Origin of the sequence: Escherichia sp. HH41S, from assembly GCF_009820115.1 — a bacterium.
In the GTDB taxonomy this organism is placed as follows: domain Bacteria; phylum Pseudomonadota; class Gammaproteobacteria; order Enterobacterales; family Enterobacteriaceae; genus Escherichia; species Escherichia coli_F.
In genome coordinates, this window is sequence record NZ_VNXE01000078.1 from 1 (window position 1) to 57,671 (window position 57,671).

The 57,671-nt window shown below is 51.7% G+C and carries 46 protein-coding genes, 1 tRNA gene and 2 other RNA genes; 16 read left to right on the forward strand and 33 right to left on the reverse strand.

The window, feature by feature from the left end:
* On the reverse strand, window positions 1-422 hold a 422-nt coding region (locus FQZ95_RS15115; RefSeq protein ID WP_001481891.1), incomplete at its 3' end, for a pyridoxal-dependent decarboxylase.
* 210 nt (window positions 423-632) lie between these two features.
* Entirely contained in the window at window positions 633-2,030 is a 1,398-nt protein-coding gene (ccp, locus tag FQZ95_RS15120) for a cytochrome c peroxidase (RefSeq protein WP_000784846.1), read from the reverse strand.
* A 404-nt stretch (window positions 2,031-2,434) separates the two neighbouring features.
* Here ccp and FQZ95_RS15125 point away from each other — a divergent pair, with 404 nt between their 5' ends.
* Window positions 2,435-4,084, forward strand: coding sequence for an alpha,alpha-trehalase (locus FQZ95_RS15125; protein WP_000934242.1), 1,650 nt, complete (start codon window positions 2,435-2,437; stop codon window positions 4,082-4,084).
* 50 nt (window positions 4,085-4,134) lie between these two features.
* Here FQZ95_RS15125 and FQZ95_RS15130 read toward each other — a convergent pair whose 3' ends face one another.
* Entirely contained in the window at window positions 4,135-4,737 is a 603-nt protein-coding gene (locus FQZ95_RS15130) for a helix-turn-helix transcriptional regulator (RefSeq protein ID WP_001167663.1), read from the reverse strand.
* Between the two features lie 518 nt (window positions 4,738-5,255).
* Between FQZ95_RS15130 and FQZ95_RS15135 the strand changes: the two genes are divergently transcribed.
* The 3 genes from FQZ95_RS15135 to FQZ95_RS15145 all read left to right on the forward strand — a co-directional run bounded on the left by FQZ95_RS15135 (window position 5,256) and on the right by FQZ95_RS15145 (window position 8,947).
* Complete coding sequence (locus FQZ95_RS15135; RefSeq protein ID WP_032185444.1) at window positions 5,256-6,155, forward strand: LysR family transcriptional regulator; 900 nt, start codon at window positions 5,256-5,258, stop codon at window positions 6,153-6,155.
* Window positions 6,156-6,203: 48 nt separating this feature from the next.
* Window positions 6,204-7,217 carry an inner membrane protein YhjD gene (gene yhjD / locus FQZ95_RS15140; RefSeq protein WP_000191271.1) on the forward strand — a complete coding sequence of 338 codons (1,014 nt, stop codon included), beginning with the start codon at window positions 6,204-6,206 and terminating at the stop codon, window positions 7,215-7,217.
* Between the two features lie 407 nt (window positions 7,218-7,624).
* Window positions 7,625-8,947 carry an MFS transporter gene (locus FQZ95_RS15145; RefSeq protein WP_160530385.1) on the forward strand — a complete coding sequence of 441 codons (1,323 nt, stop codon included), beginning with the start codon at window positions 7,625-7,627 and terminating at the stop codon, window positions 8,945-8,947.
* A 118-nt stretch (window positions 8,948-9,065) separates the two neighbouring features.
* Here the strand turns inward: FQZ95_RS15145 and FQZ95_RS15150 are convergent, their stop codons facing one another.
* Entirely contained in the window at window positions 9,066-11,126 is a 2,061-nt protein-coding gene (locus tag FQZ95_RS15150) for an AsmA family protein (protein ID WP_032185387.1), read from the reverse strand.
* Window positions 11,127-11,196: 70 nt separating this feature from the next.
* On the reverse strand, window positions 11,197-11,964 hold the full coding sequence (gene pdeH, locus FQZ95_RS15155) for a cyclic-guanylate-specific phosphodiesterase (protein ID WP_001353592.1): 768 nt from the start codon (window positions 11,962-11,964) through the stop codon (window positions 11,197-11,199).
* Window positions 11,965-12,195: 231 nt separating this feature from the next.
* Here pdeH and kdgK point away from each other — a divergent pair, with 231 nt between their 5' ends.
* Window positions 12,196-13,125, forward strand: coding sequence for a 2-dehydro-3-deoxygluconokinase (gene kdgK, locus FQZ95_RS15160; RefSeq protein WP_032185445.1), 930 nt, complete (start codon window positions 12,196-12,198; stop codon window positions 13,123-13,125).
* Window positions 13,126-13,220: 95 nt separating this feature from the next.
* Here the strand turns inward: kdgK and FQZ95_RS15165 are convergent, their stop codons facing one another.
* The 9 genes from FQZ95_RS15165 to bcsR all read right to left on the reverse strand — a co-directional run bounded on the left by FQZ95_RS15165 (window position 13,221) and on the right by bcsR (window position 28,961).
* Window positions 13,221-14,717 (reverse strand): M16 family metallopeptidase, encoded by a 1,497-nt coding sequence (locus tag FQZ95_RS15165; RefSeq protein WP_001163147.1) that lies wholly within the window; start codon window positions 14,715-14,717, stop codon window positions 13,221-13,223.
* A 219-nt stretch (window positions 14,718-14,936) separates the two neighbouring features.
* The gene (gene dctA, locus FQZ95_RS15170) at window positions 14,937-16,223 is read right to left on the reverse strand and encodes a C4-dicarboxylate transporter DctC (protein ID WP_000858214.1); all 1,287 of its coding nucleotides are present in this window, start codon (window positions 16,221-16,223) and stop codon (window positions 14,937-14,939) included.
* A 182-nt stretch (window positions 16,224-16,405) separates the two neighbouring features.
* Window positions 16,406-18,394 carry a biofilm formation regulator HmsP gene (hmsP, locus tag FQZ95_RS15175; RefSeq protein WP_160530386.1) on the reverse strand — a complete coding sequence of 663 codons (1,989 nt, stop codon included), beginning with the start codon at window positions 18,392-18,394 and terminating at the stop codon, window positions 16,406-16,408.
* Window positions 18,395-18,475: 81 nt separating this feature from the next.
* On the reverse strand, window positions 18,476-21,949 hold the full coding sequence (bcsC, locus tag FQZ95_RS15180; RefSeq protein ID WP_088542270.1) for a cellulose synthase complex outer membrane protein BcsC: 3,474 nt from the start codon (window positions 21,947-21,949) through the stop codon (window positions 18,476-18,478).
* Entirely contained in the window at window positions 21,931-23,037 is a 1,107-nt protein-coding gene (gene bcsZ, locus FQZ95_RS15185; RefSeq protein ID WP_001353587.1) for a cellulose synthase complex periplasmic endoglucanase BcsZ, read from the reverse strand. Before bcsZ ends, bcsC begins: the two co-directional genes overlap by 19 nt.
* A 6-nt stretch (window positions 23,038-23,043) precedes the next feature.
* Window positions 23,044-25,383, reverse strand: a complete 2,340-nt coding sequence (gene bcsB / locus FQZ95_RS15190) for a cellulose biosynthesis cyclic di-GMP-binding regulatory protein BcsB (RefSeq protein WP_001355017.1) — start codon at window positions 25,381-25,383, stop codon at window positions 23,044-23,046.
* Between the two features lie 10 nt (window positions 25,384-25,393).
* Entirely contained in the window at window positions 25,394-28,012 is a 2,619-nt protein-coding gene (bcsA, locus tag FQZ95_RS15195) for a UDP-forming cellulose synthase catalytic subunit (protein WP_032185390.1), read from the reverse strand.
* Window positions 28,009-28,761 carry a cellulose biosynthesis protein BcsQ gene (gene bcsQ / locus FQZ95_RS15200; RefSeq protein ID WP_032185391.1) on the reverse strand — a complete coding sequence of 251 codons (753 nt, stop codon included), beginning with the start codon at window positions 28,759-28,761 and terminating at the stop codon, window positions 28,009-28,011. The genes bcsA and bcsQ overlap by 4 nt, the downstream gene beginning before the upstream one ends.
* 11 nt (window positions 28,762-28,772) lie before the next feature.
* On the reverse strand, window positions 28,773-28,961 hold the full coding sequence (bcsR, locus tag FQZ95_RS15205; RefSeq protein ID WP_001063314.1) for a cellulose biosynthesis protein BcsR: 189 nt from the start codon (window positions 28,959-28,961) through the stop codon (window positions 28,773-28,775).
* Window positions 28,962-29,232: 271 nt separating this feature from the next.
* On the opposite strand from bcsR, the gene bcsE reads away from it, so the two are divergent.
* The 3 genes from bcsE to bcsG are packed head-to-tail and all read left to right on the forward strand — an operon-like array spanning window position 29,233 to window position 32,668.
* A complete protein-coding gene (bcsE, locus tag FQZ95_RS15210; RefSeq protein WP_160530387.1) occupies window positions 29,233-30,804 on the forward strand; it encodes a cellulose biosynthesis c-di-GMP-binding protein BcsE in 1,572 nt (523 codons plus the stop codon).
* Window positions 30,801-30,992: a cellulose biosynthesis protein BcsF gene (bcsF, locus tag FQZ95_RS15215; protein WP_000988308.1), complete on the forward strand. Its 192-nt coding sequence runs from the start codon at window positions 30,801-30,803 to the stop codon at window positions 30,990-30,992. Before bcsE ends, bcsF begins: the two co-directional genes overlap by 4 nt.
* On the forward strand, window positions 30,989-32,668 hold the full coding sequence (bcsG, locus tag FQZ95_RS15220) for a cellulose biosynthesis protein BcsG (RefSeq protein ID WP_000191596.1): 1,680 nt from the start codon (window positions 30,989-30,991) through the stop codon (window positions 32,666-32,668). The genes bcsF and bcsG overlap by 4 nt, the downstream gene beginning before the upstream one ends.
* An 86-nt stretch (window positions 32,669-32,754) precedes the next feature.
* Here bcsG and FQZ95_RS15225 read toward each other — a convergent pair whose 3' ends face one another.
* Entirely contained in the window at window positions 32,755-32,862 is a 108-nt protein-coding gene (locus FQZ95_RS15225; protein ID WP_000170738.1) for a type I toxin-antitoxin system toxin Ldr family protein, read from the reverse strand.
* A gap of 376 nt (window positions 32,863-33,238) precedes the next feature.
* The gene (locus FQZ95_RS15230) at window positions 33,239-33,346 is read right to left on the reverse strand and encodes a type I toxin-antitoxin system toxin Ldr family protein (protein WP_000170738.1); all 108 of its coding nucleotides are present in this window, start codon (window positions 33,344-33,346) and stop codon (window positions 33,239-33,241) included.
* Window positions 33,347-33,821: 475 nt separating this feature from the next.
* Here FQZ95_RS15230 and FQZ95_RS15235 point away from each other — a divergent pair, with 475 nt between their 5' ends.
* The gene (locus tag FQZ95_RS15235; RefSeq protein ID WP_105272155.1) at window positions 33,822-35,093 is read left to right on the forward strand and encodes an aromatic amino acid transport family protein; all 1,272 of its coding nucleotides are present in this window, start codon (window positions 33,822-33,824) and stop codon (window positions 35,091-35,093) included.
* A 29-nt stretch (window positions 35,094-35,122) separates the two neighbouring features.
* Here the strand turns inward: FQZ95_RS15235 and dppF are convergent, their stop codons facing one another.
* From dppF to FQZ95_RS15290, 11 genes are all read right to left on the reverse strand, one after another.
* The gene (gene dppF, locus FQZ95_RS15240) at window positions 35,123-36,127 is read right to left on the reverse strand and encodes a dipeptide ABC transporter ATP-binding subunit DppF (protein ID WP_000103580.1); all 1,005 of its coding nucleotides are present in this window, start codon (window positions 36,125-36,127) and stop codon (window positions 35,123-35,125) included.
* A complete protein-coding gene (gene dppD / locus FQZ95_RS15245; protein WP_001196486.1) occupies window positions 36,124-37,107 on the reverse strand; it encodes a dipeptide ABC transporter ATP-binding protein in 984 nt (327 codons plus the stop codon). The genes dppF and dppD overlap by 4 nt, the downstream gene beginning before the upstream one ends.
* Before the next feature lie 10 nt (window positions 37,108-37,117).
* Window positions 37,118-38,020 carry a dipeptide ABC transporter permease DppC gene (dppC, locus tag FQZ95_RS15250; RefSeq protein WP_000084677.1) on the reverse strand — a complete coding sequence of 301 codons (903 nt, stop codon included), beginning with the start codon at window positions 38,018-38,020 and terminating at the stop codon, window positions 37,118-37,120.
* 9 nt (window positions 38,021-38,029) lie between these two features.
* Window positions 38,030-39,049: a dipeptide ABC transporter permease DppB gene (gene dppB, locus FQZ95_RS15255; protein ID WP_000938853.1), complete on the reverse strand. Its 1,020-nt coding sequence runs from the start codon at window positions 39,047-39,049 to the stop codon at window positions 38,030-38,032.
* A gap of 307 nt (window positions 39,050-39,356) precedes the next feature.
* Window positions 39,357-40,964, reverse strand: coding sequence for a dipeptide ABC transporter substrate-binding protein DppA (gene dppA, locus FQZ95_RS15260; RefSeq protein WP_001222892.1), 1,608 nt, complete (start codon window positions 40,962-40,964; stop codon window positions 39,357-39,359).
* 663 nt (window positions 40,965-41,627) lie between these two features.
* A non-coding RNA gene (locus tag FQZ95_RS15265) (RtT sRNA) lies at window positions 41,628-41,762 on the reverse strand.
* A 33-nt stretch (window positions 41,763-41,795) separates the two neighbouring features.
* Window positions 41,796-41,929: non-coding RNA, RtT sRNA (locus FQZ95_RS15270), on the reverse strand.
* A gap of 34 nt (window positions 41,930-41,963) precedes the next feature.
* A tRNA-Pro gene (locus tag FQZ95_RS15275) sits at window positions 41,964-42,040 on the reverse strand.
* Window positions 42,041-42,131: 91 nt separating this feature from the next.
* Window positions 42,132-43,823 (reverse strand): kdo(2)-lipid A phosphoethanolamine 7''-transferase, encoded by a 1,692-nt coding sequence (eptB, locus tag FQZ95_RS15280; RefSeq protein WP_160530388.1) that lies wholly within the window; start codon window positions 43,821-43,823, stop codon window positions 42,132-42,134.
* A gap of 323 nt (window positions 43,824-44,146) precedes the next feature.
* The gene (locus FQZ95_RS15285) at window positions 44,147-45,355 is read right to left on the reverse strand and encodes an L-lactate MFS transporter (RefSeq protein WP_032185395.1); all 1,209 of its coding nucleotides are present in this window, start codon (window positions 45,353-45,355) and stop codon (window positions 44,147-44,149) included.
* Between the two features lie 228 nt (window positions 45,356-45,583).
* A complete protein-coding gene (locus FQZ95_RS15290) occupies window positions 45,584-46,282 on the reverse strand; it encodes an autotransporter outer membrane beta-barrel domain-containing protein (protein ID WP_000584470.1) in 699 nt (232 codons plus the stop codon).
* A gap of 157 nt (window positions 46,283-46,439) precedes the next feature.
* Between FQZ95_RS15290 and tag the strand changes: the two genes are divergently transcribed.
* Together tag and FQZ95_RS15300 are read left to right on the forward strand one after the other, a co-directional pair.
* Window positions 46,440-47,003 (forward strand): DNA-3-methyladenine glycosylase I, encoded by a 564-nt coding sequence (gene tag, locus FQZ95_RS15295; protein WP_032185396.1) that lies wholly within the window; start codon window positions 46,440-46,442, stop codon window positions 47,001-47,003.
* Entirely contained in the window at window positions 47,000-47,440 is a 441-nt protein-coding gene (locus FQZ95_RS15300; protein WP_160530389.1) for an N-acetyltransferase, read from the forward strand. Before tag ends, FQZ95_RS15300 begins: the two co-directional genes overlap by 4 nt.
* Here the strand turns inward: FQZ95_RS15300 and bisC are convergent.
* Complete coding sequence (gene bisC / locus FQZ95_RS15305; protein WP_160530390.1) at window positions 47,409-49,742, reverse strand: biotin sulfoxide reductase; 2,334 nt, start codon at window positions 49,740-49,742, stop codon at window positions 47,409-47,411. The genes FQZ95_RS15300 and bisC overlap by 32 nt on opposite strands.
* 152 nt (window positions 49,743-49,894) lie before the next feature.
* Here bisC and FQZ95_RS15310 point away from each other — a divergent pair, with 152 nt between their 5' ends.
* Together FQZ95_RS15310 and ghrB are read left to right on the forward strand one after the other, a co-directional pair.
* Window positions 49,895-50,554: an OmpA family lipoprotein gene (locus FQZ95_RS15310; protein WP_000747625.1), complete on the forward strand. Its 660-nt coding sequence runs from the start codon at window positions 49,895-49,897 to the stop codon at window positions 50,552-50,554.
* 103 nt (window positions 50,555-50,657) lie between these two features.
* Window positions 50,658-51,632, forward strand: a complete 975-nt coding sequence (gene ghrB / locus FQZ95_RS15315; protein WP_032185400.1) for a glyoxylate/hydroxypyruvate reductase GhrB — start codon at window positions 50,658-50,660, stop codon at window positions 51,630-51,632.
* A 48-nt stretch (window positions 51,633-51,680) separates the two neighbouring features.
* On the opposite strand, the gene FQZ95_RS15320 is transcribed toward ghrB, so the two are convergent.
* Entirely contained in the window at window positions 51,681-52,391 is a 711-nt protein-coding gene (locus tag FQZ95_RS15320) for a DUF3053 domain-containing protein (protein ID WP_000190516.1), read from the reverse strand.
* A gap of 433 nt (window positions 52,392-52,824) precedes the next feature.
* Here FQZ95_RS15320 and FQZ95_RS15325 point away from each other — a divergent pair, with 433 nt between their 5' ends.
* The 3 genes from FQZ95_RS15325 (at window position 52,825) to FQZ95_RS26455 (ending at window position 53,820) form a co-directional block, all read left to right on the forward strand.
* Window positions 52,825-53,115 carry an HTH-type transcriptional regulator gene (locus tag FQZ95_RS15325; RefSeq protein ID WP_001355023.1) on the forward strand — a complete coding sequence of 97 codons (291 nt, stop codon included), beginning with the start codon at window positions 52,825-52,827 and terminating at the stop codon, window positions 53,113-53,115.
* A 280-nt stretch (window positions 53,116-53,395) separates the two neighbouring features.
* Complete coding sequence (gene cspE, locus FQZ95_RS15330; protein ID WP_000014594.1) at window positions 53,396-53,608, forward strand: transcription antiterminator/RNA stability regulator CspE; 213 nt, start codon at window positions 53,396-53,398, stop codon at window positions 53,606-53,608.
* A gap of 140 nt (window positions 53,609-53,748) precedes the next feature.
* Window positions 53,749-53,820, forward strand: a complete 72-nt coding sequence (locus FQZ95_RS26455; RefSeq protein ID WP_212734940.1) for a hypothetical protein — start codon at window positions 53,749-53,751, stop codon at window positions 53,818-53,820.
* Here the strand turns inward: FQZ95_RS26455 and hokA are convergent.
* The 4 genes from hokA to FQZ95_RS15350 all read right to left on the reverse strand — a co-directional run bounded on the left by hokA (window position 53,797) and on the right by FQZ95_RS15350 (window position 57,655).
* Window positions 53,797-53,949, reverse strand: coding sequence for a type I toxin-antitoxin system toxin HokA (hokA, locus tag FQZ95_RS15335; RefSeq protein ID WP_001135727.1), 153 nt, complete (start codon window positions 53,947-53,949; stop codon window positions 53,797-53,799). The genes FQZ95_RS26455 and hokA overlap by 24 nt on opposite strands.
* 321 nt (window positions 53,950-54,270) lie before the next feature.
* Window positions 54,271-56,340 (reverse strand): glycine--tRNA ligase subunit beta, encoded by a 2,070-nt coding sequence (glyS, locus tag FQZ95_RS15340; RefSeq protein WP_115739372.1) that lies wholly within the window; start codon window positions 56,338-56,340, stop codon window positions 54,271-54,273.
* A 9-nt stretch (window positions 56,341-56,349) separates the two neighbouring features.
* Entirely contained in the window at window positions 56,350-57,261 is a 912-nt protein-coding gene (glyQ, locus tag FQZ95_RS15345) for a glycine--tRNA ligase subunit alpha (RefSeq protein ID WP_001168544.1), read from the reverse strand.
* 94 nt (window positions 57,262-57,355) lie between these two features.
* Window positions 57,356-57,655, reverse strand: a complete 300-nt coding sequence (locus FQZ95_RS15350; RefSeq protein ID WP_160530391.1) for a YsaB family lipoprotein — start codon at window positions 57,653-57,655, stop codon at window positions 57,356-57,358.
* Between the last annotated feature and the right edge of the window lie 16 nt (window positions 57,656-57,671).

A 57,671-nucleotide genomic window follows, 5' to 3' on the forward strand; every position in this document is an offset into this window, starting at 1 on the left:
CAACGCCATTTCATCGCCATCCCGCCGAGCATACAGGCCTCGGAAGAGCCAATGGTGTTGGTGCCAACGGCCTGACCGTTTTTTGGCGCAGGCGCATGCCACAGGTCAGCAACCATGTTTACGCAACGCAGGTCGATAGCTGCAGATTGCGGATATTCTTCTTTGTCGATCCAGTTTTTGTTGATCGACAAATCCATCAATTTATGGACGTTTTCGTCGTCCCAGGTCTGGCAGAAAGTGGCCAGGTTCTGACGAGCGTTGCCATCAAGATATAATTCATCATTGATAATCTGGAATGCGACATCATCGCGCATTTCGTGCAGCGGAAATCGTTTTGACTCCGCGATAGTAGAAATGGCCTTTGCGCCAAAACGTGAATCGAGTAGTTCTGAGCGGAAATCCGTTAACAGCTTCTGGTCCATTTCGAACTCCTTAAATTTATTTGAAGGCAATAAAAAAGTAGGATTTATCCGCAATGGAAGCAAGGCATTACCGGCTTAATTTAAATAACAAAATCCTAAGCAGAAAAAGGACTTTTTATAATATAAACGTTTAACATGATAATATTAAAAACAGACTTTATTGTCGTAATAAAAATCGCCCAAACATTCCTGTTCGGGCGATCAAATTAATTATTGTTTATCCTGCATATACGGCGTATATACCCCGTTCAGACTGTGCAGGAAAGCTACGATATCATCCACATCTTCCTGCGGCAGCTCTTTGCCTACCTGATAGCGCAGCATCAGTTTTACCGCCCCGTCCAGCGTCGGCACGTCACCGCGATGGAAGTACGGTGCCGTTAAAGCAACGTTACGTAAACCGGGTACTTTCTGACGCAATTTATCACGCTCTTCTTTAGTAACATTCATACGACCAATATCCGCCGCCGTAATTTCCCCAAAGTTAAAGTCTTTTTTCAGCCCCAACGGCTCGAAAGAACGTCCGCCGAGAATAATACCACCATGACAAGTTGCACATTTATTATCTTTAAATAATTGATAGCCTTTTTTCTGTTGCGCCGTCAGCGCATTCTCATCTCCACGCAACCATTTATCAAATGGGGAATCCGGCGTAATTAATGTTTTCTCAAATTCAGCAATAGCATCAGTAATATTTTCGCCACTGAAACCTTGCGGATAGACTTCGAGGAACTGCGCTTTAAGCTGCGGATCTTTTTCCAGCTTAGCAATAATTTCGTCCCAGGATTTCGACGCCATTTCAATCGGGTTCAACGGCGGTCCACCCGCCTGATCCTGCAATGTTGCCGCACGACCATCCCAGAACTGCTCAACGTTAAATACTGAGTTAAATACCGTCGGTGCGTTAATCGGTCCAACGGCACCACCAACACCAATCGACGTTTTTCTGCCATCAACGCCACCCGCATTTAACGCATGGCAATGTGCACATGAAATGGTGCTATCAGCCGATAAACGGGGATCATGATACAGCGTAAAACCCAACGCCACTTTTTGCGCATCGGTAGGCAGTTTTTGCGGAATAGGCTGCACCGGTTCATTGCGATGCTCCGGAGCAGTATCATTACTGGCGTAATATTCCGCTCGCTGTTTTGCAATCCAGGCAAGTATTTCCGCCCGCTCTTCATCACTCACCTTACCCGCCCAGTGTAGCGCGGTGTAACGCGTTGGCGGCATAGTTTCATACTGCATCACCCATTCAATCTTATTCAGATCGCTTTGCGAAACGGGTTTATCTGCCAACAGAGCCGCACGCACGGCCTCGAGGTTAAAAGATTTATATCCAAGCTTAATGTCGTAATCCATCAACTGTTTCGCGCCAGGAATATAATAATAGGCGGGTAATTCTGCCGAAGGCGTATGACAATAGTCGCATCCTTTTTCGCGAAGAAAACCTAAAACCTGATTATTTTCACTGACAGCAGATGCCTGAACATCGGCCTGTTTACTGCGTTTATTATCGTGGTACCACACATAACCAGATAACCCTAAATAGCAAATCGCGACGCCAGCCAGGCCGATCGCGGTAATACGTGAGACCATTTTCATTATTCTTCCCTCACGGTGGTGAGTTATTGTGACCCAGAAAATTTTCCAGAATGCTGCAAACGTCTCTGCGAGACAAAGCCATCATAAAAAACAGGGAAATACGCTTTTTGATAGGAATCAATCAATTACATGAATATAAACTATCAATAAGATAGTCTGTACCTATTATACAGAGCAGGAATGGCATATCATGATTGCGGCGAGAGCAGGATTGAATGTTCTGAAAATGAAAAACAACACGGAATCCGTATTTTTATAAATTCTATTGATATTAGTGCGTTATATTTTTTGACAAGTTAATAAACGTGATCCACCGCACGCTTTGTCGCCCACCAGGCGGAGCGAATGACTACCCTTAAAGAAAAGCCCGATAATTAGCGACGAATTTCGGAGGTCGGATCCTTATGCTCAATCAGAAAATTCAAAACTCTAATCCAGACGAACTGATGATCGAGGTCGATCTCTGCTATGAACTGGACCCGTATGAATTAAAACTGGATGAGATGATCGAGGCAGAACCAGAACCCGAGATGATTGAAGGGCTGCCCGCCTCTGATGCGCTGACGCCTGCCGATCGCTATCTCGAACTGTTCGAGCATGTTCAGTCGGCGAAAATTTTCCCCGACAGTAAAACCTTTCCCGACTGCGCACCCAAAATGGACCCGCTGGATATTTTAATCCGCTATCGTAAAGTGCGCCGTCATCGTGATTTTGACTTGCGCAAGTTTGTTGAAAATCACTTCTGGCTGCCGGAGACCTACTCCAGCGAGTATGTATCGGACCCGCAAAATTCCCTGAAAGAACATATCGACCAGCTGTGGCCGGTGCTTACCCGCGAACCGCAAGATCACATTCCGTGGTCTTCCCTGCTGGCGCTGCCACAGTCTTACATTGTTCCAGGGGGCCGTTTTAGCGAAACCTACTACTGGGATTCCTATTTCACCATGCTGGGGCTGGCGGAAAGTGGTCGGGAAGATTTGCTGAAATGCATGGCCGATAACTTCGCCTGGATGATCGAAAACTATGGTCACATCCCCAACGGCAACCGCACCTATTATTTGAGCCGCTCGCAACCACCGGTTTTTGCGCTGATGGTGGAGTTGTTTGAAGAAGATGGTGTACGCGGCGCGCGCCGCTATCTCGACCATCTGAAAATGGAATATGCCTTCTGGATGGACGGCGCAGAATCGTTGATCCCTAATCAGGCCTATCGCCATGTTGTGCGGATGCCGGACGGATCGCTGCTCAACCGTTACTGGGACGATCGCGACACGCCGCGTGACGAATCCTGGCTTGAAGACGTTGAAACCGCGAAACATTCTGGTCGCCCGCCTAACGAGGTGTACCGAGATTTACGCGCGGGGGCGGCCTCCGGTTGGGATTACTCTTCCCGTTGGCTGCGTGATACCGGTCGTCTGGCGAGCATTCGTACCACCCAGTTCATCCCTATCGATCTGAATGCCTTCCTGTTTAAACTGGAGAGCGCCATCGCCAACATCTCGGCACTGAAAGGCGAGAAAGAGACAGAAGCACTGTTCCGCCAGAAGGCCAGTGCCCGTCGCGATGCGGTAAACCGTTACCTCTGGGATGATGAAAACGGTATCTACCGCGATTACGACTGGCGACGCGAACAACTGGCGCTCTTTTCCGCTGCCGCCATTGTGCCGCTCTATGTCGGTATGGCGAACCATGAACAGGCCGATCGTCTGGCAAACGCCGTGCGCAGTCGGTTACTGACACCTGGCGGGATTCTGGCAAGCGAGTACGAAACCGGTGAACAGTGGGATAAACCTAACGGCTGGGCACCATTACAATGGATGGCGATTCAGGGATTTAAAATGTACGGCGATGACCTTCTGGGTGATGAAATCGCGCGCAGCTGGCTGAAGACGGTGAATCAGTTCTATCTGGAACAGCACAAACTGATCGAGAAATACCATATTGCCGATGGTGTTCCCCGCGAAGGCGGCGGTGGCGAGTATCCGTTGCAGGATGGGTTTGGCTGGACTAACGGTGTGGTACGCCGTTTAATTGGTTTGTACGGCGAACCATAATATTTTTACAGCCAGCCGCTAACGTCCTGCTGGCTGTAAAATTATCCTCTTCAGGAGGAGATATTTAACATCATTGCCGCCTGGGTGCGATTTTTCACTTCCAGACGGCGATACAGGGATTCCAGATGCGCTTTTACCGTTCCGGTACTGATATTCAGCGCCCTGCCGATCTCTTTATTTGATTCGCCCGCCGCTAACATGGTTAAAATCTCCCGCTGGCGGGCGCTTAACGATTTGAGATCTTTAATGTCCTTTTCCGGCGTCGTTCGCCAGTCTCCCGGCAGAAACATCATCCCCATCGCCGCACTATTGACCGCCAACGCAAATGTCTCGACGGTTGAATCACGAGGCACAATGGCCAGCACATTAAAATGAATAACTTCCTGTAACCACCGTTTGTTGCAATCCGTCGCCGTAATTAACACCTTAACCTCAGGAAATTGCACCACGGTTTTTTGCAGCAACCAGTAGCAAAACTCACCATCCTGATCGCCATCGAGCATCACTAAGGCTTCAGGGTAACTTTCCAGCTTTTGCCATAACTCGTCTGCCTGACTGGCCCCCTGAATACTCACTCCTGGAATACGATGCTGTAAACTGATTTTCATTCCATGAATAAATATTGACTGCCTGTCAAACATGACTATTTGCATAACTGAATCTCCACCTGAATACGTTAAAAAGACTTAAGTAGTGGAAGGGTATTACCCGCGAGAAAAAATAAGAATTCGCCATTTGGCGGTGGCCATTCTACAGAGATGACGCGTAGAAAATAGTTACCGATATAAATAGTTACAGCTAAACGCCTGAAATTACATGTCGAGGGCATTATTTAAAACAATTTTGAGGATTTCCTTATATTGATGGCTAGTACGCATGCAATTAAAAATGAAATTCCGCGACCACAAGCCAAAATAACAAACGGCAATGAGACAAAAATAAGCACAAATAGCCAATACGTCCTCTGTTCACTTTAAAGGGAATCGCTGAAAAATACGCTCTGTTTAAGGGGATTCACCGTTCTCATAAAGCTATTCTCCCCTTTTCCTACTGAGAAATCGCCACATTCGTCATGACAACATTGTGAAACCCGGCATTAGATGTTAGAAAAACAATAAACAATGCGATATGCGCGTTACTGTTTCGCTGTGAACAACAATCGGTCAAAGAAATGGATAAAATTCACGCAATGCAGTTGTTCATCAAAGTCGCGGAGCTGGAAAGTTTTTCCCGCGCAGCGGATTTCTTTGCTTTGCCAAAGGGAAGTGTTTCGCGCCAGATACAGGCACTGGAACATCAACTTGGCACCCAGCTTCTCCAGCGCACCACGCGACGGGTCAAACTCACGCCAGAAGGCATGACCTATTATCAACGGGCAAAAGATGTGTTGAGTAATCTCAACGAACTGGACGGTCTGTTTCAACAGGATGCCACCAGTATCAGCGGTAAATTACGCATCGACATCCCACCAGGAATCGCGAAAAGCCTGTTACTGCCGCGCCTGTCGGAATTTCTCTATCAGCATCCGGGAATTGAGCTGGAACTGAGTAGCCATGACCGTCCGGTAGATATTCTTCATGATGGTTTTGATTGCGTGATACGCACTGGCGCGTTATCGGAAGATGGTGTTATCGCCTGTCCCCTCGGCAAACTAACCATGGTCAACTGTGCCAGTCCACACTATCTGACACGCTTTGGTTATCCACAAAGCCCCGACGATCTGACTTCACACGCAATAGTGCGTTACACACCGCACCTGGGTGTACATCCGTTAGGTTTTGAGGTTGCCAGCGTTAATGGTGTCCAGTGGTTTAAGTCTGGCGGCATGTTGACGGTAAACAGTAGCGAAAACTATCTCGCCGCCGGTCTTGCCGGTCTGGGGATTATTCAGATCCCGCGCATTGCCGTGCGCGAAGCCCTGCGTGCCGGGCGGCTTATTGAAGTATTACCTGGCTACCGTGCCGAGCCGCTCTCCCTTTCGCTGGTTTATCCGCAGCGTCGGGAGCTTTCCCGGCGTGTAAACCTGTTTATGCAGTGGCTGGCTGGCGTAATGAAAGAGTACCTGGACTGACCGACTATACTTTTTAAGAATGATCAAGACAGAAGGATAAAAGAGCGGATGACGCAGGAAAACGAGATTAAACGTCCCACCCAGGATCTGGAGCTCGAGCCGATTAAACCGCTGGATAATAGCGAGAAAGGCGGCAAAGTTAGCCAGGCGCTGGAAACCGTCACCACTACTGCCGAAAAAGTCCAACGCCAACCGATTATTGCGCACCTGATTCGCGCGACTGAACGCTTTAACGATCGGCTGGGGAATCAGTTTGGTGCGGCTATCACCTATTTCTCATTTTTGTCGATGATTCCGATTTTGATGGTGTCGTTTGCCGCCGCTGGTTTCGTTCTGGCCTCCCATCCGATGCTGCTGCAGGATATCTTCGACAAAATTCTGCAAAATATTAGCGATCCGACGCTGGCAGCTACATTGAAAAACACCATCAATACCGCCGTTCAACAGCGTACGACGGTAGGGCTTGTCGGCCTGGCGGTGGCGCTTTATTCCGGCATCAACTGGATGGGTAACCTGCGTGAAGCGATTCGCGCTCAATCGCGCGATGTCTGGGAACGTTCGCCACAGGATCAGGAAAAATTTTGGGTTAAATATCTGCGTGATTTTATTTCGCTGATTGGTTTGCTGATTGCGCTCATTGTGACGCTTTCGATCACCTCGGTTGCCGGTTCGGCGCAGCAAATGATTATTAGCGCCCTGCACCTGAACAGCATTGAGTGGCTGAAACCAACGTGGCGGTTGATTGGTCTTGCGATTTCCATCTTCGCCAACTATCTGCTTTTCTTCTGGATCTTTTGGCGATTGCCGCGCCACCGTCCGCGCAAAAAAGCGCTAATTCGCGGAACATTTCTTGCTGCTATAGGTTTTGAAGTGATTAAAATCGTGATGACCTACACACTGCCATCGCTGATGAAATCTCCGTCTGGCGCAGCATTTGGCTCCGTGCTGGGACTGATGGCGTTTTTCTACTTCTTCGCTCGTCTGACGCTGTTTTGCGCGGCGTGGATTGCCACCGCCGAATACAAAGACGACCCGAGAATGCCGGGGAAAACGCAGTCTTAAAATATGCCGGATGCAGCGTAACGCCTTATCCGGCCTACGAATTTATTCGGCCTGGCTCCCCGTAGGCCGGATAAAATGCGCCAGCATCGCATCCGGCTATCATGCGCACATAACCACTTAAACTCTTCCCCAGAGCCTTTTCTGTCATCTCTTAGGAGCAAACAATTTCATTCCAACTCATTACTCCAGCATATAAATCCAGTTGGTAACTTTTATTTAACCTAAAACCAGTTTTATCCACCATTTATGAAATTATGTGAAGCATTTCATAGAAGAAAAATCACCAGCTTAAACATTATTCCCTTTTTGGCTGATTTTCGACCAACTCCGCGATTTGTTACACATTGAAATATCACTTTTGCTGTGCGTAATATGGCTATTCGTTAGCCAAAAAATAAGAAAAGATTATGCAAGCAACAGCCACAACACTCGAAAATAACCAGGAATTTACGCCGGTAAACTCACGTAATAAAGTTCTGGTTGCCTCACTCATCGGTACAGCCATTGAGTTCTTCGACTTCTATATTTACGCAACGGCAGCCGTTATTGTGTTCCCGCATATCTTCTTCCCACAGGGTGATCCTACGGCAGCAACGCTACAGTCGCTTGCCACCTTCGCCATCGCCTTCGTCGCGCGCCCTATTGGCTCTGCCGTCTTTGGTCATTTTGGCGATCGCGTTGGGCGTAAAGCGACGCTGGTCGCCTCGTTGCTAACGATGGGGATTTCGACCGTGGTGATTGGTCTGCTGCCGGGCTATGCCACGATTGGTATTTTCGCCCCGCTGCTGCTGGCACTGGCTCGATTTGGTCAGGGTCTGGGCTTAGGCGGCGAATGGGGCGGAGCGGCGCTGCTGGCAACCGAGAACGCACCACCGCGCAAACGTGCATTGTACGGCTCCTTCCCGCAGCTGGGCGCTCCGATTGGCTTCTTCTTTGCCAACGGCACTTTCTTACTGCTTTCCTGGCTACTGACCGACGAGAAGTTTATGAGCTGGGGTTGGCGCGTGCCGTTTATCTTCTCGGCGGTGCTGGTCATTATCGGCCTGTATGTTCGCGTGTCGCTGCATGAGTCGCCGGTGTTTGAGAAAGTCGCTAAAGCGAAAAAACAGGTGAAGATCCCGCTGGGTACGCTGCTGACCAAACATGTTCGCGTAACCGTACTGGGTACGTTCATTATGCTGGCAACCTATACGCTGTTTTACATCATGACGGTCTACTCAATGACCTTCAGTACCGCCGCCGCGCCCGTGGGTCTTGGCCTGCCGCGTAACGAAGTATTGTGGATGCTGATGATGGCAGTGATTGGTTTTGGCGTGATGGTGCCAGTCGCCGGACTGCTGGCCGATGCCTTTGGTCGTCGTAAAAGCATGGTAATCATCACCACGCTGATCATCCTGTTCGCGCTGTTCGCCTTTAACCCGCTGCTCGGTTCTGGCAACCCGATTCTGGTTTTTGCCTTCCTGCTGCTGGGGTTAAGTCTGATGGGACTGACCTTCGGGCCGATGGGCGCGCTGTTACCAGAGCTGTTCCCGACAGAAGTGCGTTACACCGGAGCATCGTTCTCTTACAACGTAGCGTCGATTCTCGGGGCTTCCGTTGCGCCGTATATCGCAGCCTGGTTGCAGACTAACTACGGGTTAGGTGCGGTGGGGTTATATCTGGCGGCGATGGCTGGCTTGACCTTAATCGCCCTGCTGCTGACCCATGAGACGCGACATCAATCGTTGTAATAAGGTTGAAATTGCCTGATGCGCTACGCTTATCAGGCCTGAATTTCCATAAAATATATTGAATTCGCAAGGATTTGTAGGCCGGATAAGGCGTTCACGCCGCATCCGGCAGTTTCCATCACTTCTTCATCTGCGACAAAATCGTCCGACACTGATTAGCCTCCCCTTCGGAAGGAGAGATCAGCGCCAGTAACGCCGCCGCCGGTGTTACCAGCGTTGCCAGTGCCGCCGCAACAGCACCACGGGCAATCAACGGCCCGGCTTTCACCCCAGCCTGCGGATTTTTAAATGTCCCACGCACATACAGCGGCGAACGCAGTGTGATAATGCGAATCCCTTTACTTTCTGGATCGATAGTTAAATCCAGCTGTTCCGAAGCAAAACTTGCCGTGCCGGTAACATTGATCAACGCATTCTCAGTATCAAAAGCAAAAATCTGCGGACGCGCCACACCGTTGGCAATATCCAGATTCGCCGCCGCGCAGTTCACCCGCACCTCATCATCACCAAATATCGCACCGACAATGTAGTTGCCGACATTCAGGCCGACAATCTCCATCAGGTTGCGGCTCACCAGCCCGTCATTCATCAACAGTTTCAGGTTGCCGTTACTGTTGCCTAAAAGCGCCGCCACCGAGTTACCGCTACCGCGTAGTTCCGCGTCACCGTTCATTTCCCCCAGCGTCTTCTGCATCAGTTCTACATCGGGCATCAGTTCTTTCAGTTTCAGCCGACGCGCCTGAATATCAGCCCGCCCCTGCATCGGTTTTTTATCACCTTCCAGATGAATATTCGCCGCAATGCTGCCGCCTGCCATGCCAAATTTCAGCGGTTGCAGGCGCAGGTCAGCATTTTTGAGGATGATATGAGTAGAAAGATCGCTAATCGGCAAGCTACTACCATGTTCAATGCGCCGCCCTTTGAAGCGAACATCGGCATCCATGACGTCCCATTTATCGGTTTCGAAGCGGTCATAAGGCAGCACTTTGCCCGCAGGCTGAACGCTTTTTTCGCCTTTCTTCTGCTCAGACCGTTTCGACTTTTCTGCACCTTTTCCAGAATCAACGCCAATCAATGGCCCTAAATCTGCCAGCCGCAATTGCCGCGATTCGACATCACCTTCCAGTTTTGGCCGTGGCTTGCCGGTGGTGTAGATCAGAGAACCGTGGATATCACTATCGCCAATGCGCCCATTAAAACCGCGATAATCAAAGACCGACGATTTTTCAGTGTCGATTTTCGCTACCAGCCGACCATCCGTTTCAAACGGCGGGGTATCGGGCAGCAGAACACCCGTCAGTTCATAGAGATCACCCAGCGAATCGCCAGAAAATTTAAGCCGTAAATCGACATCGCCCATCTTCATTGGGTCATTCACGACGCCATCAAAAGCGACGCGAGTATTCCCGGAGCGGAAATCAGCCTGTACCGGAAACGGTGTACCTTCGCCGCGTAGTGCCAGCATACCGCCGATTTTACCTTTGCCCGTGAGCGGTTCACCGTTATAACGTCCCTGCGCCTTCAGACCAAAAACGTAATCGCCCACCTTTTCTTTGTCCGCTTTACCTTTCGATCCGGTAACTTCACTGAACGGCAGCGGCTTGCCTAACGGATCGACAAAAATTTCCAGATCCGCTTTGCTTACTTTGTCATCAATAGCGATCCGCCCTTGATCGAACAGAATATTATCCAGTCGAAACGACCACGCCGACGGCTTTGCATTCATGTCTTTGTTGTCATCATTGGCGAGATTAAAGGTCCAGTTATTGTTCTTTTCAGAGAGACGAATCAGACGCGCGTCGGGCTTCTCCAGTTTTATCCACGGCAGCCAGACCGTTTTGGTCAGCAACGCCAGCGGGGCCAGTGTTGCCTCTACGCGTGGCAAATGCACCATTGTGACTTCGGGAATATCCGGCGGATTGCCAAGAATGATGTCTTCTGCATGCACATGAGGCCACGGCACCCAGCTGCGCCAGCCGGTTTCTTGTTTTTGCCGCTCCCACACCACGCCCAGATCGCCACGGATAGCGAATGGACGATTCAACTCCGCAGAGACTTTCTGGTTGATGGTCGGTTTGAGTCGATTCCAGTCAAATGTTGCAATCAAAATGATCGCCACGACAATCAACAACAAGAAAGTCCCTGAAATCGCAGCGGTTATTTTGCCTGCCTTGCTCATCATTCGCTTCCTCATATTTCTTCCTGTGCCAGTCCTAAAGATAGTCCAGCCAGGCAGAAAATGAGGCAGCTTATAGCGCCAGAACTGCCGAATTCAGCGTTTCTATCGGTGCCGGGCGTGAAAGAAACCAGCCTTGTGCGGCAAATGCAGGCGAATTTTGTACATCGCGCCACTCTTCCTGCGTTTCCACACCTTCGACAATCACCCCGCGACAATAGCGATTCATGAGATGTAAAAGCTGAGAAAAGAGCGTGCGTCCTTCCGGCGACTGACGCAGCATCACAAACAGCTCACGGGCGATTTTGATGTAGTCGTAACGTACTTCACTTAGCGCAGAGAAATTTGCCATCCCAGTGCCGAAATCATCCAGCCACAGCGGACCAAATTCACACATCGAGGCAAAGGTTGAGTCTTTTGGCAGGCGGATGTGTTCTACCAGTTCGAAACGCAGCCAGGGAAGATGCTCAATCTGGCGCAGGATTTTTGGTTGCTGACGCAGGGCGATGAGCGTAGGACCATCAATATTGACCGATGCCAGCAGGCCGTGCTCGACAAAGAAGTCGGCATTTTGCGCCAGCAAATCAATCTGCTCTTTCACAACCTCCATCCGATGGCTGACGGTGATTTCAGTAAAATAGCGATCCGGCGGCAGACGTTGTAAAGGGTTCGAGGGATGCGTGACCACCGTTAATAGCTCCACGGCCATTAACCGTCCGCAGGTTTGATAGATCGGCTGCCAGGTGTAAGCACGCTCACACTGCAACCAAAAACGCCGTTCCTGCAAGCTCTCGATGCTTGCTTCAGGGTTGCTTATTCGCTGGATAACCTGCCTTATCATCAAAGATGTCCTGTGTTTAAAAGTGATGCTGCCCGGACTCGACAAAGATTATCGGCGCGCAAGGGCAGAACTTTACCGCCTGGCCGGGTTAAATTTCCCCACTCCACAACGGAATCTTTCAGGAATACGTTCTGGCTCAAAAAAATAATGGAACACTGTTTTAATATGGTTGACCAGCAAACCACCACAGCGCAAACTAACGCTAATTTTTTACAGATCAGGTTCACGACTATGTCCAAAAAGATTGCCGTGATTGGCGAATGCATGATTGAGCTTTCCGAGAAAGGCGCGGACGTTAAGCGCGGTTTCGGCGGCGATACCCTGAACACTTCCGTCTATATCGCCCGTCAGGTCGATCCTGCGGCATTAACCGTTCATTACGTGACGGCGCTGGGAACGGACAGTTTTAGTCAGCAGATGCTGGACGCCTGGCACGGCGAGAACGTTGATACTTCCCTGACCCAACGGATGGAAAACCGTCTGCCGGGTCTTTACTACATTGAAACCGACAGCACCGGCGAACGTACGTTCTACTACTGGCGTAACGAAGCCGCCGCCAAATTTTGGCTGGAGAGTGAGCAATCCGCAGCGATTTGTGCAGAGCTGGCGAATTTTGATTATCTCTACCTGAGCGGGATTAGCCTGGCAATCTTAAGCCCGACCAGCCGCGAAAAGCTGCTTTCCCTGCTGCGCGAATGCCGCGCTAACGGTGGAAAAGTGATTTTCGACAATAACTACCGTCCGCGCTTGTGGGCCAGCAAAGAAGAGACACAGCAGATGTACCAGCAAATGCTGGAATGCACGGATATCGCCTTCCTGACGCTGGACGACGAAGACGCGCTGTGGGGTCAACAACCGGTGGAAGACGTCATTGCGCGCACCCATAACGCGGGCGTGAAAGAAGTGGTGGTGAAACGCGGGGCGGATTCTTGCCTGGTGTCCATTGCTGGCGAGGGGTTAGTGGATGTTCCGGCGGTGAAACTGCCGAAAGAAAAAGTGATCGATACCACCGCAGCTGGCGACTCTTTCAGTGCCGGTTATCTGGCGGTACGTTTGACGGGCGGCAGTGCGGAAAATGCGGCGAAACGCGGGCACCTGACCGCAAGTACCGTTATTCAGTATCGCGGCGCGATTATCCCGCGTGAGGCGATGCCGGCGTAAAAGCAGCATATGCAAAAGGCTGGATAAAGTGTTACCCCTCTATCCAGCTCATCCATAAATACCTGATGGTTGTGCTAACTCATCACCATCAGGCATTACTGTGCGGGTGGAATATCCGTCACTTCAGGATGTACGTCATCCGTGGCAACTGAGGTTGTGGCAGCAGTAGTAGATGGGGCCATGATTTGATCCCAGGCCGCCTGCAACGCTTTCATGTTAAATTCTGGCTCGCCTTTCGGCTGCAGAAGAATTAACGCCATATCGTTCGACAACTGCTGACGCAGATCCTGATTTAACATCTCCACCGTCAGGCTGTTAAGGAAGTCCTGGCGCAGTTTCTGATATTGCTCCGGCGCGATATCAACGACCTGATTTTGCAACGAACGCATCCGCTGACCCATCAAAATATCGGTATCAGCTCGCGCATAGGCGGCAAACAGTTTCTGCAGCTCCAGTTTCTTTTGCGCCACTAACGCATTGAACTCTTCTTCCGGCAGACCTTTATCGCGAACCTTTGCCAGCTCACGCGCTACCAAATTAAGGTTGCTGTTCAGCTTGTCGTTTGGTGATTCGATGTTGATGGCACACTGCGCACGCAGATACAGCACACGGCAGTCAAATCCAAGACCGATGTCTTTGCTGTTACTGGTGCTTAACGCTTGCTGAACGTGCCAGAACAGCGCCTCACGGGCCAGGTCCGCACGCCAGTAGCGCAGCAGTGCGGCTGATTCACGAATTGGCTGCCACGGCGTATCCCACATGATAGATAACCGGTCCTGACGTACCGCATCGGTCATAATACTCACCGCTTCAGGACGCAGCGGAGAAAGCGTCGGCACCGGAGCCGGTGTTTCACGTTTGCCTTTCAGTTCGCCAAACGTTTTGTTGATTTGGTCGACAACCGAGCGCGCATCCACGTTTCCCACCACCAGCAGCGTCATTGCATCCGGGGTGTACCATTTCTGATAGAAATCTTTAATCTTTTCCGCTTCAACGGGTTGTTTCAGCGGATCGGCAGGATCGTGACCTAACAAGGTTGATCCTTTCAGACGATAGCGCCACCAGCCCTCTTTAGTATCGGCAGGCCAGGTTGCCACCATGTCCTGACTTTGCAGCGCGTGGTTGATGGTTTCTGGCGTGATAGTCAGTTTGCCAGTGGCATTTGCCAGATAAGAGAGCGCTTCTTTCAGCAAGTCGTTACGGTTATTGGGCAAACTCAGATTAAACAGCGTGGTGTCATAAGAGACAATTACCGGCGGCATCGGGCGTTTAGGGTCGATCCCCTGCTGCCACAATGAACGCGCCTGTGCTGCGTCAAGGCCACCGCTTTGCGTTAACGCAATACGAGGGATGGCGTGACTGTAACCGCTCTGTTGTGTACTTTCGGCGAGCGAACCGGTATTAACCAGCAGGCGAATTTCAACGCGATCGCTGGGACGCTGGGGCGTGGTCAGCACTTGCCACTGTAAACCGTTGGAAAGCGTCCCCTGTTGCCATGCTGGATCAGGCTGGAGCGCATCTGCCTGCACATAGCCAGCAGTGGCCATCATCAGCAAACCGCCCGCTAAAAGTCGAATTTTTGTGCCCTGCATGTGAACCCCTGATCAACTATCCTGGTAATAAAAAACTGCCCGTTGTCGGTCAGTCTAAATGACATTAAAAACACTTCGTGTTAGACCGCAAGAACATGAAAATGTCACGGAAGAAGTGAAATAAACCTGAACTCACCCAGGTGGTAAGTTCAGGCACAGGGGTCAATTATGCGCAAACACCCGCACTCGGGGAAGGGAGTGCGGGCATAAGTGGTGAGATTAAGAGGATAATTCGTGCGTTTTGCCATCCGGCGCACGATTATTCAGCACATCGTCCAGTTTTTTGTGGTCCAGTTCTTTCACCCACTTAGCAACAACAATGGTCGCTACGCCGTTACCGACCAGGTTAGTCAGCGCACGGGCTTCTGACATGAAACGGTCGATACCGAGGATTAGCGCCAGACCCGCTACCGGCAAATGGCCCACCGCAGAGAGCGTCGCCGCCAGCACGATAAAGCCACTGCCCGTTACCCCTGCAGCCCCTTTGGAAGAAAGCAGCAACACAATTAATAGTGTGATTTGGTGAACGATATCCATCTGACTGTTAGTGGCCTGGGCGATAAACACCGCCGCCATTGTCAGGTATATCGATGTGCCATCAAGGTTAAACGAGTAGCCTGTCGGGATGACCAGCCCCACCACCGATTTGCGGCAGCCGAGTTTCTCCATCTTGTCGAGCATACGCGGCAGCGCCGACTCGGAAGATGAAGTCCCCAGTACAATCAGCAATTCTTCACGTATGTAGCGAATAAATTTGAAGATACTGAAACCGGTCGCTTTGGCGATTGAACCCAATACCAGCACCACAAACAGGATACAGGTGATGTAGAAGCAGATAATCAGCTGCCCCAGTTGCACCAGTGTGCCGACGCCGTATTTACCGATGGTAAACGCCATTGCCCCGAACGCACCAATAGGTGCCAGACGCATGATCATATTGATGATGCCGAAAATGACCTGCGAGAAACTTTCGATCACGTTAAAAATCAGTTGGCCTTTGCTGCCCAGACGGTGGAGCGCAAAACCAAACAGTACGGCAAACAGCAGCACCTGCAGAATGTTACCGCTGGCAAATGCGCCAATGACGCTCGCCGGGATGACATCCATAATGAAGGCGACAATGCCCTGGTCTTTCGCCTGATCGGCGTAAACCGCTACCGCTTTCGCATCAAGCGTTGCCGGATCGACGTTCATTCCGGCACCAGGCTGCACGACGTTAACGATGATAAGACCAATAATCAGTGCGATGGTGCTGACAATTTCAAAGTAAAGCAGTGCGACTGCGCCGGTACGACCGACCGCCTTCATGCTTTCCATGCCCGCAATGCCCGTTACGACGGTACAAAAGATGACAGGAGCGATGATCATCTTAATGAGCTTAACGAACCCGTCGCCAAGCGGTTTCATTTGCTCGCCTATTTCAGGGTAGAAATGGCCAAGGAGAATACCAATGGCTATCGCTGTCAGGACCTGAAAGTAAAGGCTTTTAAACAGAGAGGTTTTCATAGGGTGTCCTTTAGTAAAACCACAGGTCTTGTAAGGTTATGGGGTACCTGCGGCCTTAAAATAACACCCAGACAACATCACAGAAATGTACCTGGATCATAATTGAAACAAAAAGGTTAAAAAGTTTGAGCTGGCTCGCACAAACCGGCACTTTTTAAAGTTTTGTAATCAGTTTGGGGTAGCTACTTTTCTTCCAGGTAACTCTCTTCGAAGATTTCAATAGGGAGTGGGCGAGCAAAAAGGAAGCCCTGGGCAATACCCACGCCCGCTTTTGCCAGCCAGTCGCGCTGCGCTTCAGTCTCCACGCCTTCGGCAATCATTTGTAAGTTCAGACTTTGTGCCAGCATGATAATTGCTGCAATCATGCTGCTATCTTCTGGCAAGCCTTCAACAAACATTTTGTCGATTTTCAGTACGTCGATTGGCAACGATTTCATATGCTGCAGCTGACGCAGCCCTGCGTAGCCCATGCCGAAATCATCCAGCGCCACCCGAACGCCGGCATTACGCAACGGGCGGAGGATTGCCACCGCTGCATGAGGGTCATCAATACGTCGGCTTTCTGTCACTTCCAGAATCAGCGTTCCCGGCTGAATGCGATAGCGGGTTAACAGTTCCAGCATATCCGCCACCATATTCGGGTGCATCAGTTGCAGCGCCGAGAGGTTTACCGACAAGGGCAGCATAATGCCGCGCTCTTGCCAGGCAGCCAGCAGTCGGCAGGACTCTTCCAGCACCCAGTGACCGACGGTAACCATCAGCCCACAGCACTCAATGCGATCGATTAAGCCATTCGGCAGATCCCAACTGCCATCCGGTTGCTGGATACGCAGTAACACTTCCGCACTGACCAGTTTACCGCTGGTCATCTCGACCTGTGGCTGTAACCAAATCGCAAACTGATGATTTTCCAGTGCATTAAGGATATCGCTCTCTTCCGTCAACCGCTGTTGGGCGGCTTCCATCTGCTGCGGATCAAAGAACTGAATCTGATTCTTACCTTTATGGCGAGCGGTAAATGCCGCAGAAATAGCGCGACTGTAAAGCTGTTCGGCGGTGAGATCGCCGTAGAACATCGCCACGCCAATGCTACAGTGCGGACGGAGTTGAATACGTTCAATCGGCAGGCGCTCGCTCATGATAGTGAGCACTTGCTGACCTAAAGTAATAGCATGCCACGGTTCCTGTACACCATTGGCAATGACAGCAAAGTCATAACCACTAATCTGCGCGAGGATCATACGTGGCGACAGTACCGATTTGAGTTTTTCCACCAGCGTCAGCAGCAGAATTTCTCGTTGCGCCTCTTTCAGCACGCCCGCAGTATCACGCAGGGTTTCACAGGTGATAATCATCAGCGCGGTGGTTTGTTTACGCGCGACAACCTGCTCCAGCATCTCCATCAGCAAGGCTTTGTTCGGCAAATCCGACACCGGGAAGCGCATCGCATTTTCGTTCTGTTCTTCATAATGGCGCTGCAGCAATTGCTGGTTGAGGTTGTAACTGCGCACCAGCATACCGATTTCATCGTCCTGATGCAGACGTGGTAATGCCAGTTGGTGACCAACAAGCTCCTGGGCTGGGATGGCGTTAAGTTCACGAGCAATATTGCGTAACGGATGCAAAATCAGGCGGTTAATGCACCAGCTAATCGCCACCGTCAATATTAACGACAAAAGTAAGTAAATGGTCACTAACGTTGAGAGGGTGCTCATCACGAACTTATACATGCGGAAGGAATCCGCCTGTAGCACCAGATAGGCAATTGGCTGCGGGTTTGCCGGACGTTCCAGCGAGTAAACGCCCAGCGAGATTTGCACCGGTAGCTCAAACATGCGAGTAACCATTACCGGCACCGGACGCTCTGGAATAAAACTTTTACGCAGCGCCTGGAACTGGTTAGGCAGCACCACATCGGCACGGCTGACCACGCCTGCCGGTTTAATGCTGGCAAGAATAGCTTCCGCTTCGGGAATATCGCCTTTCAAAATGGCAGAAGATAAGGGTTCGCGGACAGAGCGAGCAATGCTTTCCAGTTGCGTAGCCGTGTTATAGCGATTCTGCTGGACCAGATGGAACAGCAAAACGGTGCAAAAAATAAAAACGAACACCAGGACAACGGCTGCCACCATTGCCATCTGCTTGATTGTTAACGAGCGACTTACGCGCAAATTGTCTCCCCCCGGAAATCCCAGATTGCCGCCCGAGTATACCCGATCGCAGCGGCATTAAGAGAGGCGCTATCTGAAAACTTACCAGTCGGCGTAAGGTATCAGCGGCTGCGGCGGTAAATCCATGTCACCCTGCCATCCGGCGGCGGAATAACGTACGTAGAGCAGGAAATGGCTGGGCGCGTAATCCTTCGCTTGCTGGATATCAATTGCCGTACCGACAAACCAGTTGGATGTGACGCGACGCTCAAGTAATGCCCGCGCCGTATAGCCAAAGCCCTGACTGCTGCCGCCATCGTTGGATTGCCGCGCAGCTTCTTCCTGCCAGTCAGTCGGGATCAGATTCATCAGCGGATACCGCGGCATGGTTTTGGTGCGCGAATGCGACCACGAACCAGACGCCCCCAGCTCCCACGACCAGTTTTCTGTCCGTTCACGCCACATCACCGGAATGGCAAACGACAGGTATTCCTGCGGGCTGTAGTAACCGCCCTGACCGAGTGAGTACCCACTCAGGTCTTTGTCGTAATGCCAGATCATATTGTTCAGGCCAATGGTCACACGGCGATTATTCTGGTTGATGACCTTATAGTAATAGCCCGTCATCCAGCGCACGCGCCAGTTATCTTCGACATTTTTACCGGTTAACTGGTCACCGCTAAGCGATGCCCAGACGCCGTTTGCTTCACCTTTATCGTAGCTCAGGCTTAGCCCCACGCCGTCGGCACGCACGCCGCCCCATTTTTTCCCGGTATTGCTCGGGGAGTCTTTTTGCCCGCCAAAGGCCAGCAAAGAACTGGAGATGGGCCGACGATGGGCGTTAACTGTGTAACCCAGCGGCCCGATATCATCGCTGTAACTGATGCCGCCGACCACATCCACCACGTTGAAGCCCATCGGCGTGGTGCCGATATCCCAGCTCCAGACGTCATTTCGCCAGCCGACCGCCACGCTGGCACCGGAATCCGACTGGCTGCGGTTGCCGCTACAGTCCTGTAATGTACAGGTGCCCCAGTTGTCATCCCATTTGCCATCGGCATTCGTGGAGAAACTGCCGACGTTCATATTGACGAAATCACTGCGAAAGAACATCCGCCCGTCAGAATACGGCGCATCCACCTGCAACATGGTAGTGTGCGCTTTCAGATCGGAGTAACCACCGGTGCCGCTCGACCCCCAGTAATCGTGCTCGAGGGTGACGTTAAGATCCTGCTGGCGATAGAGGTCCGCTGCATCGCTGCGCACGCCGCGTTTCAGCCAGTCATCTTTCTCGTCGTTACGGGTCAGCCGGGTAAAGGTGTCGTTATCCTGCGGACGCGTCGTGGTCACACCGGATGCGACCATCGCGTCTTTGTAGGTTTCCAGCGCCTGCTTTGGATCGCCCGCCTGCGCTTCAAACTTCGCACCGTCGCGCAGCACCATCGCACTTTCCATCGACGGCGGCTGAGATTTTGCCAGCGGGATCAACTGATTAAATTTCTGCTGCGCCGCTGCGGTATCGCCAAGCTGCGCCTGTGCCAGCGCCACGCGCCGCTGAGTGTTCAGCGAGGTGTTATCGGTGGCAGGCAGTTTCGCCAGCTGGCTACGTGCCGCCGCTTTGTCACCGGCAGCAATATCCACTTCCGTCAGACCAAGAATGGCATCAGCGTTAGTTGGCTCCCGCGTCAGGACATTCTGATATGCAGCACGGGCAGCAGCGTAATCACGTCGTTGTTGCGCCCAGTCAGCCAGCGTCAGATCAATACGCGAGGAAGGCGGTTGCTGGCGCAGCATCGCTTCTGCTTCTGCCTCTTTACCGTTTTCTCGCAGGCGATTAGCGGTTTCCAGCACCTGGTCGCTTTGCAGCCGATTAACCAGCTCCTGAATATCGCTGTTCCACTGCGCGCGCGGCAGGCTGTTGATATGCGCCAGTGCCGCTCTGTCCTGGTCGTGACCTGAGAGGTACAGCCCGTAAGCGTAAACCTGCTCCGGGTCGTTCGGCTTCTGCTGCGCGAGATTGCGCATTAACGTATCGGCCTGGCTGCGTTGTCCGGCCTGCCAGAGATCCTGCGAAAGTCGGTAAGTAATCCATACACTGCCGGGGTCCAGTGCCAGTCGTTGCCGCTGAAGTGCTGCTGCCTGCGCCCATTTGCCCTGGTTTTCCAGTGCCTCTGCCTGCTGTGCCAGACGATCGTTTTGCAGGCTACGTTCGATATCATCAATGCTGCGCCGCTGGCTGGCAGAGAGCGAGGCGATAAACGCTTCGGCTTTTTCTGGCGATTGCTGGCGGTAAATATTCGCCAGCCCGCGCACGGCGTTGGTATTGCCGCTGTCCATGCGCAGCGTCTGCTGGTAATAGCGTTCGGCGGCGGAATAATCTTTTCGCGCCATCGCCACATCGCCCAGCCCCAACACCGCATAGCTGTCGGTGTTATCGACACTGCGCGCCTGCTGGAACAGGCGTTCTGCCCGGTCAGGATTATTGGCTTTCAGCGCGGCATCACCCTGCTGGATCGCCAGCCAGTAGCGGTTTACTTTCAGCAGACTGTTCCATTTGTCGTTGTTGCTGCTGTGCGGGTCCAGTGCGAGGGCTTTTTCCAGATTCGCCACCGCATTGACGCGATCGCCTTTCTGAGAATACGCCTGGCCCAGCGCCCCCAGTGCCTCACTGTCTTTCGGGTTCGCCCGCACTGCCTGTTGTAGTTCGGGAATGGCTTTACCCGCCATGCCAGAGTCCACCGCCGCTAAACCTTGCACACGTGCGCGGAAAGCAGGATCGGCCAGCTGTTTTTGCTGTTCTGCCAGTTGCGATTGCGCAGCAGCTACGCTGTCGCCATCGCTAAAGATAGAGAGATATTTTTTCAGCGCCTGCACGCTGGCATCGCTGACAGGCATGTCTTTAATCTGCCCGTACCAGATTTTAGAGGCTCCCTCGCGTCCGGCGTTCGATTTCGCCATCTGCTCCAGTACAGCAAAACCTTCATCACGCCGATCGCTACTAAACAGCAATAGCGCCAGATTGTTTTGCAGGCCCGTATTGCCCGGCGTATCCGCATTAATGCGTTTTAGCTGATTAATCGCTTCGCCACGGCGAGCCGGAATTTTCGCCACCGTACTCCAGTACTCGACGGCAATGTCACCTTCCGGCGGCGCACCGTTGAACAGCTTGTTGTAACTCGCCACAGCTTCTTCTGCATGACCGGTAGTCGCCTGCAATCTTGCCTGTTGCAGTGCCTGACGACCATCCGGCGTAGAAAGTAACATTGTGGTCCGCGACGATTTATACGCATTTGAACTCGGCGCTAACTGCGACAGCCGATCGAGCTGTTTTTGCGCGCCATCAATATCGCCCTGACGTAACAGAGAACGGAAACGGGCGGCAACGACGTCCGGGTTATTCGGATCAATAAGTTCCAGCCGATACAACGACTGTTGCACCAGGTCTTCACGATGGGTCGCTTCGCCTAACCGAACTTGCTCCAGCAACTGTTGCTGAGCGGTTGGTGCTGCCTCGACCATCGGCATGACGGCCAGACCGAGGGAAAGCGTGAATATGTTTAGTGTGAATTTGCGCATTCCTGGCCCCAGTCAGGTAATAACTCACCTTTTGTCGAGAAGCGGAAACGGTGTTGATCCCAGCCTTGTCCAAACAGGGTCAGCACATAGTTGTAATAGGCATCGCTGCCGGGAAAGTTATCGGCCACGCGCTGGCGCTGAACGGCCTGTGCATCGCGGTTTTGTAAAAAGGGCAGCATGGCGGCAGAAAAACCGACCGGTCCTTTACCCTGCGCTTTCCCCGTAGCCACATCGACTTTTTCCGGCGGATAGCCGTTTTTCTCGGTGAATGTAGCCATCGGTTTAAACCGGTTGAGCATCCGCGCTTTTTGCGGATCGCTGTCAGGCATCATGCCTACCCACATGTAAACACGGATAGCGTCGTAGCTGCTGATCAATGTTTTTTCGGCTTTTAGCTGCCAGCCTTTGTCTTTCTCATAGCGCACCCAGTCTGGTGAAAAGCCTTTCGGGGCGGTTTCCAGCAATAAACGTTGATTGGTTTCGCGCAGCGTAGTCCACGGCGCGCCAAAGCGGGTGAAATACTGCGCCAGCGTCGGCGGCAGGTAGCTGGGGTTAAAACGCCAGCTGTTATCCTCAGCAAATCCCACTTTGCCCGGCAACAACATGGAACCCAGCCCAGGCACCGTCACCACTTCCTCCCGCGCAATACGTTTTAACAACGCGCTGCCGATGTCGGTATAACGCTGCTCTTTCCACAAACGCCCCGCCTCCAGCAACGACCAGGCCATCCAGACATCACCATCAGAGGCCGAATTGCTGTCCAGCACTTCCCACTTACTGTTCTCTTTCTTGCCCCACAGCCAGGCGGGCAAATGTTCTTTTAAAGAACCCTGAGCGAGATTGTTCTGTGTCCAGTCGAGAATATTATCGAAAGCTGCACGGTCGTTAGCCGCCAGGGCAAAGAACATGCCGTAACTTTGCCCTTCGGAGGTGGTGATTTTGCGCGCGTCGCTGGGGTCGATGACGCGCCCTTCCTGACTGATGTAATCCTTTTTGAACTGCTCCCAGGCAGGCCAGTTGCAGGCAGCCTGAACACTAAAGGCAGCCAGCAGCAGCATCGTCACGAGTCCACTACGCAACACATTCATCTTCAATTACTCGTTATCCGGGTTAAGACGACGACGGCTGATAATACGCAGCAAACGCCACAGTACCCAGGCCAGCAGCACGACGCTGATTGCCGCCAGCACCGCCAGCAGAATCGGATGGTTTGCCAGCGCATACCATAAGCGTTCGAACCACGGCAGATGGCCAACGTAATAGACGTCGCCAACACGCAGGCTATTGATACCGGACTCGCGGATCACCGCGACCGAGCCGAACATGGTGGCGCGTTTGCCGCTATCGTTCACCGCATCGTTAAGCATTTCATAACCGCGTGGGCTATCTGCCAGCAGCGCAATCACGCTACGCTGGTCGTTATACGGCGACTGGAAGCCAATCACCGCTGCCATCGCACCGGAAGAGGTCAGCGTTGATTGAGTTTCTGCCGCGCGATCGCTCTCGTCCGGCACAATGCCGGGGAACGGGGTCTGGCGCATCGGCGTTTTCACCCAGCTTTCGGTCGCCTGCACCAACAGGTCGATCTGCTTGTCGTCTTTCAGTTTGTCCGGGATACCACCGATGATCATGATGTCGGCATCTTTGCCCTGAATGGTGCTGCCATCATCGGTCACCGTCAGGTTAATCGCCGGGAAGCCCGTCTGCGCACCGATAAAGCCAACGGTATTCAGCAAGGTTTCCATCTGTGCTTCGTTAGGCGCTTTCGGCATCACGGTGATGGTTTGTGACAGATCCGCCATCCGGCTGAACGGGAAGCCCGCGTTAGCAAAGGCGCGTAGATCCGGCATCGGGATGAAGTGGTAATACTTCGAGAAGTCGATGGTGGAGTCGTCACCAATCACCACATGATTCTGCACCGGCTGGAAGGTAATACAGTTATCCACCGAACCGCCCGGCATCGGGTTCATATACTCAAAGTCGAACCGCAACTGGTTGGTCGCGCCCAGTTTCAGCGCCGGAATAGAGACATCCGTTTTGCCATCCAGCAAGCCTTGTAATACCGGAATACGCAGCAGCAGGCGGTTCGCCTCCTGTTTACTGCTCAGGTTGAAGGATTGCAGGAACTGGTTATTCAGGCTGATATCCATCCGCGAACTGTCTTTCACCGGCGGCATGGTGTAGCGATAGTTGATATCCATATCAATGCCGGTACTGCGCATCAGGTAGAGATCCGGCGGCAGGTTTAGCGAAACGTTAATCGCTGCTGGCTCAAGACCGCTGGATTGTAACTGTTCTTCATAGGTTTTCAGTTCACCAAAGGTGACCGGACGATCGGTACGCACCCAGTTCGGCGCATCGTACGGCTTACGCGGTAGCAGCGGTTTCACTTCATTCACTACCACGCTTTCACCACGGAACAGAATGTTACCCTGAGCGATACCTTTCGCTGCCTGCAACAGGTCTTTGTCGTCACGACCAAAGACCACCAGCAGTTTGACGTAAGGATTCTGTGGATGGTTGATCATCTCAATCACCGGGGCTTTTACCGCCGGATGATCGCGCAGGAAGTCCGGGCGTTTGTCATTAGTGGCAAAAACGATGGCATTGCGATCCGGCAGTTGGTTATAGAGCACCGGGAAGTTCTGCCCACGCCAGCCAGAACGCGAACCAAACCACGAGGCGACAATGGCAGATGCTTGTTGCAGCCCAACATCCGGCGCACCCGCAAAGACCATCGGCAAGGTGTTGGTGCGGTTATCACGCGGGTCAAAGAATGGTACCGGGAAGTGTGACAGATCATTCTTCACATTCAGGGTCTGATAGGTCAGATCCAGTCCACTGCTCCGCCCAACATCCAGCCAAAGCGTGGTGCTGGCCGGGTTTTCGCACACGTCCTGATAATGACCGACAAACTCCAGCCGCACACGGTTGAAGTCGGTTATAAACAGTGGGTTAATTGGCATTTGTGCCAGCGTTTTTTTACCCAACTGTTCTTTGGTCACTGGCAGCACGCCCATCAGTTCATCATTGAGATAAACCTTTAACTGCGACTGGACAGGCAGTAACGATGGCGATGGCGTGTATTCGAGGTTGAGCATCGCCTTCGTCACCACTTCATCGCTGCGCATACCAAACTCAATGCTGCCGTTCGGGTTAATGCCACGTAGCACCATGCTGCCCGGCGGTGGCGCAATTTGCGCAAAGGTCAGCTTCACATCACGCGAAGGACCGTTCTGCGCCACGATGGGGGCATCAGCGCCCTGCACGCCCGGCATCACTTGCCCCACCTGCGGATTTTGTTCCGTCTGGGCGGCTACAGCTGGCTCAGCATTGATCAGTGGTTGCGTTGCTGGCGTCGCCTGCGTCATGAAAGAGGGGAACGCACTCATCCCCATAGCCACTGCACAAATCCAGAATAGTTTTCTTTTCATCGCGTTATCATCATTGTTGAGCCAAAGCCTGATCCGATGGTTGTGCCGTTTCGCTCCGCGCCGGGCGGCGCGGAATAAACGATACAACCCAGGAAACCAGAGAAGTCAGCACACGGAATATGCCCTTCACCGAAGAAGGCGCAAACTCCGCCAGATGGCGGTAGCCACGGAAGCCGAGCTTCAGAATATCCAGCAGACTTTCCAGCGGCTTATCTTCCGGATAGCTGTCCTGCCAGAGCGCCCATGTATCCGCACGGGCAAACGTACACTGCACAAAATCGATATGTTGCTGGGTGGTGAGCGGCATTAATTTCAGCCCAACTTCATTACCCATCACGCGCGCCACCTGGGCCGGGAAGACGTATTCTTGCTGACCGCGTTTAAGCAACAGATTCACTTTCTGCCCTTCCAGAATCTGTGCCTGACCGTTGATCTTGATCCCCAAACCACCGTCGGAGAAATCCTGAACGGTACACGAGAAGAGGTGACCATCTTCGCGGGCAATTGCCGCGGGCATCGTCATCTCCACGCGGTGCGATCGGCGAACCTGTTTGCTTTCTACCGATACCGCTACCGCACCACCGAGAATAATCAGGTTGTAGAACACCCACACCATACTGACGATGACAGTGAGCATCTCGGTTGGCGGGCCGTAGAAGTAACGCCAGATACCGACCGCAATACCGACCAGGTTGAGCAATACCAGGAAAATGTAGGGCCGTGAGATCACCCAGTCGACGTACTCTTCTTCCACCAGTCCACCTTTGGCGGTGACGTTAAATTTGCCTTTGTGCGGGTTAATCAGCGCCACCAGCGTCGGTGGTGCGATATACCACGCCAGCACCGTTTCGTAGATTTCACTCCAGAAAGAGTGGCGATATTTGCCCTGGATCTTCGAGTTGGTCAGGCTGGCGTGAATCATATGCGGCAGCACGAACAGGGCGATCATCAACGCTGGCGCATAGATGATGTAGGCATGCAGCAGCAGGAACGCCAGCGGCGCAGTCAGGAAGATCAGTCTTGGAATGCCCGACAAGAAATGGAACATGGCGTTGACGTAGCACAGCCGCTGAGCAAACTTCAGCCCTTTACCGGTGAGCGGGTTATCAAGACGGAAGATTTGCACCATCCCCCGCGCCCAGCGAATACGTTGGCCGATATGCGCCGACAGACTTTCGGTCGCCAGCCCCGCCGCCTGCGGAATACGCATATACGCTGAAGTGTAGCCACGACGGTGCAGACGCAGAGAAGTATGCGCATCTTCGGTTACCGTTTCGACGGCAATACCGCCAATCTCATCCAGCGGCTTACGACGAATCACCGCACAGGAACCGCAGAAGAAAGTGGCGTCCCACATATCATTGCCGTCCTGCACCAGACCATAAAACAGCGTGCCTTCGTTTGGCGTTTTACGAAAACGTCCCAGGTTACGTTCAAACGGATCCGGTGAGAAGAAGTGGTGCGGCGTCTGCATCATCGCCAACTGTTTTTCTTTCAGGAACCAGCCCATGGTCATTTGCAGGAATGAGCGCGTCGGCACGTGGTCGCAGTCGAAAATCGACACGAACTCGCCTTTGGCATATTTCAGCGCATTGTTGATGTTGCCTGCTTTCGCATGTTCATGAGTGGTACGGGCGATATATTTCACCCCCACGTTTTGTGCAAACTGGCGAAACTCTTCCCTGCCGCCGTCATCGAGGATCCAGATGTTCAGCTTGTCTTTCGGCCAGTCGATACCCAGCGAGGCGTAAATCGTATTTTTCACCACGTTGAGATCTTCGTTGTAAGTCGGGACAAAGATATCTACCGACGGCCACAGCGACATATCTTTCGGCAACGGTACTGGCTGACGATTCAGCGGCCATACCACCTGGAAGTAGCCGAGCACCAGCACAATCCACGCGTACGTTTCAGCGAACAGCAGTATAAGCCCGCACACCAGACTGACCGGATCGTCCCAGTTCAGCGTAGAGGTGTAGCGCCACCAGATATAACGGCAAGAAACGGTCAGCGACAGCACAATCAACATTAGCGCCGAGAAGCGCCCCGGCATTCGTCGTACGATCAGTGCTACACCCCACAGCAGCATCAGGAAGATAAACTGCGCCAGCGGATTAAACGGCTGGGTAACGCAGATTAACGCCAGAATCAGCGAGAAGGTGACGATGATACCGAGGATCAACCGCCGCGCCCCGGCGCTCAAATGGCCGAGTTCTTTTTTCTCATCGAGATGCTGTGTTTTATGGCTAACGCGCTCAGGCAGCTCGTTCATCCATTGATGGTAACGTCCACGAATATTCTGCAGACCTGAAAATGTCCGCCTGCGCGGTTTCGGCGTTTCTTTGCGCGATGTACCGATCAGTAACCAGCAGGTTTGAATGAGATAACGGACCGGGTCCAGCGGACGCGGACGCGAGGCGTTGATATGCGGATACAGGTTTTTATGTTCTGCGCGAATACGCTGCCAGCGCGGGTGCTCCAGCGGAATAAAAATCCAGGCCAGGATCAACCAAAAACAGCCGAGCGTCGCGCTGAAAGCCGACGCGCCGTGACGACGATAATCGCGATAACGCCCGATAAGCCGCGCGTTGACCGGCGGGATAAGCAACCACCGGGTCAGGATACTCATGATGCACTCCCGACTGGCGTTTTCAGCCCGGAATAGTTCAACAGGCACCAGTTAGCCAGCGTCAGTATCTCTTCAGCCGCCAGCGCATCACTGCGGTATTCACCGACTGGTTGCTTAGCCGCCAGGCATTGAGCCATCGCTTCATCACGATGAATGAGCATTGGCAGTAATCGGCGCTGGCTTTGCAACCAAAGCTGGTAAATATCGTCCTGAACCTGACTGCCGATACGGAAGTCATTAATCAAAATATGCGCGCCATCCGGCAGCGCCTGCTGATGCAGCCGGATATGGCAGTTGGCATCCACATTGACGATTGCCAGCGAGTGATCGCACAAACTCAGCAGCTGGTGGGTTATCTGCGAGGCATCACGCGGTAAGTCGATTAAAATCCACTGGTAACGCCCGCTGGCTTTTAGTTGCTGTAAGCCGGAGCAAATATCGCTCAGCCGGGTTTGCCAGTGCTGTGGATTTTCTTGTTCTTCAATGGATAACTGACCAAAAGGCAGCAAATCGAGTTGCGAGGTATAGCGCAACCCGGCGTCACGCCAGTCCTGACCGTCCAGCATGGCTCTGGCCCAGCCCTGACGGTGGGTAAAATCAACGTTAAATGACAGGCGCAACAAGTTGTCCGGGCAGGCATCGACCACCAGGACATCTTCTCCCAACATTTGTAATGACCAGGCTAATGCGGCAGTGATGGTTGTTGTTCCCACGCCTCCCCGCACCCCCTGCAATCCCAGTACGGCCATTCACCAATCCCCTACTTTTGTTGCGCAAACTCTGCCAGCAACGGCCAGCGTTTTAATGCCGCGGCCAACTGTTCGCGTTGGGAAATATCGGCATAATCAATATCAGGCAGTGAAAACGCCTGCTTTAACGCCAAAATATCATTCTGGAAGATATAGCCTATCGCGGGATCAGGCAGAGTATCTGGTTCATTGTTATTCATTTGCTTGATCCCTATGAAATAACCGTACCGTTCATGAGACAATTCTAACCGTGAGCATTTCGCCGGTTTATTGTTTACGGCGAGACGGGAATTTGCTCACTTTTTGACTTTCCGTTACGCAACAAAAAAAGTTAAAAACGAAAAGACTAAAATCACACGTCTTGTGACCTGCTAAATTGATTCACATGCTAAATCTGATAAGTTTTAATTTCAATGGTAGGTTTATTTCTTAGCTTTCGCTAGTAAACTGATAATCAGACAAAATGATGACATGAGGGACATTGTGGACCCTGTATTCTCTATCGGTATCTCATCATTATGGGATGAGCTGCGACATATGCCAGCAGGCGGCGTCTGGTGGTTTAACGTCGATCGCCATGAAGATGCTATCAGTCTGGCGAATCAAACAATTGCATCCCAGGCTGAAACCGCACACGTCGCGGTCATTAGCATGGACAGCGATCCGGCGAAAATCTTTCAATTAGATGATTCTCAAGGGCCGGAAAAAATAAAATTATTTTCAATGCTAAATCATGAAAAAGGTCTATACTATTTGGCCCGTGATTTGCAGTGTTCTATTGATCCCAATAATTACCTTTTTATTCTTGTTTGCGCAAATAACGCATGGCAAAACATTCCTGCCGAGCGGCTTCGCTCATGGTTGGATAAAATGAATAAATGGAGCAGGTTAAACCATTGTTCGCTTTTGGTAATTAATCCCGGAAATAATAACGATAAACAATTTTCATTGTTGCTTGAGGAATACCGTTCACTTTTTGGTCTTGCCAGTTTGCGTTTTCAGAGCGACCAACATTTGCTGGATATTGCCTTCTGGTGCAACGAAAAAGGGGTCAGCGCCCGTCAGCAGCTTAGCGTTCAGCAACAAAATGGTATCTGGACATTAGTTCAAAGCGAAGAGGCGGAGATCCAACCACGCAGCGACGAAAAACGCATTCTGAGTAATGTTGCTGTACTGGAAGGTGCGCCGCCGCTATCGGAACACTGGCAACTGTTCAACAATAACGAAGTTCTGTTCAATGAAGCCCGTACCGCTCAGGCGGCGACGGTGGTCTTTTCTTTACAGCAAAATGCGCAAATCGAGCCACTGGCCCGCAGCATTCATACTCTGCGTCGCCAGCGCGGTAGTGCGATGAAAATCCTCGTACGGGAAAATACCGCAAGCCTGCGCGCCACCGATGAACGTTTGTTATTGGCCTGCGGTGCAAATATGGTTATCCCGTGGAATGCGCCACTCTCCCGCTGTCTGACGATGATCGAAAGCGTGCAAGGGCAGAAGTTTAGTCGCTATGTGCCGGAAGATATCACTACCTTGCTGTCAATGACCCAGCCGCTCAAACTGCGTGGTTTCCAGAAGTGGGATGTGTTCTGTAATGCCGTTAACAACATGATGAATAACCCTCTCTTGCCTGCACATGGTAAAGGCGTTCTGGTTGCCCTACGTCCGGTACCGGGTATCCGGGTTGAGCAAGCCCTGACGCTGTGTCGCCCTAACCGTACCGGCGATATCATGACCATTGGCGGTAATCGGCTGGTGCTGTTTCTCTCATTCTGTCGGATTAACGATCTGGATACCGCGTTGAATCATATTTTCCCATTGCCGACTGGCGACATTTTCTCAAACCGTATGGTCTGGTTTGAAGATGATCAAATCAGTGCCGAGCTGGTGCAGATGCGCCTGCTTGCCCCAGAACAATGGGGCATGCCGCTGCCTTTAACGCAAAGTTCTAAACCGGTCATCAATGCCGAGCACGATGGTCGCCACTGGCGAAGAATACCAGAACCAATGCGACTGTTAGATGATGCTGTGGAGCGCTCATCATGATGACCATCAGCGATATCATTGAAATTATTGTCGTTTGCGCACTGATATTTTTCCCGCTGGGCTATCTGGCGCGGCACTCTTTGCGACGCATTCGCGACACCTTACGTTTGTTCTTTGCTAAACCTCGTTATGTTAAACCGGCCGGGACGTTACGCCGCACGGAAAAAGCCAGGGCAACCAAAAAATGACTCAATTTACGCAAAATACCGCTATGCCTTCTTCCCTCTGGCAATACTGGCGCGGCCTTTCCGGCTGGAACTTCTATTTTCTGGTTAAGTTCGGCCTGTTGTGGGCGGGATATCTTAACTTCCATCCGCTCCTCAATCTGGTGTTTGCCGCGTTTCTGCTGATGCCCATTCCGCGCTACAGCCTGCATCGCTTACGCCACTGGATTGCCCTGCCGATCGGCTTTGCTTTGTTCTGGCATGACACCTGGTTGCCTGGCCCGGAAAGCATAATGAGCCAGGGTTCGCAGGTGGCGGGGTTCAGTACCGATTATTTAATCGACCTTGTCACACGCTTTATTAACTGGCAGATGATTGGGGCCATTTTTGTTTTATTAGTGGCCTGGTTATTCCTGTCACAATGGATTCGCATTACCGTTTTTGTGGTTGCCATTCTGCTATGGCTGAACGTACTTACCCTGGCGGGACCAAGTTTCTCCTTGTGGCCTGCCGGTCAACCGACGACCACTGTAACAACGACGGGTGGTAACGCAGCGGCAACCGTTGCGGCGACGGGTGGCGCACCGGTAGTGGGTGATATGCCCGCACAAACTGCACCGCCAACAACGGCGAACCTTAACGCCTGGCTGAATAATTTCTATAACGCGGAGGCGAAACGTAAATCGACCTTCCCGTCTTCGCTGCCCGCTGATGCTCAGCCATTTGAACTACTGGTGATTAATATCTGTTCGCTTTCCTGGTCGGATATTGAAGCCGCCGGGTTGATGTCGCATCCGCTGTGGTCGCATTTCGATATTGAGTTCAAGAACTTTAACTCCGCCACCTCCTACAGTGGCCCGGCGGCGATCCGTTTACTGCGCGCCAGCTGCGGGCAGACTTCGCACACTAATCTGTATCAACCGGCAAATAACGACTGCTATCTGTTTGATAACCTGTCGAAACTGGGCTTTACCCAGCACCTGATGATGGGACATAACGGCCAGTTCGGCGGTTTTTTGAAAGAAGTTCGCGAAAATGGCGGCATGCAGACCGAATTGATGGATCAAACAAATCTGCCGGTTATTTTGCTGGGCTTTGATGGTTCGCCGGTTTATGACGATACCGCCGTGCTTAACCGCTGGCTGGACGTTACCGAAAAAGATAAAAACAGCCGTAGTGCCACGTTCTACAACACGCTTCCACTGCATGACGGCAACCATTATCCGGGCGTCAGCAAAACAGCGGATTACAAAGCGCGAGCGCAGAAATTCTTTGATGAGCTGGACGCCTTCTTTACTGAACTGGAGAAATCGGGTCGTAAAGTGATGGTGGTAGTGGTGCCGGAACACGGTGGCGCGCTGAAGGGCGACAGAATGCAGGTATCTGGCCTACGTGATATCCCTAGCCCGTCTATCACAGACGTCCCCGTTGGGGTGAAATTCTTCGGCATGAAGGCACCACATCAGGGGGCACCGATTGTCATCGACCAACCGAGCAGCTTCCTGGCTATCTCCGATCTGGTGGTTCGCGTTCTTGATGGTAAGATTTTCACCGAAGACAATGTTGACTGGAAAAAACTCACCAGTGGGTTGCCACAAACAGCACCGGTCTCCGAGAACTCAAATGCAGTGGTTATTCAATACCAGGATAAACCGTACGTTCGCCTGAACGGCGGCGACTGGGTGCCTTACCCGCAATAAGAACGAAAAAGGCCGCAGAGTTTCACCCCTGCGGCCTGATCCGGGCGCAAATTGCCATTACGGCAGCCTGACGCCCGTCTGACACGTTACTTCCGCTTGTTCAGCCAGTTCACGATCAGACTGGCAAGAATGCCAGCAATGACCGGAGCCGCTAAATCATGCCAGAAGGCCATGCCCAGTTCTGCGAGCGTCATATAGCCGCCTCTGTTGTAATGACAACGTTTCGCGGCTATTCTTGTATTGTTTGGATGCAAGAATGGCCCCCGTGATGTTGTCAGGTGCATACCTGCAACGTGCGGGGGTTTTCTCTCTCCAGCAACCAATGCCACCAGGGATAAAGCCCCCCGCAACATTGCGCCTCACCGGAACCCTTCCGGCTTGCCGCTGATTCTACGGCCATTTTTGTTCGTCGAAATCCATCACTTCTTCACTCTGTGCTGCGCATTCCGCAGAATATTATCCGCTTGCAACCGTTGCATTTTTCTTACGAAAAAGGCCGCAGAGTTTTATCCCTGCGGCCTGATCCGGGCGCAAATTGCCATTACGGCAGCCTGACGCCCGTCTGACACGTTACTTCCGCTTGTTCAGCCAGTTCACGATCAGACTGGCAAGAATGCCAGCAATGACCGGAGCCGCTAAATCATGCCAGAAGGCCATGCCCAGTTCTGCGAGCGTCATATAGCCGCCTCTGTTGTAATGACAACGTTTCGCGGCTATTCTTGTATTGTTTGGATGCAAGAATGGCCCCCGTGATGTTGTCAGGTGCATACCTGCAACGTGCGGGGGTTTTCTCTCTCCAGCAACCAATGCCACCAGGGATTAAGCCCCCGCAACATTGCGCCTCACCGGAACCTTTCCGGCTTGCCGCTGATTTTACGATTGCTTTTTACCGTCAGCACCCGGCAATCTTCCTCATTGCGTGATGCCTTCCAGCTTAATTTCTTTATTTGCAATAGTTGCAGTTCATATCCGAGCTGACTCCAGACTGGTAGTGAAATGCGCAATTTTGTAGAATTGCGCCTCCTCGCGACCTCCCCAGTGAATCTGTTGCCTCATTTTTTACATACTGCGTATTCGACTTCTCCACCTGTTGCGCAAGAGAAACTGGGTTTATTCATTTTTGCGAGGCCGACTTCTTTCTGGACAGGACTTTATGCAGCACAACACACTACCGATACACGATCAGAAATTGCCGTTTACACGCTACGACTTTGGCTGGGTTTTATTATGCATAGGCATGGCGATTGGTGCCGGAACCGTGCTGATGCCAGTTCAAATTGGCTTGAAGGGAATTTGGGTATTTATTACCGCAGCGATCATTGCTTATCCTGCCACTTGGGTAGTGCAGGACATTTATTTAAAAACCCTCTCTGAAAGCGATTCCTGTAATGACTACACCGATATTATCAGCCATTACCTGGGGAAGAACTGGGGAATTTTCCTCGGGGTTATCTACTTTTTGATGATTATCCACGGAATTTTTATCTACTCTCTCTCCGTGGTTTTCGACAGCGCCTCGTACCTGAAAACCTTCGGTTTAACCGATGCCGATCTTTCACAATCTCTACTTTATAAAGTCGCCATTTTCGCCGTACTGGTGGCAATTGCGTCTGGTGGTGAACGATTACTGTTTAAGATTTCCGGGCCAATGGTGGTGGTCAAAGTAGGGATTATTGTCGTCTTCGGTTTTGCGATGATCCCGCACTGGAATTTCGCCAATATAACCGCCTTCCCGCAAGCCACCATCTTCTTCCGCGACGTCCTGCTTACTATTCCTTTTTGCTTCTTTTCTGCGGTATTTATTCAGGTGCTAAACCCGATGAATATTGCCTATCGTAAACGGGAAGCGGATAAAGTACTGGCAACCCGGCTCGCGCTGCGTACCCACCGAATTAGTTATGTCACGCTCATCGCGGTGATCCTGTTTTTTGCCTTTTCGTTTACCTTCTCAATTAGCCACGAAGAAGCCGTTTCTGCCTTTGAACAAAATATCTCGGCACTGGCACTGGCCGCGCAGGTGATCCCTGGGCATATCATTCATATCACCTCTACGGTGCTGAATATCTTTGCCGTACTGACCGCATTCTTTGGCATTTATCTCGGTTTCCACGAAGCCATTAAAGGCATTATTCTCAATCTGTTAAGCCGAATTATTGATACCAAGAAAATTAACTCACGCATGCTGACTCTGGCGATCTGCGCTTTTATCGTCATTACGTTGACGATTTGGGTTTCGTTTCGTGTATCGGTGCTGGTGTTCTTTCAGTTGGGAAGCCCGTTATATGGCATTGTGTCGTGCCTCATTCCATTTTTCCTGATCTATAAAGTCTCACAACTGGAAAAACTTCGCGGGTTTAAAGCCTGGATGATTCTGCTGTACGGCATTTTGTTATGCTTGTCGCCACTGTTGAAGCTGATTGAGTAAACCGGAGCGCATGGCCCCGGTTTTGTGAGTTACCGCTGCGGATTTTCATCCTGATCAACAGCAAAACAAGCTACCAGTTGACCGCCGTAGTCTTTTAGCTGCGGCTGCAACTGGGTGCAGGGGCCGAAGCGCCGACGACAGCGGGCGTTAAACGCGCAGCCCGGTGGTGGATTGAGCGGGCTTGGCAGTTCACCGGTGAGCTTGATGCGCTCGCGGCGATCGTCCGGGTTCAGGCGCGGCGTTGCGGAGAGTAGCGCCTGGGTGTACGGATGACGCGGGTTATTGAAGATTTGGTCCTTCGTTCCCTTCTCCACGCAGCGGCCCAGGTACATCACCATCACTTCATCAGCAATGTGCTCCACCACCGACAGGTCGTGCGAGATAAAGACATAAGACAGCCCCAACTCCTGCTGCAAATCCATCATCAGATTCAGCACCTGCGCACGCACTGAAACGTCCAGCGCGGAAACCGGTTCATCGGCAATCACCACATCCGGATCGAGCATCAGACCACGGGCAATGGCGATACGCTGACGCTGACCGCCGGAGAACATATGCGGGTAGCGGTCGTAATGCTCGGTTTTCAGGCCAACTTTTGCCATCATCGACAACGCTTTTTCCCGACGCTGTTCTTTGCTTAAACTGGTGTTAATAAGCAGCGGCTCTTCAAGAATTTGCCCAACTTTTTTACGCGGATTTAGCGAACCATAGGGATTCTGAAAGACGATCTGGATTTTCTGCCGACGCAACTTCTGCGCCTGCGGATCGTGCTTGAGCAGATCCTGCCCCTGGTAATACAGCTCACCACCGGTGGGCGTTTCGATCATCGTCAGCAACCGACCGAGGGTCGACTTACCGCAGCCAGATTCACCCACTACTGCCAGCGTTTTGCCACGTTCAAGGTTAAACGAAACGCCGTCCAGCGCCTTCACCAGACGTTCCGGCGCGAACATGCCTTTCTTCACCGGATAATGTTTTTTCAGGTCGATAGCCTGCAACAGCGGTTGTTGCGAGGTGGCCTCATGCGTACTCATAGTGTCGGCCTCCCGGCATCATCAAGTGGGTAATGGCATTTGGACTGACGCCCGTCAGCGAGCATATTCAGCGCCGGTTCTTCAGCGCGGCATCTGTCAGTGGCATAGGGGCAACGCGGGTTAAGCAGGCAGCCATTCGGACGGTCGTATTTGCCAGGAACGACGCCAGGCAACGACGCCAGACGTTCTTTGTCCTGAGCAAATTCCGGCAGCGCACGCAGCAATGCCTGAGTATACGGATGACGCGGTGCATGGAAGATGGCGTGCGCATCGCCCGTTTCCACCACCTGGCCTGCATACATGACGATGATTTTATGCGCCGCTTCCGCCACCAGCGCCAGGTCATGGGTAATCAATACCAGCGCCATGTTCTCTTTCTGCTGCAACTCCAGCAGCAGTTCGATGATTTGTGCCTGAATGGTCACGTCCAGCGCGGTGGTCGGCTCATCGGCAATCAGCAGTTTTGGTCGACAGGCAATCGCCATGGCGATCATCACACGCTGGCTCATGCCGCCAGAAAGCTGATGCGGGTAAACATCCAGACGCGAAGCCGGATCGGGAATACCGACCTGATTCAGCAGGTCAATCGCCCGCTGACGGCGAGTGCTCTTATTACCGCCCTGATGCACCTTAATTGCTTCCATAATCTGGAAACCTACGGTGTAACACGGGTTAAGGCTGGTCATCGGGTCCTGAAAGATCATCGCCACTTCGGCACCCACCAGGTTGCGGCGCTCTTTTTCCGAGATACGCTGCAAATCCTGGCCGTTAAACTCCAGCTTTTCTGCCATCACGCGGCCCGGATAATCAATCAGCCCCATAATCGCCAGTGAACTGACCGACTTACCGGAGCCAGACTCACCCACAATTCCGACCACTTCGCCTTGTTTCACGCTGTAGCTGATACGGTCTACGGCGCGGAACGGTGCGCTTTCGTCGCCGAAATGCACCGATAATTTATCTACATTTAATAACGCCATCTCGAACCTCTTACTGCTTCAGTTTGGGATCGAGCGCGTCACGCAGACCGTCACCCATCAGGTTAAATGCCAGCACCGTCAGCAGGATCGCCAGACCGGGGAAGGTTACGACCCACCAGGCGCTTTGCGCGAACTGCAACACATCGGAGAGCATGGTGCCCCACTCCGGTGTTGGCGGCTGCGCTCCCATGCCGAGGAAACCAAGAGCAGCCATATCGAGAATGGCGTTAGAGAAACCGAGCGACGCCTGAACAATCAGCGGCGCAAGGCAGTTCGGGAAGATGTTAATAAACATCTGACGCATCGCCCCGGCACCTGCCACGCGAGACGCGGTAACGTAATCGCGGTTAACTTCCACCAGCACGGCGGCGCGGGTTAAGCGCACATAGTGCGGCAAGGCAACGAAGGTCAGTGCCAGCGCGGCGTTACCAATCGACGGGCCGAAAATCGCCACCAGCACCAGTGCCAACAGCAGACTTGGCAGCGCCAGCATGATATCGACCACGCGCATGATGATGTTATCGACCAGGCCGCCAAAGTAACCAGCGATCAGGCCGAGAATAACGCCCATAATCAGCGATAACACCACTACCAGACAGCCAACCAGCAGCGACAAGCGCGCGCCGTACATCAGCCGCGACAGCACATCACGACCTACGTCATCGGTGCCCAGCAAGTGCGCCATACTGCCGCCTTCCTGCCAGGCTGGCGGGGCGAGCAGTGCATCGCGGAACTGTTCCGCCGGGTTATACGGCGCAATCCAGTTGGCAAAGATCGCGATAAACAACACGATGACGACGTAAACCAGCCCGACGACCGCGCCTTTGTTGCGTTTAAAATAGTGCCAGAACTCCTGTAACGGGGTCATCGGCACCGGTGCGCTAATCACTTTATTTTCAGTAACCTGTGACATGATGTCCCCTTACTTCTTATGACGAATACGCGGGTTCACCACGCCGTACAGCAGATCGACCAGCAGGTTGACGAGGATAATCATCGTCGCCACCAGCAATACGCCACCCTGCACTACCGGATAATCGCGGCGTTGCAGCGCGTCAATCAACCAGCGCCCCAGACCGGGCCACGAGAAGATGGTTTCGGTCAGAATCGCGCCTGCCAGCAATGTTCCCACCTGCAGGCCGATAACGGTCACCACCGGCAGCATGGCATTACGCAGCGCATGGACGATAATCACCCTAAGGCGGGTTAGCCCTTTGGCACGCGCGGTGCGGATGTAATCCTCGCCCAGCACTTCCAGCATCGAGGAGCGCGTCATACGTACAATGACCGCCAGCGGGATAGTACCCAGCACAATGGCGGGCAGGATCATATGGGCGACGGCATCGATAAAGTTACCGTCTTCACCCCAGATGGCGGTGTCGATCAGCATAAAACCGGTTAACGGATTGGAATCATCGAGGAATACCATGTCGCTCACGCGACCGGAGACAGGGGTCAGGTTCCAGTGCACCGAAACCAGCATGATCAGCATCATGCCCCACCAGAAGATCGGCATCGAGTAGCCGGTCAGCGCCAGGCCAACGGCTGTATGATCGAAAATAGAACCGCGTTTAACCGCAGCCAGCACACCAACCGGAATGCCGACCGCGGTCGCAAAAATCATCGCGCAGACGCCAAGTTCCAGCGTGGCCTGGAAGCGCGGCACGAACTCTTCCCAAACCGGGATGCGGCTTTTCATCGAAATGCCTAAATCACCGTGCATTACACCCCAAATGTAATGGAGATACTGCTGCCACATCGGTTTATCCAAGCCGAGTTCTGCCAGCAATTGTGCGTGACGCTCTGGGGAGATCCCACGTTCACCCGCCATGATCATCACCGGATCGCCCGGGATCATGTGGACAAAGGCAAATGTGAGAAGGGTAATACCGATAAACGTGGGGATGACGAGTCCCAAACGTCGGAGAATAAACTGCAACATAACCCGGATTCTCTGTAGTGACCCGCAGCCTGGAACTGCGAGTCTGTATTGCTCACAAATCAATTCCCGCCCTTATAGGACAAGGAATTAAGTATTGCTGCCGGATGGCGCTGCACTTAAAGGCACATCACCACCGGGTATGCAGATTGTTGACAAAGTACGCTTTGGTCATGCCGGATGCGGCGTGAACGCCTTATCCGACCTACAAAATCGTGCAAACTCAATACATTGCAGAACTCTCGTAGGCCTGATAAGCGGAGCGCATCCGGCAGTTTTGCGTTTGCCATCAACCTTGTATGGCTTTTAATTATTCGATAGAGACGTTTTCGAAGTGATGTTTGCCTAATGGATCAACCACATAGCCTTTAACTTCTTTGCGTACCGGTTCAAACACGGTGGAGTGAGCGATGATCAGTGCCGGAGCCTGATCGTGCATCACGACCTGTGCTTGTTTGTACAGTTCAACACGCTTGTTGTGGTCGTCGGTAGCACGCGCCGGTTGAATCAGATCTTCAAACGGTTTGTAGCACCATTTTGAGTAGTTGGAGCCTTGTTCAGAGGCAGCGCAGCTGAACAGGGTAGCGAAGAAGTTATCCGGATCCCCGTTGTCGCCAGTCCAGCCCATCATTACCGTCTGGTGCTCGCCATCTTTTGCACGCTTGAGGTACTCACCCCATTCGTAGGTAACGATTTTCGCTTGTACGCCGACTTTCGCCCAGTCTGCCTGAATCATCTCTGCCATGCGACGAGCGTTCGGGTTATACGGACGTTGTACCGGCATTGCCCACAGGTCGATGGAGAAGCCTTTTTCCAGGCCCGCTTCTTTCAGCAAGGCTTTCGCTTTTTCAGGATCGTAGGTGTAGTCCTGAACGTCGTCGTTATAGCCCCACATGGTTGGTGGGATCAGGTTTTTCGCTGATACGCCCGCGCCCTGATACACTGCTTTGATAATCGCGTCTTTGTTCACCGCATAGGTCAGTGCCTGGCGAACTTTCACGTCATCCAGTGGTTTTTTCTGCACGTTATACGAGAGATAGCCGACGTTCAGCCCCGGCATTTCCATCAGGTTGATGGATTTATCCTGCTTCATGCGGGCGATGTCTGCCGGGTTCGGGTACGGCATCACCTGGCATTCATTTTTCTGCAATTTAGCGTAACGCACGGAAGCGTCAGGGGTAATAGAGAAGACCAGCGTATCGATCTGTGGTTTGGTGCCCCAGTAGCCATCAAACGCTTTGTAGCGAATACGGGAATCTTTTTGATACTGCTGTAACTGGAACGGGCCGGTGCCGATTGGGTTGAGGTCCAGTTTTTCCGGAGTACCGGCTTTCATCATCGCGTCAGCATATTCTTTTGACAGAATAGAGGCGAAGTCCATTGCCAGGTCAGCAAGGAACGGCGCTTCCGGGCGAGTCAGCACAAACTGAACGGTGTTGTCGTCCACCTTTTTCACTTCGCTGATCAGCTCCGGCAAGCCCATACCTTCGAAGTATTCGTAGCTGCCGCCAGAAACTTTATGGTACGGGTTTTGTGCGTTTTTCTGACGATCGAACGAGAACACCACGTCATCGGCATTCAGTTCGCGCGTCGGTTTGAATTCTTTGTTGTTATGCCACTTCACACCTTTACGCAGATGGAAGGTATAGGTTTTACCGTCTTCGCTGACTTCCCACTTTTCAGCGAGGCCCGGAATCACTTCAGTGGTGCCGATTTTAAATTCAACCAGGCGGTTATAAAGCGGTACGGAAGAGGCGTCATAGGTGGTGCCGGAGGTAAACAGCTGCGGGTTAAACCCTTCAGGAGATCCTTCTGAGCAATAAACCAGAGTTTTAGCCTGAACACTTGCTGCGACGGTCATAGCCACCAGGCTGAGACCAAGCTTCAGCATCCCTGACTTTTTCAAGGAAATACGCATTATTCTGCTCCAATTGTGATGTTTGTTGTTTTAACCCTTTGCAGTGGGTTGTCGCTGCCTGACCTTTTTTGTTTTTTACCCGGTCGGGTCAACGTTATGAGGTGGGGATGCCGTACTAATTAACATCAGTGTAACAGTGCGGATCCTCCATAAAATGCCCCTCGTGACCTACAATCTGTCAACAGAATGTGAAAACGTCAATACAGCCAACCGGGATTTACACCAACGGTGAGAATCCACAAACAAAGATTAAAAAAACTTCAAACAGCTATTTGCAGCAGAGAAATTTGTGCTACGCCAACATAACCAGAACAATCAGCTTAATATTTAGCAACATTTGGTGATTAAGTTTTATGCATTTAATGAAAAAAATCTGAGGAAAAGATGGATATCTGAGCGATTAATACCATGAACGCTAAAACGCACAGCGGAAAATGCCAGCGCCAGCCATAAGTAACGCAAAAAAAGATTTAAGCAAATATAAAAAAAGACAATGGATTCTGTCACAAATCCGTTAATGGATAGTGAGATATGGGGCGCAAATTTGGCAGGGAAATGTGTGGTGTGTCGGTCAGATAAGGCGTTCACGCCGCATCCGACAATAAGTGCGGTGCCGTTGCCTGATGCGGCGCTGACGCGTCTTATCAGGCCTACGTTCAGATTTGGTCGGTGCCAGAGGATTACTCGCCACTGCGTGGCTCGCCCTGCGGGCCGTTGCTGACGCAACGTTCTCTCGCTTTGCTCGAGTCGAACCTCTCTGCCCCCGGAGGTTCTTATCCTCTTCAGGTCGCAGAAAGCAAAAAACCAGCCCGTAGGCTGGTTTTTCTAAATTGGTCGGTGATAGAGGATTACTCGCCACTTCGTGGCTCGCCCTGCGGGCCGTTGCTGGCGCAACGTTCTCTCGCTTCGCTCGAGTCGAACCTCCCCGCCCCCGGAGGTTCTCATCCTCATGGGCTTCAAATGCAAAAAAGCCTGCTCGCTGAGCAGGCTTTTCGAATTTGGTCGGTGATAGAGGATTCGAACCTCCGACCCCTTCGTCCCGAACGAAGTGCGCTACCAGGCTGCGCCAATCACCGAATGCGGGGCGCATCTTACTGCGCAGATACGCCCTCGTCAATCCCTTAATAGCAAAATGCCTTTTGATCGGCGAGAAAGTCAGCAGGCCTCTTAGTTAGCCACGACCTCTTTCGCCTGCGGGATGTGACACCAGTTGTTGTTTTCGTTAATACCACCGTCCGGTGAAGTATAGCCAAGACAACCCATGATGGTGTCGTACAGCTCTACGTGACGGCGTGGCACTTTCATATCAGCTTCTTTTTTCAACTGCGCAAATGCCTGCGCGTTGGCTGGATTTTCCAGATATTTATCCGACATCCAGACCATCATCGGTACGCGGAACTGCTCCGGCGGTGCCAGTTCACGCGGTGTGCCGTGCAGGTGCTCGCGTTCGTTAATTGACTCACCGTGGTCAGCTGCGTAGAACACAATCGCTTTCTTATCGCGAACCTGATCAATCACGCTGGAAATAAAGTGATCCACATAGGTCACCGAGTTGTCGTAGGAGTTGATCATCTGCGCTTTGGTACAGCCGCTATCAACACCAATACATTCTGGCTTCCACTGCGCAAAGCTGCGCGGGTAACGCTGGGTGTAGTTAAAGTGCGACCCCTTGGTATGCAGAATGATCAGATGCTTACCATCCGGGTTGCGCCCCAGCGATTGCTGCATTTCGTCTACCAGCAACATATCATCTACCGGCTTGCCGCGGTTACGCGGTTCCGCACCAATCTGCTCACGATAAGCAATATTGTCCGCCATCGTATTGCTGTAGAACCACATTTCGCTTTGCATAGCGTAGAGATCAGAACTGAACCCTAACTGCTTCAATACCGCGAAAATGTTCTGTTCTTTTAATGTGCGCTGCGGATTATCTTCTGCTCCACCCTGACGCACAAACATGCAACGCAGAGAAAGTTTGGTCGCCGTGTCACAAGAATAGCCACGAAACGCCGCCAGATTTTTCTCCTGAGCCAGTTTCGGTGTGGTATTGCGTTCATAGCCGAAAATGCCCATATGATCCCAGCGCGTGGTTTCACCAATAATGAAAACGACATATGTATCATCAACGTTTTGTGGAGCCTGGTACGTAAACTTCTTCGCAGGGTTAAGGAGAGAATTGTTATCGGAAGATTCATCGACCCGCGCCCAGGCATAAAGACCTAACGCCGAAAGCCAGTTTGATGGCAGATAAGAGTTCGCGACAACGCCACCATAACTCGGCAAATCAACACCTGTCGCCCTCTCCACTTTCTTCTGCTGGATATCCAGCAAACGAATCGGTGCCCAAACCATAATACCTGCCAGTACGACGACCGCCAGACTCCGAATACGTTGCCCTGGGGTTCGCAGTTGTCGGAGCAAGGTGTAGCGACAGCGGTTATTCCAGATAAGGATAAGAGGTAATGTGCTTACGGCGATTAACCAGAGAATAAAGTTCAGACCAACAACTTCTTTTGACAGGTCGATATCGGTGGTCATGACGGATGCGATGATGCCATAACCAATGACCACATTAAGGAAAGTCATGTAATAGCTGGCACCTGCAGAAAAGAGCACCACCAGCGATGCCAGAATTCGCCAGCTGCGGCGGCCAAACAGCGAAAGCAGACGCAGTAAAAAGAAGGTCACCAGTACGGTAGCGACCAGTTCAACAACAGCAGAAACGCCTTTCCAGACGGTAAAATCGTGCGCATAGCTGCCGAAGCGGCGGTAAAAAACCGCGCCATTCATAAAAAGGCCAATATAGATTGCAAGCAAAAAGCTCAGCTTCTGCTGTGTAATCGATTTGATGTATCTCATGCAAACAAACCCTGGACAAACAGGTGATAACACCCTGCTTAGTGGCTTTTCAGGCCCGGCAGGGGAAAAGTGCGGAGGTAGTCAGATAAGTAAAATCTACACGCGCGAATAAGTAGACCACAGCAAAGGGAAAAAGTGTGGGGAAAGAGTGTGCATGAAGCACAAATTTACAAAAATGCAAGTTTGAAAAGAGACTTTAGCGTTACAAAAAGCAGTAAAAAGGGCCAGTTCACTGGCCCAAATTTTACGCGTCATTGTTTATACATTGCGTTGAAGCGTTTGATTCACACTAAGGCTAAAGCCCAGTAGCTCGCGGCAGGTCATTAAAGGGAGCCATGCGCCTCACGCAACATTTTCTGCTCTGGCTGGCGAATCGTCGTAGAAAGCGCCAGTGACAGAATCAGCAGGGCGAAAATCACGTAGAATGTCACATAGAATCCGCCAAACAGTGAAGCGATAATCGAACCACAAATGCTGCCGATACCGAAACCGAGGTAAATCACACCGTAGTTTTTTGCCAGATTATTTAGGCCGAAGAACTCACTGACCAGTGACGGGAACACAGTGATAGTGCCGCCGAAGTTAAATGCCACGCAGGCAATCGCTGCAAAGAACGTCACTGCATTCAATGGTGCAAACAGCAGGGCCGCCATGCCCACCAGCGAAATGACCTGACCAATGGTGATAACACGGATACGGGCGATTTTGTCAGACAGAATGCCCAGCACCAGACGACCAGAAAGGTTGGCGATGGAAATAACCGTCACAGCATTGGCTGCGGAAATTGCATCAAGATGCGCCAGACTTTGAGCGATATCTTTCGCCACGCCAATCACATACAGGCCACTCATGCAGGCAGTCAGGAACATAACTGCTAACATCCAGTACTGCGGTTTACGCATCGACTCTGCCAGCGTGTAATCCTTCTCCACCACACCATTGCTGGTTTTCACTTCCTGTTTCGGCGCATCTTTCATTAACGTTGCGCCAAAGATAATCATCACCAGTACAATCGCGCCCCAAATAACAAAGGTTTTTTCCAGACCGACCGTTTCCAACAGTTGCGTATCGATAAATTTGAAACCCAGACTACCAAGTCCATAAGAACCAATAGCGAAAGCAGAGATGAGTCCCTTACGCTCCGGGAACCACTTCACGCAGTTAGAGAGCGTCAACAGGTAACCCGCACCATCCGCCAGACCAACCAACACACCGGCGCTTAACCACAGCATCATCAGGTTGTTGGAATGTGCTGTCAGGAAGAAACCTAATCCCAGCAAAATGCCGGAAGCCATAGTGACGCGTTTAACACCAAAACGTTCTTGCAATTTGCCCGCAACAGAAGACGAAATTGCCAGCCCCAGACTTAACAAGCCGAAAGAGAAAGCAACCTGGCTTACCGGAGCCCCCAGCTTGGCAGAAAGCGCGCCGTTAAACAGACTCCAGGTATAAACCGACCCCAGGGCAAACTGGGTAATGATAGTACCGATGAGTGTCAGCCAGCGAGTACGCTGATAATTTGAAGGTGTCATGGCAGTATTCCTGCAGTAATAAAAAGGAAAAATCTCTGCTGACAACCATAACGAAGTGCACTTTATGCCTGGGGAAAAACGGCATGAAATGCCATCAGAACGGAATGAAATGCATTAGTTCAGGAATGAATGACTCGACAATTATTCACCAAATTTATTATTTAGTAAGTTAGTCCCCACTATCGCCACATTAGTTGTTATTTATGGGTTTCAATTGTTTCCATAACGTTAAAATCTGGCACTAACCCCCATCGTATACAGATAGTCATTATTGTTCGTGGTATTTTCTGCCTGAGATAACGCAGCGTAGGCGGCAATATTTTGATTGAGCAACATATCAGCACCTACCGTGACATCCAGCCAGTTGCCGTTCTGGTTTGTCGCCGTCATCCGGCTTAAGCCTGATTGCGCCTTCCAGATATTCTCGCCAAATTGCTGGTTATAGCTGATTTGCGCCCAAGGTCGGAGATCGCCAAGCCGGGAGTCAACACGCCAGCCTAAGGTACTCACACTGGCATGCCATAACGGATCAGTCAGTGTAGTAGTACTGTCGCCAAACTCGTTATACATCGAGGTGGTTGTACCATCGTAATGTAATGCCGCGACCGGGCCGGTTGTAACCTGTTCATATAAAGGAAAATTCCAGCCCATACTCATACTGCTGGTCACATCCACAGGGGTTTCTTCCGCCAGATTGACTTCCAGTCCCAGCGCCCTTTGGCTACTTTGAATACGTTGCGACAGAATATCGTTGTAATCAGGTTGATGATCGCTATCCCAGGTGTAGCGCTCTGTGGAATGTCCGGGTTGCGTATCAACGATATATTCTTGTTGCCAGGCGTAAGCTGTGTTGAGAAAAAAGGCACTGATTACCACGCTCGCCAGCAGGCTTAACTGCCAGCGACCACCGCTTTTTTTTATGATCATTAACACGACTCCAGGGAAGAGCCGAATTCGGCAATATTATTGTCATTGTATGAAGGATATCGGGCATAGTAGCCCTGTATTAAATATTGACTTTTTCACCGATGCGTCAAGAAAAGCGGCTGAAATTTTTACGATCGGGTACATAGCGAGGGAAAGTATGGAACGTTGCGGCTGGGTGAGTCAGGACCCGCTTTATATTGCCTACCATGATAATGAGTGGGGCGTGCCTGAAACTGACAGTAAAAAACTGTTCGAAATGATCTGCCTTGAAGGGCAACAAGCAGGGTTATCGTGGATCACCGTCCTCAAAAAACGCGAAAACTATCGCGCCAGCTTTCATCAGTTCGATCCGGTGAAGGTGGCTGCAATGCAGGAAGAGGATGTCGAAAGACTGGTACAGGACGCCGGGATTATCCGCCATCGCGGGAAAATTCAGGCAATTATTGGTAATGCGCGGGCGTACCTGCAAATGGAACAGAACGGCGAACCGTTTGCCGACTTTGTTTGGTCCTTTGTCAATCATCAACCACAGGTGACACAAGCCACAACGTTGAGCGAAATCCCTACATCTACGCCCGCCTCCGACGCTCTATCTAAAGCCCTGAAAAAGCGTGGTTTTAAGTTTGTTGGTACCACAATCTGTTACTCCTTTATGCAGGCATGTGGGCTGGTGAATGATCATGTGGTTGGCTGCTGTTGCTATCCGGGAAATAAAGAATGATTCGGGAAGCGCAACGTTCAGAACTCCCCGCGATCCTCGAATTGTGGCTGGAAAGTACAACCTGGGGGCATCCCTTTATAAAAGCGAATTACTGGCGTGATTGCATTCCGCTGGTGCGGGATGCCTATCTTGCCAACGCGCAAAACTGGGTCTGGGAAGAAGACGGTAAGCTTCTCGGTTTTGTCAGCATTATGGAAGACCGATTTCTGGCTGCAATGTTTATCGCACCGAAGGCCGTCAGACGCGGTATTGGTAAGGCGCTAATGCAGTATGTGCAGCAGCGCCATCCCCATCTGATGCTGGAGGTTTATCAAAAAAATCAACCGGCGATAGATTTTTACCATGCGCAGGGTTTTCACATTGTCGACTGCGCATGGCAGGATGAAACCCAACTACCCACCTGGATTATGAGCTGGCCGGTGGTTCAAACGCTGTAAGTGTCAGTTCCGGACCGTTGTATTTTTCCAGCCATGCCAGCGCCGTATTACCCGCACAGCCATTCCCCAGCCGCGAGCTGGGGAGATCTTTGGTCAGAACGTTCACCGCGCCGTTTTTACAAATACCGTCAGCGGTTAAATCCAGATCCGGCCATGCCCCTTCATGAATGCAAATCACGCCAGGTTTAATTCCCTCGCTAATGACCGCTCCGGCAAGAATTTGCCCGCGTGCGTTCCACAACCGAACAATATCGCCATCTTGTATGCCGCGCGCCTGGGCATCGTCAGGATGAATGGTGACAGGCTCACGATTTGCCACCGCGTACAATTCGCGCAGAGAACTGTAATTCAGCTGGCTGTGCAGACGATGTGCCGGATGAGCAGAAAGTACCTGCAACTGTTCCGGTTCGGCATTGCCCTGCCATTCGTCCGGCTCCAGCCACATTGGATGCCCAGGGCAATCCGGATAAGCGTAATCGGCAATACGCTGCGAGAAGATTTCAATTTTGCCGCTGGCGGTTTTTAATGGATGCGCCTGCGGATCGCGGCGAAAATCGGCGAAGCGAATAAACCGCTCGCTGTCCGGGTTTTCCGGCATCTCAATTAACTGGTTGGCTTCCCAGAACTCAGCAAAAGGCGGCAATTCAACCCGCTGGCTTGTCCCACGTTGCCGGGCGACGTTATAAAACGTTTCCAGCCATTGCAGCTCACTTTTCCCTTCCGTAAACCGCGCACCGCCGCCCTTCTCCCAGCGTTCACTCAACTCGGCAAAAACATCAAAATCATTACGCGCTTCATCACGTGGTGGCACCACTTGCTTCATCGGCACCAGATGCTGATTACTGTAATCGCCGGTCATGGTGAGGTCATTACGCTCAAACGAGGTGGTTGCAGGGAGGACGATATCGGCGTGTTTCGCCGCTGCCGTCCAGAAGCATTCGGAGATCACCACCAGCTCCGGTTTTTGCCAGGCACGAATCAGACGATTGGTATCCTGATGATGAGTAAAGTTGGCGCCGCCCGCCCACCAGATAAAACGAATATCCGGGAAGTGACGGTTCATGCCATTGTGTTGGTATGCACCGCCAGGGTTTTCCAGAGCTTCAACAATACGGGCTACGGGGATTTTATCTACCGCATCGGTGCCACCTGGCAAGCTACCCTGCATGGAAGAGAGCACCGCAGCGCGGCGCGTGGGGTTACCACCATTGGCAAAATGGTAAGAAAGACCAAAGCCCCCGCCAGGCGTGCCGATTTGCCCTAACATTGCTGCCAGGGTGACGATCATCCAGTGTTTTTGCTCACCAAACTGCTGGCGTTGCATTCCCCAGCCAGCCATCAGCATGGTGGTATTTTGATGAAAAATAGCCGCCAGTTCGCGGATTTTCTCTGCGTTAATCCCACAAATCTCTGCCGCCCATTCGGCATTTTTCGCTATTCCGTCACTCTCGCCCAGCAAATAAGAGGCGAAGACGTCATAACCTGTGGTGCAACGCGCCAGAAACGCTTCGTCGTGCCAGCCATTTTCCACCAGCGTATGGGCGATCCCCAGCATCAGCGCAACATCGGTGCCCATGTGCGGTGCCACCCACTCCATTTTATCGCCAAAGAAATCGACGGTTTCCGATCGCATTGGATCAATGCAGATCAGCTTTTTCCCGCTGTCACGCAGTGCGGAAAAGTAAGAAAGCCCCTGCTCATCGGATGCATTCCACGCAATTTTCAGCGTATTGAGAGGGTTAGCACTCCACAACACCACGACATCGCTATGTTCCAGCACCAGCGGCCAACTGGTCTGCTGTTGATAAACTTCGCTGCCCCCCACGACATACGGCATGATCGCCTGTGCGGCGCCGGTCGAATAATCCCCCAGATGCCCGGTATATCCACCCGCCAGCGCCATATAGCGTTGTAATAATGTCGAGGCCTTATGCAGCACGCCGTTTGAACGCCAGCCGTAGGAACCCGCAAAAATCGATGCCGGACCATAAGCCTCACGAATGCGTTTATGTTGTTGGTGAATAAGATCCAGCGCCTCATCCCAACTCACGCGAACAAATTCATCCTGCCCACGAATGCCTTGTGGGTTTGCCGGTGACGCGAGAAAGCCTTTGCGCACCATGGGAAATCGTACCCGCGTATTGCTGTGAACCTGGTCGCGAACCGCGCTCTGCAAGGAGTTATCCATTCCTCTGGATAACGCGCCACGCGAGCTAAACACGGTTTCGCCGTCAGTTTCAACCAGCATGGGCCCCCAGTGGGCGGCAGTCAGAACGGAATATCGTGAGGATGAGTTGGCCAAACCAAAGGCTCCTGAAAGATTAGATGTATTGAGCAGTTAAATATTACTTACAAATTTCCGAGTATTCCCAGGAATAATCTTCATGTTCACGCGGCATAATCTCCCGCCACGGAACCCGTGGCAAAGAATAAAAAGGTTATTAAGGATTAACAATGAAGAAACGTGTTTATCTTATTGCCGCCGTAGTGAGTGGCGCTCTGGCGGTATCTGGCTGCACCACTAACCCTTACACAGGTGAACGCGAAGCAGGTAAATCTGCTATCGGTGCAGGTCTGGGCTCTCTCGTTGGCGCGGGTATTGGTGCGCTCTCTTCTTCGAAGAAAGATCGCGGTAAAGGCGCGCTGATTGGCGCAGCAGCGGGTGCAGCTCTGGGCGGCGGCGTTGGTTATTACATGGATGTGCAGGAAGCGAAGCTACGTGACAAAATGCGCGGCACTGGTGTTAGCGTAACCCGCAGCGGGGATAACATTATCCTCAATATGCCGAACAATGTAACCTTCGACAGCAGCAGCGCGACCCTGAAACCGGCAGGCGCTAACACCCTAACCGGCGTGGCAATGGTGCTGAAAGAGTATCCGAAAACGGCGGTTAACGTGATTGGTTATACCGACAGCACGGGTGGTCACGACCTGAACATGCGTCTCTCCCAGCAGCGTGCGGATTCCGTTGCCAGCGCGTTGATCACCCAGGGCGTGGACGCCAGCCGCATCCGTACTCAGGGCCTTGGCCCGGCTAACCCAATCGCCAGCAACAGCACCGCAGAAGGTAAGGCGCAAAACCGCCGTGTAGAAATTACCTTAAGCCCGCTGTAATCCCTTTCATGCCAGGTGATGCAAAAATCACCTGGCATTCTTCAGTTTTCCTTCATCATATTTCAGGCTAAGGTGATCGCCTTATCAGTGAATGGAGAGAAGAATGAAGCCGTCCGTTATCCTCTACAAAGCCTTACCTGATGATTTACTGCAACGCCTGCAAGAGCATTTCACCGTTCATCAGGTGGCAAACCTCAGCCCACAAACCATCGAACAAAATGCAGCAATTTTTGCCGAAGCTGAAGGTTTACTGGGTTCAAACGAGAATGTTGATGCCGCATTGCTGGAAAAAATGCCGAAACTGCGTGCCACATCAACGATCTCCGTCGGCTATGACAATTTTGATGTCGATGCGCTTACCGCCCGAAAAATTCTGCTGATGCACACACCAACCGTATTAACAGAAACCGTCGCCGATACGCTGATGGCGCTGGTGTTGTCTACCGCTCGTCGGGTTGTGGAGGTAGCAGAACGGGTAAAAGCAGGCGAATGGACCGCGAGCATAGGCCCGGACTGGTACGGCACTGACGTTCACCATAAAACACTGGGCATTGTCGGGATGGGACGGATCGGCATGGCGCTGGCACAACGTGCGCACTTTGGCTTCAATATGCCCATCCTCTATAACGCGCGCCGCCACCATACAGAAGCAGAAGAGCGCTTCAACGCTCGTTACTGCGATCTGGATACACTGTTACAAGAATCCGATTTCGTTTGCCTGATCCTGCCGTTAACTGATGAAACGCATCATCTGTTTGGCGCAGAACAATTCGCCAAAATGAAATCCTCCGCCATTTTCATTAATGCCGGACGTGGCCCGGTGGTAGATGAAAATGCACTGATTGCTGCATTGCAGAAAGGGGAAATTCACGCCGCCGGGCTGGATGTCTTCGAACAAGAGCCACTGTCTGTAGATTCGCCGTTGCTCTCAATGGCAAATGTCGTCGCGGTACCGCATATTGGTTCAGCCACTCATGAGACGCGTTATGGTATGGCTGCCTGTGCCGTGGATAACTTGATTGATGCGTTACAAGGAAAGGTTGAGAAGAACTGTGTGAATCCGCACGTCGCGGACTAACCGCGACTGCGGGAAGTAAAGCCCGATAATCGCTCGGGCTTTTACTCTTTATTGGGTTGCAGTGACTGCTGTAGTCCAGGCCTGATTAAACGCCTGATGCTGTGCCGGTAATGGCGCAATCAGTTTGTTATATTCACTTGCCTGCTGCGAAGTCGGGAACTGGATGCCATTTGCGACAAAACTCACCTGAGTACCTTGCTGAGCAATGTAGTCTCCAACCATCACCAGTTGTTGCGTGAAAGTTTGTGCTGCCGGAATCAACGGTTGCAAAGCATCAGCTGGCGTCGTTACCACTTTGGTGAATGCCTGATCGAAAACCGGTTTCAGGTCATCGCTCTGTTTTAGCGCAGAGTGCGCAGCATCGGCCTGCAACTTCGCATTTTGCAGCTGTTGCGCCAGCACACCCAGAGAACCGTTCATTTCACGCAATGGGCCGCTTTGCGTAACGTAATCCTGCGGTACGCGAATTGCGTTAACGCTGTCTACAACCGGGCGCAGACCGGAATCCATCGCCTGATTCACCTGCTGTGAATAACCATACAGAATCGCGTAATCAGAGACAAAAGGACCAAACTGTTTTTTCTGATCGGCAGTCAGGGTTGGTAGACGTTCACCGCTACGCATCACTGTATTCTGCAGGAAGTCGATAAACGCTTTACGCTGATCGCCTTCTTTATCAAAACACCCACTCAGGCTAACTACCATTAATAACGCCGCAAGAGGCGCAAACCAGCGAGAGCAGGACTTTCCTGTCGCCATTTTCTTACTCCTTTCACCCAAAAAAAGCGCACAACGACACACGCGTGTCTGACGTGACAAGGATAGTCCAGGACAGGCTTGCAGGATACCCTTTCTACGTAATCTTCCTGGTAAAATAATGGAGAAAACGAAACAAGGTTAATTTGTTGTTTCATTGTTAAAAAATGATAGTGCCGTTGCTTTTTTTGTAGCCAGAGATTTACGCCTTCTCAGAACGTTAGATTTTCGAAATCTTTACAAACCGGGAGTGGTAAGAGATATATCGGCATTTATCAGATCGTTAGGTGGCTATAAGTCACGCTAAATGACTGGCTGAATCGAATCATAGCCAGAGCATGCCCTGACTACACCCCGCTGTGTCTGTTTTTCCCGACTATTCTTAATGAGCTTCGATGCAATTCACGATCCCGCAGTGTGATTTGAGGAGTTTTCAATGGAATATAAAGATCCCATGCATGAGCTGTTGAGCAGCCTGGAACAGATTGTTTTTAAAGATGAAACGCAGAAGATTACTCTGACGCACAGAACAACGTCCTGTACCGAGATTGAGCAGTTACGTAAAGGTACGGGGTTAAAAATCGATGATTTCGCTCGGGTTTTGGGCGTTACCGTCGCCATGGTAAAGGAATGGGAATCCCGACGCGTTAAGCCTTCAAGTGCCGAACTAAAATTGATGCGTCTGATTCAAGCTAACCCAGCGTTAAGTAAGCAGTTGATGGAATAGACTTTTATCCACTTTATTGCTGTTTACGGTCCTGATGACAGGACCGTTTTCCAACCGATTAATCATAAATATGAAAAATAATTGTTGCATCACCCGCCAATGCGTGGCTTAATGCACATCAACGGTTTGACGTACAGACCATTAAAGCAGTGTAGTAAGGCAAGTCCCTTCAAGAGTTATCGTTGATACCCCTCGTAGTGCATTTCCTTTAACGCTTCAAAATCTGTAAAGCACGCCATATCGCCGAAAGGCACATTTAAATTATTAAAGGTAATACACTATGTCCGGTAAAATGACTGGTATCGTAAAATGGTTCAACGCTGACAAAGGCTTCGGCTTCATCACTCCTGACGATGGCTCTAAAGACGTGTTCGTACACTTCTCTGCTATCCAGAACGATGGTTACAAATCTCTGGACGAAGGTCAGAAAGTGTCCTTCACCATCGAAAGCGGCGCTAAAGGCCCGGCAGCTGGTAACGTAACCAGCCTGTAATCTCTGCTTAAAAGCACAGAATCTAAGATCCCTGCCAAATGGCGGGGATTTTTTTATTTGTTTATTCAGGAAATAAATAATCGTTCGCGTAATAAAATCTATTATTATTTTTGTGAAGAATAAATTTGGGTGCAATGAGAATGCGCAACGCCGTAAGAAAGGCGGGAATAACTTCCCGCCGAAGACTCTTACTCTTTCAAATTGCAGGCTAAAAATGCCGCCAGCTCATAACTCCCCTGTTTAATATGCAATTCACACAGTGAATCTCTTATCATCCAGGTGAAAAATAAAAGCGTGCAACAAATCACTATTAAAGAAAGTAATCTATATTTCTGCGGCATTCCCAGCCTCCTGTGTTGATTTCCAACGAGTAAGAGGCTAACCTTATGGTGTTCAGGCATAGGGTAGCCTCACTTTGATTTATAGTCAGGTGGGGCTTTTCTCTGTCTGCCTTTCGGTGAATACCTGAGACAAACAGTCTCAAGCACCCGCAGCTATTCTAGCTTAATAAGTTCGTTTCTTCTCCTTGATATAATCCTAAAAAAATCTCATAAAATTAATATATGAGACAATCTTTATTCATCAGAAGATTATTAAAGGTTGCTCTATTATTTAGCGATAAAAAAGCCTGCCAGATGGCAGGCTTTTTAATAACGACGTTATTACTGCAACAGCGAAATATCCGCAACTCGCAGGAATAATTCGCGCAGTTTCTCCAGCATGGTAAGACGGTTGATTCGCAATTCTTTGTCATCAACCATGACCATCACTTTATCGAAGAAGGCATCAACCGGTTCACGCAGCTCAGCCAGTTCGACCAGCGCATCCTGGTAACGACCTTCAGCAAAGTACGGCTCTAGCTTGTCACGTAGCACCACAACCTGCATCGCCAGTTTAATTTCTTCCGGCTCTTTCAGAGTAGAGGCATTCACGCGGTCGCTCAGCACTTCGTCAGATTTCGCCAGAATGTTAGATACACGCTTGTTCGCCGCCGCCAGTGCTGCAGCTGCATCCAGGGTACGGAAGTGCGATACCGCTTTCATTCGGGCATCGAAATCAGCCGGACGAGTCGGACGACGCGCCAGTACCGCCTGGATGGTGTCAACGGTGTAACCTTCGTCCTGATACCAGGCGCGGAAGCGACCGAGCATAAAGTCGATAACGTCATCAACCACGTTGGAATTAGTCAGCTTATCGCCATACAGACGCACCGCTTCTTCGGTCAGCGTTTGCAGATCAAGGTTGAGGTTCTTCTCAACGATAATACGCAGCACGCCAAGTGCGGCACGACGCAACGCAAACGGGTCTTTGTCGCCTTTCGGATGCTGGCCGATACCGAAGATACCCGCCAGAGTATCCATCTTGTCAGCTATCGCCAGCGCACAGGCTACCGGGTTAGACGGCAGGTCATCACCGGCAAAGCGCGGCTGATACTGCTCGTTCAGCGCCACGGCAACATCTTCCGCTTCGCCATCGTGACGCGCGTAGTGCATCCCCATAACGCCCTGGGTGTCGGTGAACTCGAAGACCATGTTAGTCATCAGGTCACACTTAGACAGCAGGCCCGCACGGGTGGCATGATTCACGTCAGCGCCAATCTGTTCAGCAATCCAGCCAGCCAGCGCCTGAATGCGGTCAGTTTTGTCGCGCAGCGTACCCAGTTGTTGCTGGAACAGCACGGTTTGCAGGCGCGGCAGGTTATCTTCCAGACGTTTTTTACGGTCGGTGTTGAAGAAGAACTCGGCATCCGCCAGACGTGGACGAACGACTTTCTCGTTACCAGAGATAATTTGCTGCGGATCTTTCGATTCGATATTGGCAACGAAGATAAAGTTCGGCAGCAGTTTGCCGTCGTTCGCATACACCGGGAAGTATTTCTGGTCACCTTTCATGGTGTAAACCAGCGCTTCAGACGGCACCGCGAGGAATTTCTCTTCGAATTTTGCGGTCAGCACAACCGGCCATTCCACCAGCGAAGCGACTTCTTCCAGCAGGCTTTCGCTTAAGTCAGCGTTACCGCCAATCTTACGCGCGGCTTCTTCGGCATCGGCTTTAATCTTCGCCTTACGTTCTTCGTAATCGGCGATAACTTTCCCGCGCTCACGCAGAATTTCCGGATACTGATCGGCATTGTCGATAGTAAATTCCGGCTCGCCCATAAAACGATGGCCGCGAATCACACGATCGGACTGAATGCCCAGAATGGTAGCCGGAATAACTTTGTCGCCCAGCAGCAGGGTCACGGTGTGAACCGGACGCACGAAGTGCACGTCGCTTGCGCCCCAACGCATCAGTTTCGGGATCGGCAGCTTCGCCAGCGAAGTGGCGACCATATTCGGCAGCAGGGCTTCGGTGCTTTCGCCCTTCACGTGGGCGCGATACAGCAGCCATTCGCCTTTATCGGTAGTCAGACGCTCAGCCTGGTCAACGGTAATACCGCAACCACGCGCCCAGCCTTCTGCCGCTTTGCTCGGTTTGCCTTCAGCGTCGAACGCCTGGGCAATCGCCGGGCCGCGTTTTTCGATTTCACGATCCGGTTGCGCTTCCGCCAGGTTAGCTACTTTCAGCGCCAGACGACGCGGAGCAGCAAACCATTGAACGGTGCCGTGTGCGAGGCCAGCGTTATCCAGCTCCGCAGTAAAGTTCGCAGCAAAGGACTCAGCCAGGCTGCGCAGTGCTTTTGGTGGCAGCTCTTCAGTGCCGATTTCCACCAGAAAAGTTTTCTCAGACATAGCCGCCTCTTACTTATCTTTGTTGCACATCGGGAAGCCGAGGGCTTCACGGGAAGCGTAGTATGCTTCTGCCACTGCTTTGGTCAGGGTGCGAATGCGCAGAATATAGCGCTGACGCTCAGTGACGGAGATGGCTTTACGCGCATCCAGCAGGTTGAAGCTGTGGGCGGCTTTCAGAATACGCTCGTAGGCTGGCAACGGCAGCGGATTTTCCAGCGCCAGCAGCTGCTGCGCTTCTTTCTCGTATTGCTCGAAGCAGGTGAACAGGAAGTCCACATCCGCGTATTCGAAGTTGTAAGTGGACTGCTCCACTTCGTTCTGATGGAACACGTCGCCGTAGGTGGTTTTACCCAGCGGGCCGTCGCTCCAGACCAGGTCGTAAACGCTGTCTACGCCCTGAATGTACATGGCCAGACGTTCCAGACCGTAGGTGATCTCGCCGGTAACCGGTTTACACTCCAGACCACCAACCTGCTGGAAGTAAGTGAACTGCGTCACTTCCATGCCGTTCAGCCACACTTCCCAGCCCAGCCCCCAGGCACCCAAAGTCGGGTTTTCCCAGTTATCTTCCACGAAACGGATATCGTGGATAGTCGGGTCCATGCCCAGCTCTTTCAGAGAACCAAGGTACAGCTCCTGAATATTGTCCGGCGATGGCTTAATGACCACCTGGAACTGATAGTAGTGCTGTAAGCGGTTGGGGTTTTCGCCGTAGCGACCATCGGTCGGGCGACGAGAAGGCTGAACATAAGCAGCCGCCATCGGTTCTGGCCCCAGCGCGCGCAGACAGGTCATTGGGTGAGAGGTTCCCGCGCCGACTTCCATGTCCAATGGTTGAACAATGGTGCAGCCCTGGCGAGCCCAGTAATCCTGTAAGGTCAGGATCAAGCCCTGGAAGGTCCTGGTATCAAACTTTTGCATATTATTTCGTGCTGGATACGTGTGGATTTAAAGGAAGGGATCAGTATACCCGCTGGATGGAAGATATACAGTACGAAACGGGAAAAAGCAGGGCTTAACGCATGGAAAGATGCAAAAAATGGCCATCCGCGTCAAAAGAACAGACAAACTGCTCTTTCCGGAAGGTATAACCGCGCATTTCGTAGCTTCCCTGGAACTGTTCGAAGGCGGTGACGTCGATTTTTTGCTCGCCGGTGTTATAACGTTTTGCCGCCTGATCCTTGCATAACGCTTCCATATTCAACGAACGCAGCGGATCAACTTTTACCCGTTGTGCTTTCTGCACGGGTGGCGGTGTCGAGCATCCCACTAACACTACAAGCACCATTGCCGGAAAGAAAGAGTTCATCATCATTAAATTACCGTCTGGT

Coding starts and splice junctions, on each gene's coding strand:
- eptB (WP_160530388.1), bottom strand. CDS start 43,823: ATGAGATACATCAAATCGATTACACAGCAGAAGCTGAGCTTTTTGCTT.
- FQZ95_RS15125 (WP_000934242.1), top strand. CDS start 2,435: ATGCTCAATCAGAAAATTCAAAACTCTAATCCAGACGAACTGATGATC.
- bcsF (WP_000988308.1), top strand. CDS start 30,801: ATGATGACCATCAGCGATATCATTGAAATTATTGTCGTTTGCGCACTG.
- dppA (WP_001222892.1), bottom strand. CDS start 40,964: ATGCGTATTTCCTTGAAAAAGTCAGGGATGCTGAAGCTTGGTCTCAGC.
- yhjD (WP_000191271.1), top strand. CDS start 6,204: ATGACGCAGGAAAACGAGATTAAACGTCCCACCCAGGATCTGGAGCTC.
- dctA (WP_000858214.1), bottom strand. CDS start 16,223: ATGAAAACCTCTCTGTTTAAAAGCCTTTACTTTCAGGTCCTGACAGCG.
- FQZ95_RS15350 (WP_160530391.1), bottom strand. CDS start 57,655: ATGATGATGAACTCTTTCTTTCCGGCAATGGTGCTTGTAGTGTTAGTG.
- bcsB (WP_001355017.1), bottom strand. CDS start 25,383: ATGAAAAGAAAACTATTCTGGATTTGTGCAGTGGCTATGGGGATGAGT.
- bcsC (WP_088542270.1), bottom strand. CDS start 21,949: ATGCGCAAATTCACACTAAACATATTCACGCTTTCCCTCGGTCTGGCC.
- FQZ95_RS15325 (WP_001355023.1), top strand. CDS start 52,825: ATGGAATATAAAGATCCCATGCATGAGCTGTTGAGCAGCCTGGAACAG.
- cspE (WP_000014594.1), top strand. CDS start 53,396: ATGTCCGGTAAAATGACTGGTATCGTAAAATGGTTCAACGCTGACAAA.
- FQZ95_RS15235 (WP_105272155.1), top strand. CDS start 33,822: ATGCAGCACAACACACTACCGATACACGATCAGAAATTGCCGTTTACA.
- FQZ95_RS15320 (WP_000190516.1), bottom strand. CDS start 52,391: ATGGCGACAGGAAAGTCCTGCTCTCGCTGGTTTGCGCCTCTTGCGGCG.
- FQZ95_RS15165 (WP_001163147.1), bottom strand. CDS start 14,717: ATGCAGGGCACAAAAATTCGACTTTTAGCGGGCGGTTTGCTGATGATG.
- bcsE (WP_160530387.1), top strand. CDS start 29,233: ATGAGGGACATTGTGGACCCTGTATTCTCTATCGGTATCTCATCATTA.
- bcsA (WP_032185390.1), bottom strand. CDS start 28,012: ATGAGTATCCTGACCCGGTGGTTGCTTATCCCGCCGGTCAACGCGCGG.
- dppB (WP_000938853.1), bottom strand. CDS start 39,049: ATGTTGCAGTTTATTCTCCGACGTTTGGGACTCGTCATCCCCACGTTT.
- FQZ95_RS15225 (WP_000170738.1), bottom strand. CDS start 32,862: ATGACGCTCGCAGAACTGGGCATGGCCTTCTGGCATGATTTAGCGGCT.
- FQZ95_RS15310 (WP_000747625.1), top strand. CDS start 49,895: ATGAAGAAACGTGTTTATCTTATTGCCGCCGTAGTGAGTGGCGCTCTG.
- glyQ (WP_001168544.1), bottom strand. CDS start 57,261: ATGCAAAAGTTTGATACCAGGACCTTCCAGGGCTTGATCCTGACCTTA.
- pdeH (WP_001353592.1), bottom strand. CDS start 11,964: ATGATAAGGCAGGTTATCCAGCGAATAAGCAACCCTGAAGCAAGCATC.
- bcsG (WP_000191596.1), top strand. CDS start 30,989: ATGACTCAATTTACGCAAAATACCGCTATGCCTTCTTCCCTCTGGCAA.
- FQZ95_RS15285 (WP_032185395.1), bottom strand. CDS start 45,355: ATGACACCTTCAAATTATCAGCGTACTCGCTGGCTGACACTCATCGGT.
- dppD (WP_001196486.1), bottom strand. CDS start 37,107: ATGGCGTTATTAAATGTAGATAAATTATCGGTGCATTTCGGCGACGAA.
- tag (WP_032185396.1), top strand. CDS start 46,440: ATGGAACGTTGCGGCTGGGTGAGTCAGGACCCGCTTTATATTGCCTAC.
- FQZ95_RS15300 (WP_160530389.1), top strand. CDS start 47,000: ATGATTCGGGAAGCGCAACGTTCAGAACTCCCCGCGATCCTCGAATTG.
- ghrB (WP_032185400.1), top strand. CDS start 50,658: ATGAAGCCGTCCGTTATCCTCTACAAAGCCTTACCTGATGATTTACTG.
- ccp (WP_000784846.1), bottom strand. CDS start 2,030: ATGAAAATGGTCTCACGTATTACCGCGATCGGCCTGGCTGGCGTCGCG.
- hokA (WP_001135727.1), bottom strand. CDS start 53,949: ATGCCGCAGAAATATAGATTACTTTCTTTAATAGTGATTTGTTGCACG.
- FQZ95_RS15130 (WP_001167663.1), bottom strand. CDS start 4,737: ATGCAAATAGTCATGTTTGACAGGCAGTCAATATTTATTCATGGAATG.
- bcsQ (WP_032185391.1), bottom strand. CDS start 28,761: ATGGCCGTACTGGGATTGCAGGGGGTGCGGGGAGGCGTGGGAACAACA.
- FQZ95_RS15135 (WP_032185444.1), top strand. CDS start 5,256: ATGGATAAAATTCACGCAATGCAGTTGTTCATCAAAGTCGCGGAGCTG.
- glyS (WP_115739372.1), bottom strand. CDS start 56,340: ATGTCTGAGAAAACTTTTCTGGTGGAAATCGGCACTGAAGAGCTGCCA.
- dppF (WP_000103580.1), bottom strand. CDS start 36,127: ATGAGTACGCATGAGGCCACCTCGCAACAACCGCTGTTGCAGGCTATC.
- FQZ95_RS15230 (WP_000170738.1), bottom strand. CDS start 33,346: ATGACGCTCGCAGAACTGGGCATGGCCTTCTGGCATGATTTAGCGGCT.
- bcsR (WP_001063314.1), bottom strand. CDS start 28,961: ATGAATAACAATGAACCAGATACTCTGCCTGATCCCGCGATAGGCTAT.
- kdgK (WP_032185445.1), top strand. CDS start 12,196: ATGTCCAAAAAGATTGCCGTGATTGGCGAATGCATGATTGAGCTTTCC.
- FQZ95_RS15150 (WP_032185387.1), bottom strand. CDS start 11,126: ATGAGCAAGGCAGGCAAAATAACCGCTGCGATTTCAGGGACTTTCTTG.
- bcsZ (WP_001353587.1), bottom strand. CDS start 23,037: ATGAATGTGTTGCGTAGTGGACTCGTGACGATGCTGCTGCTGGCTGCC.
- dppC (WP_000084677.1), bottom strand. CDS start 38,020: ATGTCACAGGTTACTGAAAATAAAGTGATTAGCGCACCGGTGCCGATG.
- FQZ95_RS15290 (WP_000584470.1), bottom strand. CDS start 46,282: ATGATCATAAAAAAAAGCGGTGGTCGCTGGCAGTTAAGCCTGCTGGCG.
- FQZ95_RS15145 (WP_160530385.1), top strand. CDS start 7,625: ATGCAAGCAACAGCCACAACACTCGAAAATAACCAGGAATTTACGCCG.